This is a genomic window from Lacticaseibacillus saniviri JCM 17471 = DSM 24301, from assembly GCF_001311785.1.
GTDB classification, from domain to species: domain Bacteria; phylum Bacillota; class Bacilli; order Lactobacillales; family Lactobacillaceae; genus Lacticaseibacillus; species Lacticaseibacillus saniviri.
In genome coordinates this window covers 1-57,671 of sequence record NZ_BBBX01000012.1, presented here as the reverse complement: position 1 = coordinate 57,671, position 57,671 = coordinate 1, and the positions used below count along the sequence as shown (strand labels likewise).

Below are 57,671 nucleotides of genomic sequence, written 5' to 3'. Positions count from 1 at the left end.
CGATTGTTGGGTAACGTTTACGTTAACATCGTCTGACACAAGTGGCACCATCAGTTTACTCGGTATCTTATATCAATATCGGTTGTTGGGTCCAGCCGAGGCAGGTGATACTGTTGTGATTGTGAAACACACCCCGCTCTATTTGGGCGTTATCAAGGCGGATAGTCAGTTAACGTACTAACATTGGAGGAATAACAATGAATATTATTTTAATGGCAGCACTTATTATTTTGGCAGTGATCATCGTTGTCATCATCTTCACCAGTGTCGCAATCATTCATACCGGTGAAGTTGGGATTGTTGAACGGTTAGGGAAATACACAGAAACGCTGCAACCAGGCTTTCACATTGTGATTCCGATTGTCTACCGAATTACACAGATTGTGAATATGAAACAGATCCCATTAAAAGTCGAAGAACAAGAAGTCATCACTAAGGATAACGTTGTGGTGCGCATCTCAGAAACCTTAAAGTACCATATCACCGACGTCAATGCCTACGTTTACCAGAACAAAGATTCAGTGCTATCAATGGTGCAGGATACCCGGGCCAATTTGCGGGGGATTATCGGTAACATGGATTTGAACGATGTCCTGAATGGGACTGAAACCATCAACCACACTTTGTTTGAGCAGATTGGCACCACTACTGCCGGCTACGGCTTGAATGTTGATCGGGTCAACATCGACTCCATTCAGGTCGACACCACGATTCAAGACTCCATGAACAAGTTGCTGCGGGCATCTCGTGAACGTGAAGCCAACATTATGGAAGCGGAAGGTCACAAGCAGGCCGCAATTGCCAAGGCCGAAGGTGAGAAACAAGCATCTATCCTGGAAGCTGAAGCCAATAAGCAAACCCAGATTTTGCAGGCGCAAGGTCGGGCCGAAAGTCAGCGTTTGATCGCTGAATCCGTCAAGGATCAGATCAACTTAATCAAGGATGGCTTGGCCGAAAATGGCGACGGCTACCTGCAATACAAGAACATTGAAGCGATGGAAGAACTTGCCAAAGGAAACTCAAACACCATCGTGATGCCAAGCACGGCTGTCGATTCATTCGGTGGTATCCCTGCCGTGGGGCAATTGTTGAAGCAAAAGCAGAGTGATAAGAAGGAATAGCGCAACAAGCGTGTGAAGTCACACATTTAATCCAGAGGTTGCCGCAACTCGCGGCAGCCTCTTTTTGTGTACAAGAACCGATATCTCCTTCTCAACCTTTAGTCCAGTTGACAATTGATTTGATAATTTGATATCTTGAATTAAATATCTACTGGAGGTGATAATCCGTGTCTGATGATGACGACGATGCACATAGGCGCTTTACCCGATCTTATTTCCAACGTGAATAGGCCAACACACTGTCGGCAATGATAATTCACAGTTGAAAATAAGGAGCGAAAATTTATGACAGAATCCACACCCGATTACCAGCGCCCGCCCGACGAATTTGCCAAAGACTATCCCAATGGTGACTTCGAACAAGGTTTAACGGAAGCAGAAGCCAGCAAACTTCTGGCAGAATTCGGTAAGAACCAACTCAGCAGTCCGGTCACACCTAAATGGCTGATTTTCATCCGCCAATTTAACAACATGATTATTTATATCCTGCTGTTTGCCGCCCTGTTGACCATTCTGATGCAGCACTACTCCGATGCCGTTATTATCGGTATTGTGGTCGTGATCAATGCATTTATTGGTTATTACCAAGAAATCAGTGCTTCCAACGCGCTCGCTAAGATCAAAGCGATGATGGCCACTAACGCATCAGTTTATCGCGATGGCAATCGGATCGATATTCCCGCAACCGATTTGGTTGTCGGTGATGTCGTCTTTTTAGAAGCTGGTGACAATGTCCCCGCTGATCTTCGGATCGTTGAGGCCGATAACCTGCGTATTCAGGAATCGGCCCTCACAGGTGAAGCAGATTCGGTTGAGAAAACGATCGAATCTTTACCCGCATCGCAAATCGCGCTCGCGGATCAACACAATATGGCCTTTGCGACTACTGCCGTGACTAACGGAAGTGGCCTGGGTGTCGTTGTTGCAACGGCAGCCGATACCCAAATTGGCCAGATCTCTTCGGCTGTTCAAGCCGTCAAACCACGTAAGACCCCGTTGATGCGTGAAATCGATCAACTGGGTACTGGTGTTTCCTATGTTGTCTTAGGCGCCGCCGTGGTTCTTTTTGCCCTCGGCTTATTCTTACAAATTTATGCTGTCTCGGCTTTGGCCCTCGCTGTGGTCACCATGATCGTGGGCTCAATGCCTGAGGGTCTGCCCGCGACCACCTCGGTGATTCTCGCCATGGGGGTCAGCGATATGGCCAAGCGCCAACACGCTATCATCAAGACCCTGCCCGCTGTTGAAACACTGGGTTCTGTCGATGTGATTGCGACCGATAAAACAGGGACGTTGACGCAAAATCAAATGACAGTCAAAGACATTATCATCGATCACGAGCATCTGACCGTGACCGGTGATGGCTATCGCCCTGCCGGTGACATCCTGCAAGACAATCAACCCGCACCATTGACCGACAAACTCGATCTCTTTTTACGGGCCGGGTTTGAAGCCAATGACACGGTGCTGGTCAAAACCGATGACCAATACGAAATCAATGGTGAGCCGACCGATGGCGCGTTTTTAACCCTCTTTTATAAGCGCCATCCATTCGGTGAGGTCACCTCTGAAACCGAAATCGATATGCTACCATTTGATTCCGATTACCGATACATGGCGAAGCTGGTGCAGCTCGATAATGGCCAAAAGCGGTTATTCATCAAGGGCTCGCCCGACAAGCTGATGCCGATCGCGCAAGGTGATTTTGACCAGAATTATTGGAATGACACGGTCAAAGCACTCTCACTTGAAGGCAAGCGCGTTGTCGCCGTGGGTTATCGCGACGTGGCGGCCGATACGATGAGTGTCACCCATGAATTGATTGCAGAGGGCATTCAGTTCTTAGGCGTGGCCGGCATCATCGACCCGCCTCAAGAATCAGTCGTCACTGCCTTGGCGGAAATGCGCCGCGCGGGTGTTGCCGTCAAAATGATTACAGGGGATCATCCCCTGACCGCCAAGACCATTGGCGAAAAATTAGGCCTGGCGGAAAACATTAACGTCATGACCGGCGCTGAATGGGATCAACTGTCAGAAGTGGATCACCAAGCAGCCGTGCGTGACCACCAAGTGTTCGCGCGGACCACACCAAAGAATAAACTTGAGATTGTGGCTGCCTTACAAGCCAACGACCAGGTAACCGCAATGACCGGTGACGGGGTCAACGATGCCCCTGCCCTGAAGCAAGCCGACATCGGTGTCGCCATGGGGATTAAGGGAACGGATGTGGCCAAGGATGCGGCCGACATGATTTTGACGGATGATAACTTCTCGACGATGAGTGCCGCCATCCGTGAAGGTCGCCGCATCTATGATAATATTCGCAAAAGTATACTCTTCTTACTCCCCACCTCATTTGCGGAAGGTCTGATTGTGGCGCTGACCATCTTGTTCCAACGCGAGATGCCATTGCAGGCACCGCAGTTACTCTGGATTAACATGGTATCGGCAATCACGATTCAGTTTGCCTTTATCTTTGAACCCGCAGAAGCTGGACTCATGATGCGGCCGCCACGCAAAACCGGCAGTCACCTGATGAACCGCCACGATGTCTTCCAAATGGCTTATGTGTCAATCAGTATGGCCGCCATGGGCTTGTTCGCCTACGATTGGTTGCTCGGGATGGGTGCGGATCAGGCTACCGCTAGCACGATGATGGTGAACATCATCGTCATCAGTAAGATTTTCTACCTGTTCAATATCCGCACCAACGCCTTGGCTTTCTCGAAGTCCTTCTTCTCTAACCCCAAGGCCTTCTTGATTATCGCAGCCATGATTGTGCTGCAGTTGATTCTCACGTATGTGCCGTTCATGCAGGGCGTGTTCTACACCGAACCGTTGACATGGATGGAATGGGGTGGCGCCGTCCTGTTCGGGACCGTGCCATTCCTGTTAGCAGAAGCGGACAAAATCATTCGCCATCTACTGGCAAAACACAGTGCCAACAAAGCTGTCTCTGCACGATAATCACACCATAAAACGAGGTTGTGCTCTCCTAACGGGATGAGCGCAACCTCATTTTTAATTGGCATCAGTATTGTGGGCGGTAAACGAAAATGCGATATTATCGAACGTATCATCCCGGTGTTGCTTATAGTAGGCGGTCGCGTCCCGGTTGACTTGCGCCAGATCCACGCCCTGTAACTTGGCCGCAAATAAGCAACCACAGTAGCACTGGCGATACACGTTGTACTCTTCGCTCATCTCGACGGAGCGCTTGTACCCACCCCGCTTCTTGAAGTCGCTGGGTAAGTAATCGACATTGTAGAGATACTGAATCTCCATGCCCAACTCATTGATCAGTTGAGCATTTTTGTGTGGGCTAATGGTCAACGCACTCGCAAAATAATCGAAGTGCCATTCCTTGGCCTTGTCCGCGACCCGATCCAGGCGGAAGGTGTAACACACGGTGCACCGCGCGCCACCTTCTGGTTCGTTGGTCAAGCCCTTCACCGCATTGATCCATTCACTGGGCTGGTAGTCGGCCGCAATGAAGGTCACGTGATTCCCCGTTTTGGCATTGAAATCCGTGATGAACTGTTGTTGCACGTGTTTGCGGCGTTCGTACTCCATCCGCGGATGAATATTGGGATTATCATAATAGACCGTGACATCCGCAAACGCCGTCAGATACTCCAGCGTGTAGGTCGAGCACGGCGCGCAACAGCTGTGCAGCAGAATCCGTGGCCGCTTCTGTTCAGCTTGCCAACCAGCCACGACCTGTTGGAGAACATAATCGTAATTCACCTTTTGATTTTTCTCAAACATGGTCTTGATCTCTTCTTCGCTCAGCATTGCGGTCCTCTCCCGTCGTTGTTTTGTTCATTTTATCACATTTTTTAACATGACTTAACCAAAAAAGAAGGTCAACCTCACCAAATGGCTGGGTTAATCTTCTTTGATGACAATGCTAGCGCTTCAATTACTTTTGTCGCCCAAATGACGCTTTTTAGGCGCATTTGCCTTAGCAACACCATCGTTTGCTTCGTTGTAACCGAAGAAGTAAGTGATGGTAAAGGCAGCAACCAATGTCACGATGGAAACAATCCAGAAGTACAACAAGTTGTTGGGATTAGACGCACTGGCAAATGATGGGAAACCAATCAGACTACCCGTGAATCCGTACATATCGACACCCAGCAGCCCATTGAGCAAGCCACCAATGGCAGCACCGATACTACTTGTGATGAAGACGCGACCGTACTTCAAGTTGACCCCGTACATGGCAGGTTCTGTGATCCCGACAAAGGCGGAGATCGCAGCGGAGATGGATAATCCCTTCAGGTTCGCATTATTGCGGGTCTTGACCCAAACGGCCAATGCCCCAGCACCTTGCGCAATCATGGTAACCGACACAATCCCATTGAGGACCGAGTGACCACCAGCAACGGATAACTGTTGCGCGATGATTGGCACAACCGCCCAGTGTAATCCAAAGATAACCAGCACTTGATACAGACCGCCGATAACCAGACCAGACAGTGGCAAGCTGAGGTTCAAGAGGGCTTGTAAGGCGTTGGACAAGCCTGTCGAAATCAACGTGATGACAGGGCCGACAATCAACAGGACGGTCAAACCAACCAGGAAGATTTCAACTAATGGACTGAAAATCATCCGCAGCATCACTGGCATCCACTTCTTGATCCACGGTTCGATTTTTGACGCCATCCATGCGGCAAAAATCATTGGGAAGATCGAATACGTGTATTGGGGAATGTGGACAGGAATCCCCGCGAAGTTCGAATTAATCCCCATGCCCAAAATGGTACCGGTGAACTTGCCGGAAGCCACAATATCTGTCAGCGAAGGATAGATCAGAAATGCCCCAATTACGGCGACAATCGCGGGATTAGCTCCCAGCTTCTGGGCGGCCGTGAAGCCGACGAGCACGGGCAGGAAGTAGAATGTCGCATCGCCCATCGCGTTGATCAAGAGATAGGTCTGCGACTTGGTCACATCATTGCCCCAAATCATCACAATCAGGGTCAAAATCCCTTTCAACATACCACTGGCAGCTAACAGCCCAACCACTGGCATCATGGAACCCGTAATGGTCCCAATCAAAGCAGATGCGCCACGTTTAGTTTTGCCCCACAGACTCTGGTCGAGATCTTCATCTGTTGTGTCTGCGATTGCTTGCGCGGTACCTTCCGCGTTCGCATACCCCGGGCCTAACTGCTTGATAGCTTCATCATAAACATCACCGACTGTTTGCCCGATGACGACTTGATACTGACCGCCGGCACGAGCCACGTCAATGACACCAGGAATCTCACGCACTTCATCATCGTTTGGCACGTGGTCATCCTTCAAATAAACCGTAAACGGGTGATACAGTGAATCAGGCTATTAACGTTCTGTTGCCCACCCACTTCTTTGAGCACTAAACGCGCTGTTTTCGCGTATTCATTGGCGTCCTCTTCACTGACATTAGCATCAGGTGCTGTTGAAACAGAAGCAGTCGCTTCTTTCAGCGTCGCCACGGCTGCTTCATCACCCGCAGCCACTTCACCCGTATTGACATCAATATGATCCAGTTTATCGGTTGTATTGGTAATCGCGACGATGACCGTGGTTTTCTTCCCTGCCGCGTGAATCGCATCCAAGTCCATGGAACCAATAGCATCGCCGGCTTTGACTGCCATGTCCATCGCCGTATCAATCTCAAAAGGCGCGCCCTTCAATTCAACTGTATCAATCCCCAAGTGAATCAATAATTCCAAGCCGCTATCGGTTTTAATCCCGATGGCATGTTTGGTGTCGGCCAACATGATGATGCGGCCGCTGACTGGGGCAATGATTTGGTTGCTCGATGGTTCAATCCCAAACCCGTCACCCATCATTTTCTGGGAAAAAGACGGGATCGGAGACATCCGTAATGGGCATCAACAGCCCCGAAACAGGTGCTAACAGATGTTCAACTGTCATGATAATTCCTCCTCAATAAATCAATTATGAATAATAGCGAGTGTTGTAAATGGTTCAAGTGTCACAGTAGCCTGGAACGTCACCTCTGTTGCGTTGGTCAGCAGAATTTTGCCGCTCTGCCAATCCTTAGGCAGTGGCACATCGATAGCGTGATCCGCAAAATTATTGAGGACCAAGACCGCGGTATCATCCAAATGCCGCTCGTACGCGTAGAGCCAATCGATGTCTTCACCGAATGGGCGATAATCGCCGCGTGCAATCACGGGATTTTGCTTGCGAATCGCAATCAGTTGTTGATAGAAGTCAAAAATCTGACCGTGCTCGAGTTCAGCCGCCACATTGACTTGATTCTGATTGGTTGGGCGCAGCCATGGTGTCCCACTGGTGAAACCGGCATTGGCTGAATCATCCCATTGCATCGGGGTCCGCGAGTTATCACGGGCCTTTTGGTGAATAATCGCAAATGCTTTTTCGGGGGTCAATCCCTGTTGCAATAATGATTTGTATGCGTTGTGCGCTTCGATATCCACATAGTCATCCATGCTAGTGTATTGTGGATCACTCATGCCAATTTCTTCGCCCATGTAGATATAAGGCGTTCCACGTGAGAGATGAATGCTTGCGGCCAAGACCTGAGCGCTTCGAATGCGATAATGGCTCACTTCGCCGAATCGATCCAGGGCCCGCGGTTGATCGTGGTTGTTCCAAAACAGCGCTTGCCAGCCACCGCTTTGTGACATCCCCGCTCCCCACTTATGCAGGAGGTCGCGAAGTGCATTGAAGTCGTAGCGCATATTGGTCCACTTTTCACCATTTTGATAATCGGTCTTCAAGTGATGGAATTGGAACACCATGCTCAATTCATGGTTCTCAGGTTTGGTATACGCCGTCGCGTGCGGCAGATCCGTCGAACTCATCTCACCGACTGTGACGCTATTATCATCCTGATCAAAACTATTCGCCGCTAATTCCTTGATGTAATCCTCGACAATCGGCGTATCGGTGTAGAGCGTCTTACTTTCAATCTGCGGTGGTGCGTCGACCAGTGTTTCCGATTTGCCGATGACGTTCAAGACATCGAAGCGGAAGCCGTGGACCCCCTTGGCCCGCCAGAAGTTAACGATAGCCGCCGCTTCTTGCCGCACCGCTGGATTGTGCCAATCCAGATCGGCTTGGGTGGGATCATAGAGATGCAGATAATAGTTACCCGTATCGCCAAATGGTGCCCATGCGGGACCGCCAAACTTGGATTCCCAATTGGTTGGTAGACTACCATCAGCCTTGCCAGGGCGAATATAGTAATAAGCTTGATACTTGGGGTCCCCCGCAAGTGCCTTTTGGAACCAGGCGTGCTCGGTACTGGTGTGATTCAGCACCATATCCAGCATCACATCGATATTGATTGCCTTAAGCTTAGCCACCAGCTCTTCAAAATCGGCCATGGTGCCAAACCGCGGATCGATGTTGCGGTAATCGGCAATATCGTAACCGTTATCATTTTGGGGTGAAACAAAGAATGGATTGAACCAAATCATATCGACATTTAAGCGTTTGAGATAATCGATTTTTCGATGATACCGCGCAAGTCGCCGATACCGTCACCGTTACTGTCATAGAATGATTTGGGATATAACTGATAAATCACTTTGTCTTGAATACTCATAGTCTCCTCCTAAATTCGCCGAGCAAAATCTTGGAACCGAAATCGATCGGGTCGATGTCGCGATTCCGTGTACTGAAAAGCTGTGGTATCTTCGAGGCTGGTCACACTTTTGACCACCACCACCATCCCATCTGCGGGCAGCTCCAACAGTGCCTGGTCTTGCTCGGTCGCCGGTTCCACCGTGATTTCTTTCTTAGCGTATGCGATTCGCAGATGCAACGTCTGCTCAAAATACTGATAAATCGAATCCTCCGCGACCGCCTTACTGATCTTGGGGACGACATCCTGATCGATATAGTCGATGTCGATAATCAGAGGCTCCTGGTTCAATTCGCGCAGGCGCACCAGCTGTGTTACTGTCATCGGTTTGGCATTGGGATCAACCGCCGCAAAATCGCTCAGTGGCAACGTTGTTGTGCGCGATGACACCAAGGTCGTCTTGGTCTGAAGGTTCGCGCGTGTCGCTAATTCCTTATAACTCACAACACCGGAGACCGGGAACACATACTGTTGGCGGTTAATCACCGTTGACCCCTTGCCCTTTTGTGATTGGATGTAGCCTTGTTCGCGCAAGCGTTCGAGCGCTTTACGAATTGTATCGCGGGAAGCACCATATAATCGCTGCAGGCGCTGTTCGCTGGGTAACAATTCATTTGTGGCGTACACGCCTTCGCTGATTTTGGTTTGCAAGTCTTGAAAGACCAAATTAAACTTGTTGTCATCTCATCACCTGTAATCGCTTTCTATATTTTTATGATAATACTTGTACGTACAAGTTGTCAAAAATAAAAGGTTGAATATCACTGGATTTGTTTGTTCCTGTACGGACAGGTTAAGCACCGACTAAACGCCAATCACGCTACTGGCGTGAATTGTTGTGTTTTGTCAGCGCTGTCATGACGCGGATGAGCGGCATCAATCATCGTCCTTCTCCACCAAGTTTTTTACGCTAACTGACCATGAGTTGGTTACCGCACAAAAAAGCTTGTGACGCCCCCGATGGGAGTGAAGTGTCACAAGCTTTTTATAGATACTTACCGCCTTCGCGGGTGGCTAATGAAGACAATGGGTGGCCGGCGATGAATTGGCGTACCCATTCTGGATCGGTTTTGGCGTAATCGCGCAGTGCCCAGCCAATCGCCTTTTGGATGAAGAATTCATCCGTCGCCTGATCGGCAAGAATTGCTTTGGTCAACATGGCCGTATCCGTATCAGCCTTAGCGGTCAACTGCAAGTTAATGCCGACACGACGCAGCCAAAAATCATCTTGGCCGTAAACCATTCAAAAACCGTCTCTCGATCTTCGGGATGTCGCTTCACGTATTCTTGAAAAAGCTTGCGCCAGGCATCCACGCTATCCCACCACGCCTTATCATTCACATAGGGCACCAATTGTTCAAGCGATTCAAGCGACCAACGCCGCAAATTGATCAAGGCCATATCGATGGCGACATACTGATATTCGCGTTCTTCCCGTTGCCACAACCCATCGATCTGGCTTAGCACTTCGGGCAACGGGACAGTCAAACTCGCTTTGAGCAGGGCTTTACTCTGCGCTTTGCGTTCGGGCGTTTTCACCCCCACAAATGAGAAGTGATGCTTCATATACGTGGCCATTGTGACCGCATTGTCTGAATTGCCCATGAGCATAATGTCATCTTGAATCCACCTTTCTCAGTAAAAAAGAGGTTGTGCCCCACACAGAATGGGCGGCACAACCTCTTTTGATTAATCGGATTAACGCGTTAAGACCGTGATACTTTCGATATGTTGTGTTTGTGGGAACATATCGACCGGTTGCGTTGTGGTGGCCTGATACCCGAATTCCTCAAGGGCATGGATATCACGCGCTAAGGTTGCTGGGTTACATGAGACGTAAACCATTTTCTTTGGCAGCATGTAGCCAACCGCTTCAACGAAACTTGGATCGAGACCCTTACGTGGTGGATCGACCATCAGCACATCGGCCTGCAGGTTCTGATCTTTCCATGTCTGCATGACGTCTTCCGCCTTACCGACTTCAAAGGTCACGTTGTGGATGTCATTGAGTTCGGCATTCACCCGGGCATCCGCAACCGCATCAGGCACAACTTCCACCCCATAAACGTGCTTGGCATGGCGCGCCATGGTTAATGAAATGGTCCCAATCCCGGAATAAGCATCGATAACCACTTCGTTACCAGTCAAGCCCGCTTGTTCAACGGCTTTGGTGTACAGCACTTCCGTTTGGGTTGGGTTCACCTGATAGAAACTGAGTGGTGAAATATGGAACTTGCTTCCCAACAGTTCATCGGTTAAGTAGTCCTTACCAAACAAGGTCCGTGTGCTTGGGCCGAGGATGACATTGGTTGGTTTTGAATTGCGGTTCAACACGATACTGGTGACTTCTGGCATCATCTTAGTGATGTCGGCCACAATTTCGTCCAGATGTGGCACATCCCAGACGCGGCTGACCAGCACAATCATCATTTCGTGGCTGTAATAGCCACGACGCACCATAATGTGGCGAATGACACCCGTGTTTTTGCGTTCATCATAAGCGGGCACATGGTATTCACGCAAGCGATCGCGCACCATCATGATGGCCTGATCGATTTTTGGATCTTGAATGAAGAAGTCATCGATAGGAATCAATTCATGACTGCGCTTCTTGTAAAAACCAGTCTGCAGCATGCCATTGATGTCGCGAACGGGCACTTGTGCCTTGTTCCGGTAACCCGTTGGATTGGCCATCCCGATTGAAGGCAACACCTCGATATCGAGATGTGACTTCTTGTAGAGTTGGCGAATCTGTTCTTCCTTAAACTTGAGTTGTGCTGGGTAAGCCAAATGTTGCAATGGTGCAATCCCGGTTTGGGTATACGCACGACTGGTCACTTCAACACGATCCGGTGAATCCGTGAGCCGTTTTTGAACGCGCGCAAAACCGTATTGCTTCAGTGGCTTGACCACGCGAATCAAGACCTCTTCACCAGGCAAGGCGTCTTCAATAAACAGTGGATAGCCATCCACCTTGGCCACGCCTAAGCCTTCATACGTGAGGTCTTCAATGGTAACCGTCATTTCTTTGATTTTTCTTTACAGCTGTTTCGGGCAAGTTAAACCATCCTTTTAATTGTGTTCTCCGACAGATATCGCTCTATTTTACCAGACAATGACGCAGTATGCGAATAAGCCGCAAAAAGAGACCGCAACATGGCGTCACGATCTCTTACACGCAGTTAGTCTTTCTTATCACCAATCTTGCCATCACCATTGATATCTTGGTGAGAGATCGACTCAACTTCCTCAATATAAGCATCCGTGGCCTGTTGATCGGGGCCAAGATTCTTAGCGGGAATCTCATCGACATTGGCATACATCTCAATGTGTTGGCGTAAATTGACAAACGTCATCGGTGTGTCACCGCCGTATTCGCCATCGAGATTGATTTTCATTGGTTCGCCATCGGCCTTCGTGACCTTGAGGTGGCGGGTCTTGGTGTAGATAATCTTAGGATCATCGACATGTCGGCCGCCGTTGAATACCAGCGCCATCAAACGCAGGAATTCGGCCATGTTACCGGTTTTCACGATGATCAGTGAGAAGCGACCATCACCCAGAGCGGCATCGGGCAGAATTTGCTCGAACCCACCGATCGAGTTGGTCATCCCCAGCAAGAACATGCTGGCGGGGCCATCATAGACTCCGTCGTCATATTCCAGCCGCATCTGTTCTGTGTGAACCGCGGGTAACATTTCGGCTCCCTTGATCAGATAAGCCAAGTAACCAAAGATTGATTTGAATTCGGAAGGTACCGCATAGGTCAATTCGGTTAACAACCCACCACCGGCAATATTCATGAAGTAGGTGTCATTGGCCTGACCGATATCCATCCGGAGTTTTGGCCTTTTAAAATGATTTTGGCCGCTGCCACTGGGTCTTCACGCGGAATTCGCAGTGCGCGCGCATAGTCATTCGTTGTCCCGGCAGGAATGATCGCCATCTTGGGCCGAACCGGAAAACCGGCAATCCCATTGACAACCTCATTGATTGTGCCATCACCACCAGCGGCGACCAAGAGATCAAACCCCGCTTCAGTGGCGCGCATCGCTTCATGTTGTGCAGACAGTGGTTCCGGCGTTGTTTGAAAGGCGCTACTTTCATAGCCCGCCTGCTCCATCACGTCTAAGATGTCAGCAACAAAGCGCTTGAGGCCTTCGTTACCGGATGTTGGATTATATATTAACCGTGCCCGTTGCGTCATACCAATACTTCCTTTATCGTTTGTTTAATTCACTCATGAGAATCTGGTTAACCACTTTAGGATTGGCCTGACCATGGGTTTGTTTCATGATTTGGCCGACCAGGAAGCCAACAGCACGATCTTTCCCGTTATGGAAGTCATCGATACTCTGTTGGTTATCATCCAAGATGGCGTTGATGATTGGTGTCAAGACGGCTGGATCGGATTCTTGAATCAGACCCTTTTCCTTCACCCAAGCCTCTGGATCGGTATCATTCTTGATGATTTCTTGGAAGACCTTCTTGGCAATCTTACCAGAAATGGTGCCGTCTTCGATCAGGGCAATCATCTTAGCCAAGTGCGCGGGTGTCAAAGCAACATCCTGCAATTCCAAGTGATTGGCATTCAGGTAACCGGACACTTCACCCATCAACCAGTTGGAGGCTTGCTTAGCGGAACCGCCAGCAGCCACTGTTTCATCAAAGAAGTCTGACATTTCCTTGGTCAGCGTCAGCACACCGGCATCGTATTCAGGAATGCCCAGTTCGTTGATGTAGCGTTCGCGCCGCTTAGCAGGCATTTCTGGTAAGCGATCTTGTGCGGTTTGAATCCACTTGTCAGAAACAACAACAGGTGGCAAATCAGGTTCTGGGAAGTAACGATAATCATCGGCACCTTCCTTGACCCGCATCAAAATGGTTTCCTTCGTGTTTGGATCCCAGCGCCGTGTTTCCTGACGGATCTCGCCGCCAGCCATCAAGACGTTGACCTGCCGCTTTTGTTCGTAGCCCAAGCCATCACGAACGTGCGCAAAACTGTTCAGGTTTTTGATTTCGGTCTTGGTCCCGTAGGCTTCTTGACCAATAGGCCGCACAGAAAGGTTAGAATCGACACGCATGGAGCCTTCTTCCATCTTAACGTCAGATGCACCGGTGAATTGAACCACTTGGCGCAGTGTTTCCAGATAAGCATAGGCTTCTTCTGGTGTTTCGATGTCAGGCTTAGACACGATTTCAATCAGTGGTGTGCCCTGACGGTTCAAGTCGACGTAGGAGTAACCGTCATCTTCGTGCTGGTTCTTACCGGCATCTTCTTCGATATGCAGTTCGGCAATCCCAATTTTTTCTTGGCACCGTCAACCTCAATTTCAATCCAGCCATTGGTTGCCAGTGGTGCTTCACTCTGGGTGATCTGGTAAGCCTTTGGGTTATCAGGATAGAAATAGTTCTTCCGATCAAAATGTGTCAGTGGTGTGATGTCCGCATGCAACGCCAATGCGACCATCAAGCCTAATTCGTAGGCACCGCGGTTCACACTCGGCAAAACACCGGGGAAACCCCAGTCGATCACATTGGTCTCTGTGTTGGGTTCTGCACCATAAGAGACGGGACTTGGGGAGAACATCTTCGAGTTGGTCTTCAATTCAACATGGACTTCAAGCCCAATCGTCGTTTCAAAATTCATCTTATTTGCCCCCCGGAATTTGTGCTAAATAATCATTGGCGTCTTCAAATGCGGCGGCAGCCTGGTAGATGGTTGCTTCATCGAAGTGCTTCCCGATGAGCTGCATCCCAACAGGCATCCCGTCAACAAACCCAGCAGGTACAGAGGCTGCTGGTAAGCCGGCCAAGTTGACTGAAATGGTTAAAATATCGTTCATGTACATCACAACAGGATCGGTCACCTTGTCACCAATCTTGAATGCCGGTGTTGGTGTTGTTGGTGCCATGATCAAATCATAGTCTTTGAAGACAGTCTCAAAGTCTTGCGTGATCAAGGTCCGAATCTGGCCGGCCTTCTTGAAGTAAGCATCGTAGAACCCGGCAGATAAGGAGAAGGTCCCTAACATAATCCGGCGCTTGACTTCAGCCCCGAAACCTTCAGAGCGGGAACGCACGTAAACATCATCGAGGGTCTTCACGTCCTTGGCCCGGAAGCCGTAACGAATCCCATCGAACCGTTGCAAGTTAGAACTTGCTTCAGAACTAGCGATGATGTAATAAGCGGGTACCGCATACTTGGTGTGTGGTAAGGAGACTTCTTCAACAGTCGCGCCCATCGCTTTGAACTGCTCGGCTGCAGCCTTGATTTGGTCGGCAACAGCGGCATCGACCCCTTCACCCAGGTATTCCTTAGGTAGAGCAATCTTCATGCCAGCCATGGATTGACCAATCTTTGCGCCCAGATCTTCAGCAGGACGATCAACCGTCGTGCTATCGCGATCGTCTTGGCCAATAATGGTGTTCATCACGGGCACGGAATCACGGACACTGCGGGATAATGTCCCGATGGCATCAAGACTTGAACTGAAGGCAATCAGGCCCCAACGCGAAACCCGACCATATGTTGCTTGAAGCCAAAGATTCCGTTAAACGCGGCAGGTTGACGAATGGAACCACCGGTATCAGAACCCAGGGCAACCGGCACTTGGCCACTCGCAACAGCCGCTGCAGAGCCACCTGAAGAACCACCAGGCACTTTGGTGTGGTCCCAAGCGTTCTTTGTCGTCTTCAATGCGGAGGTTTCGGTTGAAGAACCCATCGCAAATTCGTCGAGGTTGGTTTTACCGACATTGATGGCACCGGCAGCAGCTAACTTGTCCATCACCGTCGCATTGTAGATGGGAACAAAGTTTTCAAGCATCTTGGAACTCGCTGTCGTGGTCAAATCCTTGGTCACAATATTATCTTTAATCGCAATGGGCATGCCGGCTAACGGTTGATCAGCCTTGATACCGGCTTGGTCAATCTTCTTTGCGTCGTCAATCGCATGATCATTGCGTGCCAAAAAGGCAGCGACTTCAGGGTCAATGGCATCCATGCCCTTCAAAGTCTCTGTCACCAATTGTTCACTGGTGATCTCGCCAGCCACCAACTGTTGGTGAAGCTGATCAATGTTTGTCTTAAAATAATCCACCACGATTAGTCTTCCTCCTTGTCGATGATTGCTGGCACTTGAATCAAGGTGTCCTTCTTGGTTGGGACATTCTTGAACAAGTCATCAAGTGGGGTTGGCGTTGTCGCCACGTCTTCACGCATCACGTTCTGCAAATGAACACTTTGCGTTGTCACAGGAACACCCGTGGTATCAACTTGTTCGAGTTGTTCGACCATGTTCAAAATTTCATCCATTTGGGCCGTAAACTGATCAAGTTCTGCATCCGAGAACTCAAGCCGTGCTAATTCAGCAACGTGTGCCACTTCGTCTTTAGAAATCATGCTTATCCCTACTTTCTTAACTGTTTGTTAGTTTACCACATTCTGTATTCAGGTGGCGCTTCAACGCCAAAAATGACGGGAAGAAACTGATTCGTTCCCGTCATTTTTGATTGATTCTGATTAATAGCTGTCAAACACGTGGGAATAGAACGTCTTATCGCCCGTTTCACGCGAGATGAACGCCTGAATCCCGGACACCGATTGAATCGTGATTTCAATTGGAATCGCGTTTGGTAAGTACTTATTCGCACTGGTCCCCACATACTGTGTGAAACTCATGATTTCAGTTTCACCATAGAATTGAGTGTTGATGGTAATCTTCATGCCGGCAACTTTCTTATCCACGTAATGCACTTGCGCGGTGATCCCCGCAAGCGTTGGGAAGAAGCCGGAAATCTGATTACTGAAATTACTGAAGTCAGTGGCCACGTTGGAATCGATTGCCTTTTGATTCTCAATAACAGGCAGCACTTCATTTTGCTCATTCACTGCGGTCCAATCACCAAGTTTGTTGCCGGATTTGACCACCGTATATTGCATGAAGGTCCCACCGACCAGGCTATCCGCATCCGCTTGCGCATAGAGCCCAATCAAAATTGGTGTGTCCTTGTCGACTTGTTTCATCGCCCGCAACCGTTCAATCACCTTAGCGGCCATTTCCTTACCCTTAGCGGTGAGTTGCGTCGTTGAGATATTGGTTTGGAACTGTGCGCCATACTTCACCTTGGTGTAGTAGTCGGTCTTGTTGAGTCCCAATGCAATTGCGACACCACCCAGCTTCATACCGTTGCTGGTTTGGGTCATGTAATCCTGTTCGAGAATCTGATTCAGGTAGATGGGATTGCGTGTTGTTGGGTCCGTTTTACCGTTATCCCGTGGATTCAAGCCCAGCTTATTGCTGTTTGATTCTCGGCCCAGCCATTCGCGCGCCGTGCTTGTGCTCAACAGCTGGCCTTCCTGGAAGACATACTTGTTGGTATTGAATTGTTGCTTGGATAACTCCAGCAAGCCAGATTCCATACTCTTGATATTAAATGTATTGCTGCCCTGATTGTTTTGCTCAATGGTCAGGCCACGAGCGGAAGAAGTTTGGTAGGTTCCGTTCTTAATCACACCCTGATACATATCGTTATTGACCGCGCCGGTTGTTTGGTAGCTACCGCTCTTACTGCCTGAAGTGGTCGTACTGTCACTATCAGAACCTAACTTACCACACGCGCTCAGTAGCACAACCAGTCCGATCATCAGACCAGTAGTGAATATTTTCTTCATGCCGTTTCTTCCTCAATTCTGCTTTAAGTTTTCGATCAGGGTTGCTTCATCCATCACTGGCACGTTCAACGCCTCCGCTTTAGTCAGCTTGCTCCCGGCGGCTTCACCTGCAATCAACAGATCCGTCTTCTTGGAAACAGAGCCCGTGACTTTGGCGCCCAATTGCTCGAGTTGCGCCGCTAAGTCGTTGCGATTGAACTCGGCAAACTTCCCTGTGATGACCACCGTCTTGCCGAGAACGAAGCTGTCCTCGACCTGAGGCGCGGTCTCACCTAGATAGCTGAGATTAACTTGGGCCGCGGCTAACTGTTGAATCAATTCCTGCACGTGATCGTTATCAAAATATGTCACCAGTGAGTCCGCAATGGTCGGTCCAATGGTGTCAACCGCACTGATTTCCTCACGACTAGCCGCCATCAAGTGCTGAATATCACCGAAGTGCATCAATAGACTCTTGGCCGCTTTCCCACCGACGTGACGAATCCCTAATCCAAATAGTAAGCGTTCTGCGGAGTTTTGCCGACTTGAATCGATCGCGTTTAACAAATTATTAATGGATTTGTCCTTAAACTTATCTAAGGTGGCCAATTGTTCAGCGGTCAGATGATAGAGGTCAGCCACATCACCCACCAATTTCTTGGCCTGCAGTTGTGCGATAATCTTTGGCCCCAAGCCATCGATATTCATCGCATTGCGTGACGCGAAATGTGTGAGTTGTTCCTGAACCTGAGCGGGACACATGGGATTGATGCAACGCAAAGCGACTTCATCATCCAAATGCACCAGTGGTTGGCCACAGGAAGGACACGTGGTTGGAATCGCCATCGGCACAGAATCGGCCGAGCGCTTATCGAGAACAACGCGTGAGACTTCAGGAATAATGTCCCCCGCCTTGTGTAACATCACCGTGTCGCCGAGTCGGATATCCTTTTGCGCAATGAGATCCGCATTATGCAAGGTTGCTCGACTCACAGTGGTTCCGGCCAAACTGACGGGATCCATGACCGCAGTCGGGGTCACAACGCCGGTGCGCCCAACGGTCCATTCAACATCACGAATGACAGTTTCCGATTCCTCCGGCGGGAACTTATAGGCAATTTCCCAGCGTGGCACCTTGACCGTATTCCCCAATGCCGCTTGAACGGGTAACTGATTGACCTTCAACACAATGCCATCAATCCCATAGCTCAATTGGTCGCGATCGCTGGTGTAGCGTTCAATGTACGCATCGATATCCGCCATCGTGGCCTGCACTTCCGCTGTTTCATTGACGGTGAAACCCAATTCGCGCATGAAGGCCAATGCTTGATGCTGCGTCGTGATGTTGAAGCGTTCCGGTTCAATCAAGGTGTAGATAAAAGTCGCCAAGTTCCGTTTTGCGGTTACCTTAGGGTCGAGTTGACGCAAGGATCCGGCCGCAGCGTTTCTGGGATTGGCAAAAGGCACCTCACCGTTCGCCTCACGTTCAGCGTTCAACGCGACAAACGCGGCCTTTGGCATGTAGCACTCACCACGGACTTCCAAATCGAGGGGTTGCGACAATGTCTGTGGAATCGACTTAATCTGTTTAACGTTTTTGGTGATATCTTCCCCGATATTACCATCGCCGCGCGTCATCCCTGAACGAGCTTCCCCTGTTGATAGACCAGGGACAAGGCGAGACCATCGATTTTTAATTCCACATTGTAATCGATCGGTGTCGTGACGCTCTTTTTAAGGCGCTCATCCCACTGTGCCAATTCGGCCATCGAGAAGACATCCCCCATCGATAGCATTGGAATGGGATGCGGCACCTTCGGTAGATCAGCGTCAAGTTCCCCACCCACGTGCTGTGTCGGTGAATCCGCCTGAATGAGTTCCGGATGTGCGGTTTCCAAATCCTCGAGCTGACGATACAGTTTGTCGTACTCGGCGTCTTCAACACTCGGCGCATCATTCGTATAATATTCCGTCCGCCACTGATTGAGCTGTGCCACCAGTTGCGCGATGGTTGTGGCTACTTGTGAGTCCGCCATGGTTTGTTCCCTCCTTGGTTGATCTCTCTTTATTCAGCGCTTGCTTTCACGATTGGGGCAAATGCTGCCAACAAACGCTTAACGCCCATATCTTTGAAGGCAATATCTAATTCTTGATCATCGCCATTACCGGTGACCTTCACGACAGTGCCGACACCCCACTTGCGATGTTCAACCTTGTCGCCCACGCCCCAGCTTGTTTTGCCGGCACCGGTGGTTGTCGGTGCTTGGACACTCGCTTGGGTGCCCGTAGGTTTGTACGTTGTGGCCACCGCGCGATTGGTCCGATTGATGAATGGAATATCGCTGCGAGTTGGTTGTGCTTGGCCAGCTTGATCGATCAAACTCTGATCGATTTCTTCGATGAAGCGACTCGCCGGATTATTTTGCCGGCGCCCGTACAACATCCGCGCAAAGGCGTTAGTCAGGTACAGTTTTTGCTGTGCCCGAGTAATCCCAACATAGGCCAGCCGCCGCTCTTCTTCGAGTTGATCCTCGTCCATTGCGGCACGACTCAGTGGGAACAAGCCCTCTTCCATGCCCACTAAGAAGACGACGGGAAATTCGAGTCCCTTAGCAGCGTGCAGCGTCATCATCGTCACTTCTTGGGCCTCTTCTTCAATGTCGTCCTGGTCGGATAACAGTGCCAGATCAGCGAGAAAGTCGACAAAATATCACTATCTTCGTTCTCTGGTTCATAACGACTATCGAAGTTCTTGGTCACAGAGAGCAATTCTTCCAAGTTCTCGATTCGGGCATCCGCTTCAAGAGTGTGCGCCACCTTGAGCGCATTGAGGTAACCCGTGTCGTCCAAGATAGCTTCCATAATCGCGGTGACACTGCTGTCTGCGCGCTTGGCAGCGATGTTGTCGATAATCACGGCAAAATCACTCAGCGATCCCCGTGCCTTACCGGAAATATTGGATAATTCCGCGTTGCGAGCTGCTTCCAGATAGGACCAGTCATTGGCCGCCGCAAAATCAGCCAATTTGTCGATGCTGCCTTGACCGATACCCCGCTTTGGTTCATTCACAATCCGGTTGAAGCTCATGTCATCGGCGGGATTAACCACCAAACGGAAATAAGCTAAGATGTCACGAATTTCCTTACGGTCATAGAACTTGTGACCGCCGACCATTTTGTATGGAATGTTGGCCTTCACGAACGCTTCTTCAATCGCCCGCGATTGGGCATTGGTCCGATACAGAATCGCATAGTCTCCGTATTGATGTTTCTTGGTCTTGATGCCATCTTCGATCTGCTTAATCACAAAATAGGCTTCATCGGTTTCACTCTGAGCGCGGTAATACGTCAGCTTGTCGCCCGGCTTATTTTCCGTCCACAGCGTCTTGGCTTGGCGTTCAGTATTGTTAGCAATCACGGCATTCGCCGCTTCCAGAATTGTCTTGGTACTGCGATAATTCTGTTCCAACAAGATAACCTGTGCCTTAGGGTAATCCTTTTTGAAGTTCATGATGTTTTCAATGTTGGCACCGCGCCAGCCGTAGATACTCTGGTCAGCATCGCCGACAACACAGAGGTTTTGGTAGCCAGAGGCCAGCATGTGTACCAATTGATACTGAGCTTCGTTGGTATCCTGATATTCATCAACGTGAATGTAGCGGAACTTGTTTGGTAGAACTTCAATGTCTCTTCGTCCTGTTGGAACAAAATGATGGTCTGCATGATCAAATCATCAAAGTCCAGCGCCTGATCACTGCGTAGGCGGCGTTGATATTCGGTGTACACCTTCGCCACGACCTGTTGAAACAGGCTGCCGGCTTGCTTCTCAAACGCCTTAGGATCGAGCATGTCGTTCTTGGCATTACTGATGGTGCCCAAAATAGACTTGGGGTCATATTGCTTGGGATCATAATTCAGCTCAGCCAAAATATGCTTAACTAAGGTGAGTTGCTCAGCAGGATCCGCAATCGTGAAAGCTCGGTTGTAGCCCAATTTTTCAATGTCACGCCGTAAAATCCGCACACACAGCGCATGGAATGTTGATACCCACACATCTTGTGCCGCTTGTGCATCTAGCAAACGGCCGACACGATCCTTCATTTCACGTGCAGCCTTGTTGGTAAATGTGATGGCGAGGATATTCCATGGATTAACGTGTTTCTCTTCAATGAGGTAGGCAATGCGATGTGTCAGTACCCGTGTTTTCCCTGATCCGGCACCGGCCATGATTAAAACTGGCCCTTCTGTCGCCAAAACGGCCTCTGTTTGTTTGTCGTTCATACCTTGTAGTAAAGTCGCTGTTGCCATGGATTGAATCGTCCTTTCCAATGTGTTCCCGATAAATAAAAACTACTCCCATTGTAGCAAAGAAGATGCCTCAGTGCGACAAGAAGAAAACGTGTTCGGTCGATTGGCGGAGAATAAATCGGAACAGATGAATCGCTAACATGGCATCATAAAGAGCCTGCCACAAAACCAACTGGTCTCGTGACAGACTCCTTTGTTATGACGCCTTCGATAACGGTTGCTACAGGCGCTTTTCGCCCTCTAGCTGTTGAATCTCAGTGATATCTTGGCTGACTTCTAAGCAACCCAAGTAATTATTTTGCGTATCGCGAACGGCAAAATAGCGGATGTAAATGGTTTTACCGCGCATGTTAAACCAGAAATCGGCGTGGTCGCGTTTGCCCGAATGAAAATCTTCTAGAATCGCAATCACCCGATCAACGGATTTGGCGGGTGGCAATTGACGACGAGTCGACCAATCACGGCTGTGGTCCGTGGGAAAATTCGGTGCTCTGAGTTGCTGAACCATTAACAGTATCGTTGGCATCAACGAAGGTCAAATCGAGCGGCAGAATGCGCAGGACATTCATCAATTCATCCAGATCAAAGCTCCCCGTTGGCAACAGTACCTTAGCCGGATTAATGCCATCGATTTCGATGCGCGTTTGATCTGCGGCACCGCTGACCAGACCGTTTTGTTTGTCACGTAACCGTGGTTTCGAAGCGATAGTAATCGGTGGTAAGTCGTCTGGCGTCTTGCCCGCTGTTTGATTGGGCAGTTGTGGCGCATCCGCATGAATCGCCGCAATCGTTTGGTTCACTGAAGGCTCAGATTTACGTGCACTGCAAAAATCCTGACTTTCCGCCAGCACCTGTGCCATCGCGTTGAGTTCTTTGGCCCGCTGCGACACCTTGGGCTTTTCCGCCAACTGTGCTTCTGTGGGATGCCACGGTAAAGGCTGCGCAATTAACGTATAGCCGATTGGAGCACTCTCTTCGGCGACCATCCCCCAGTCGCTGGGTGTAAAGACCTCGAGCACCATCGGCAACATGATTTCTTCTTCCTTAAACACCATCTCGTCGACTTCCTTGGCCGCCTTTTCGATAGCCGCTTCAATCGCATACTTATCCGGGAGTGGTTGCTGCATGACCAGCTGATGGGCATCTTTAATCCAGCCGCGAATCTCATCATCCACACCCCACATCACTTTGGGCGGTGCAGTAATGCCGTATTTGTCCATCAAAGGAAAATCAGATTTTCTTTACGGGCATAGTGTTTGTCGATTGTCGCCAAATCGCGCAATGCCTGTTGTAATCGGGCCAAATAGTCAGGGTTATCGCCATCCTGTTGCCACTTTTTTAAAGTTGGCAGCAGTTCATCATTGATCAACGACATCAACACCATATTCTCGAGTTTCAGCACTTGAACCGGATGCCCAGGGATATCAGCTGTTGGGGTTTCCTGATTGGGATTGATTTTGCCACGGAAGACTGCGGCGTGCACATTACACAAATTTTGAATTTCCATCGGGTTGAGCCCGGATGCAATCAATTCCCGCTCGCTGATGTGATTTCAGAGACATCTACGCCATCGAAGGTCGCATCAAAAATCTGCTTGGCAGTTTCAAAGTCATCACCTTCATGCAGCATCTTGAGAATTTCAACGATTTTCTTTTGTCGATCGACACTATTGTTCATCTGCACTCACCTCAAAACCGGCCGCAACCAGTTGTTTTGTTAATTCTTCTAATGGAATATGTTTCATTCGCGCGCCTTTTTCAAGCGTCATGAACCGCCCCACCGTATTGAGCAATGCGGGGTTGGTTACCCCGTCAAGACCCATGCCAACCATCACCGGAATGATGTCTGGATGCGTGGCCACGAGTTCGTTGACAGGCATATGTAAGCTAATTGTTGTCATGTTTTGAAGCTCCATTTCTGTATTCGCTGAATTCATTATAACGTAGATTGCGATCATGATGGCGCTATCATTTAAAATGCACAAAAAAGAGGGGCGACAAACATTCCTTTGTCCCTCCTTATGATAGGTCTATGCATCTTCACTCACGGTGACCTCAAAGGGTGCTAAGGTGCGTGAGGCTAATGCCGGTAACTGCTTATTTGCGGGTACCAACGTCCAATCAATGGTGCCGATGGTGAGTGGCGCGGCGGTAACATTGATTAGGACCAGGCTTGTCGCATGATCGGACTCGCGCAGATAGCCCAGACCGCCGGTGAAACTGAACGGATACCAAGCGCTGTCGGTCGCAAATGCGGCTTGGTCGCGCCACTCGATGGCCTGTTGAAACAATGCCATCGTCTGCTGATCGATCGCTGTCCAGGGATAATAGGCCCGATTATCTGGGTCAACCCCACCGGTCAGCCCCGCCTCATCACCATAGTAGAGGACCGGTACACCTGGGAGCGTATAGAGCAGTGCGATGGCAATGGCCATGCGCTGCTTATCGCCATCGAGCGTCGTCAGAATTCGGCGGGTGTCGTGACTATCGAGCAAATTGAAATTATTTGCAAATGTCGCTTGCGGATAATTCTCCTTGAGTGTCATCAGGTGATTAATGAAGCTTGCCGGTGAGATCGTATTGAGCACCAAGTCGATTATCAATTGTCGCAAAGGATAATTCATGACCGCATCCAGTTGATCGCCTAACAGATAGCGCCGGCGTGAGCCATAAGCCACCTTGTGGGAAGCGTCTTCCCAGACCTCACCAATCAGGACACGATCCGGATAATGTGCCAACCGTGCTTTAATCTGATCCAAGAATGGATCACTCAGCTCATCGGCCACATCCAAGCGCCAGCCATCGACCCCGCGTTTGGTCCAATAATCAATCACACCATCGGGGCCGGCAATGAAATCATGGAAATCTGTATTGTCCTTGTTGATGGCCGGTAAATCCTTCACCCCCCACCAACTCGCGTAATCATCGGGGAAATGTTTGAACATGAACCAGTCGGCATAGGGACTGTCCCGGCTGTCCGTGGCCCCGATGCGCGGGTAATGCTTGGCCGCGTTGAAATAGCGACTATCCGCACCGACGTGATTGAACACGCCATCCAAAATCACGTGCATGCCCGCTGCGTGTGCTGTGGCAATCAATTCGTCAAAATCATTGAGGTCCCCCAACATGGGATCGATTTTGAAATAATCGCCGGTGTCATAGCGATGATTACTGCGTGCCTCAAAAATCGGACTCAGATACAGTGCGTTGATCCCCAGCGATTGCAGATAAGGAATTTTGGTGATGCCCTTGAGATTGCCCCCATAAAAGTCCCAGCGCACAATCTGGCCGTTCTCATCTTTGATGTAATACGGGCGGTCAGTCAGCTGCCCATAAAGAAAACTATCCGGTTTGGGATGATTCACGTGACCATCCGCATTGCCATTGTTGAACCGATCGACAAAGATGTGATAGACCCGCGCCCGCTGATACCAAGCAGGCAGTTGCGGCGCGCGTTGCATCACAGTCAGCTGATACATCTGAACGTGATCACGATCGGCATACATTTGGCCCAGGCCACCGTCGCCACCATCGGGACAGCCATACCAGAATTGACCGGTGGCGTCATTGACCAAGAAGGCATAGAACCACAGCCCCACCGTGTCGATCCGGGTTTCAGTCACAAACTGTTGCTGGTCGCGTTGCATCGGCACTTCATGGGGATTGTGCCAATCCCCATCGCGATACAGCATGAGTGTGACCTGTTGAGTTTGATCATCCGCCGAATACCGCCATGTCACTGTTGTATCGACCACGACTGCCCCGAACGGACTGCGATCGAGAAATGAATTGTACGTCATACGTCATCATCCTTTACCAGTGGATGGGTCGGCGCGACAGACCAAATTTGGTTACCGTAGCCCTGCACCGTGAAATCTGCGGAAAAGCGGCCGCTCTCGGCAATGCTTGCTAATGCCATCCTCGCCCAATTCAGCGGCTCTTGATACAACAAATCGATGCGTTTTTGCGCCGCTTGATAAGCATGAAAATCTGCCAGCACAAAGTAATCGTCGTTGTAGCGAATCAATGAATCATAGATATCTCGACCAACCGACTCGATGCCCGGAATACTGCCGTCAACCAAGGCACTCAGAACCCGCGTCAAAACGGGATCACTGGCGGCAAGCGCCCGCGCGTCATAATCCTGTTGCCGCTGATGGGCGGCGACTTCATCCGCCGTCAAGCCAAACGTGACAATCGCATCCGGTCCGACCGCATCACGAATCTCAATATTGGCGCCATCGAGTGTGGCCAATGTTACCGCCCCAGCCGCCATCAATTTCATGTTACTGGTGCCGCTGGCCTCCATGCCCGCCAGTGAAATCTGTTCGGAAACGTCCGCTGCGGGAATAATTTGTTCGGCCATTGAAACGCCATAATTGGGCAAGAAGGCAATCTGCAACTGCTGATTGATGCTGGGATCGTGATTAATCTGGTCGGCAAGCGCGTTGATCAACTTGATAATCTCCTTGGCGTAGTAATAACCAGGTGCCGCCTTCGCCCCAAAAATATGCACGCGTTTCACGCCCAAATCTTCGCCCGCTTTTAAGCGCTGATAGCGATCGATGAGACCCAACACATTCAACAACTGACGCTTATAAGCGTGCAGTCGTTTGATTTGCACATCAAAGATCGCATTGGGATCCACGACGAGTCCCAGTGAATGCTGAATCATGGCGGCCAAGTGTTGCTTATTGGCATGTTTTGTCTGATTCAAGGCCGTTAAAAATGCGTCATCATCCTGGTATTGATGCAGACTTCTCAGTGCCAATGGATTGGTGCGCCAGGCATCACCGATCGTTTGGTCCAACAAGTCAGAGAGCGGCTGGTCCGCCGTTTGAATCCAACGCCTTGGCGTAATGCCATTGGTTTGATTGGAGAAGCGCTCTGGAAACAATTGGTACCAATCTCGCAGCACACTCGACTCTAGCAATGTCGTGTGCAGTTTGGCGACACCATTGATTGCGTGACTCCCGAGCACCGCGAGATAGGCCATGCGCACCTGACCATCCCCTAGTGGGGCAATGCGATTGACAAACGCCTCCCCACGCAATGGCACATATTTCTCACGAAACCGCCGATCAATCTCTTGGATAATCTGATAGATGCGCGGCAACAAGGACGCAAATAACGGAATCGACCATTTCTCTAAGGCTTCCTGAAGCAATGTGTGGTTGGTGTAACTCAGCGTCTGTACCGTGATCGACCAGGCCTGCTGCCAGGACATATGCGCATCATCGAGCAGAATGCGCATCAATTCAGCAACGGCAACGGCCGGATGGGTATCATTGATGTGAATCGCCACGTGCTTGGCGAAATCAAACAGGTCCACATGGGTACGTCGATAGTTCCGCACAATACTTTGAATGCCAGCAGACACCAAGAAGTATTCCTGCCGCAACCGAAGCCGTCGCCCCTCTTCCGTCGAGTCATCGGGATATAAGCCGCGCGTGATATCGGTAATTTCTTCGCGCTGAGTCCCCGTCATCATGCTGGTTGTGGGCACCTCAGCCTGCCATAGCCGCAAGGTATTGACCACACCATTGCGATAGCCAATCATCGGCACATCATACGGCACAGCCAAACGTCTTCTGTGTCATGATAGCGCGCCTGCAGATAACCTTGCCGCACGGGCTGAAGTTCCACCCAACCACCGAACTTCACACTGACCGCGCGATTTTCTTTCCGTGTTTCCCAGACATACCCGTTACGCAGCCAATCGTCCGGTAATTCGACTTGATAACCATTGACAAAATCTTGCTGGAACAAGCCGTAGCGGTAACGCAAGCCGTTACCATTACCTGCCATGCCAACAGCGGCCATCGCGTCCATAAAGGCGGATGCTAAGCGGCCCAAACCCCCATTGCCTAGGCCGGGATCCACTTCCACGGCCAAGACATCCTCGAGGTTGAGCCCTAATTGCGTCAAGGCCTCTCTTGCCGTGTCGAGCAGACCCAAGTTGAGCAAGTAATCCCCTAAGAAGCGGCCCGGCAAAAACTCAATTGAAAAATAATAAACTTGTTTGCGCGTTGGTTGGTCGTACGCTTGCTTGGTGGCGGCCCAATCTTTTGCGTTATAGCGCTTGACCATATTGGCCAGCGCAACGAACTGTTGATCAGGTGTGGCGCTACGCAACGACGTGGCAAAGGAGCGCATGACCTCATCTTCAAATGCCTGGGCGAATTTATCCGGCGTTATCTGCATATCATCACCTCATTAACGATTGATAGTGGGCCAAGTACGCGGCAGAGGCTTTGTCCCAACTGAAATCCGCCTGCATGGCCTGTTGTTGCAATTGCTGATAATCAGCAAAATGATTCACATAGAGATCTGCGCCCATTGCGAGCATTGTGCCCAAAACTTCGGGCCGATAATCGTAGAACGACAGCCCGGTACCACTGCCCGTATTCGGATCGAATGGTTGAACGGAATCCCGCAAGCCACCGGTCTCGTGCACAATCGGAATCGTGCCGTAGCGCATCGCCATCATCTGGGCTAAGCCACTGGGTTCAAATGCACTCGGCATCATGAAGAAGTCGGCACCGGCATAAATCTGTCGTGCCAGTTGTTCATCGAACCGCAGTTGCACCGCCAACTGGCCGGCAAAGCGATCGGCAAGCGCCAATAACTCCCCTTCAAGGTCCGCATCACCGGTCCCCAAGATGACGACCTGCACCGGTTGATGCAGCAAGAAATTCTCCAGTTGATTGAGGAGCAGATCAACCCCTTTTGGCGCGTGAGCCGTGTCACCATGCCGAATACGGGGTCATCACTGATTGGCAGCTGCATGCGGTTTTGTAGCGCTGCCTTATCGCGAGCCTTACCCGTCAGGTCAGCCGCGTCATAGGTTGACGCAATGGTTGGATCGGTGGCTGGATTGTACAGCGTGGTATCGATCCCGTTCAAAATCCCGGCGAGCTTGCCGGCATTCTTGCGCAATGTGCCATCCAGCCGCTCACCCATGGCTGGCGTCTGAATCTCTTGCGCATAACTGGGACTGACCGTGCTCACGATGTCGGCAAAATTGATGCCACCCTTCATGTAGTTCACGGCCCCATTTTGCGCGAAGCCATCATCGTTAAAATACTGGCGGCCAATGCCAAAAACATCGTCCAACACACTGGGTGGGAACTCGCCCTGAAACTGCAAATTGTGAATGGTCAGTTGCGTTTTGATCTGCTGATATGGTGCAATCCACTGATACTTATCTTTGAGCAGCACAGGCACCATCGCCGTGTGCCAATCGTTCACGTGAATCACGTCAGGAATCCAATCAATCACCTGTAGCATTTCGATCAGTGCCATCTGAAAGAAACCAAAGCGACCGCCGTCATCCCACGACCCATAGAGATAATCACGTCCGAAAAATTCTTCATTATCGATCAGATACACGGGTACCTCACCCAACATCAGCGTCTTGATACCCACGTACACATTGCGTTGACCGAATTGCAGCGTGAAGTGTGCCACATCCTTGGTCTGGGCGCGATAGTCATCGGGAATCAAACGACTGTAATACGGCAGCACCACGCGGATGTCGACGCCTAGCCGGTGCAGTGCTTGTGGCAAGGCATAGGCCACATCACCTAAACCACCGACTTTATAGAGTGGTGCGCCTTCTGCTGCGGCAAATAAAACTTTCATTGTGTGTTGACCTCCTGCCCTGTTTGTTGAAAACCCGTTGATTCTTCTCAAAGACCAATGGCTTTTCCGGTGTGCCGATCAGTGACAGATTCGGGCCAATCACCACACCCTTATCCAAGATGGCATACCGCACTTCCGAACCCGCACTGATTTTACTGCCCTGCATCACGATACTGTCGGCAACGGTGGCATCACGATGCACCACCACGTTCCGGAAAATCACACTGTGCGTAATTGTGCCTTCGATATAGCCACCGGTGCCCACCAGGCTACTGGTCACTGCCGAATCTTTGGCAAAGAAGGTTGGCACCTCATTTTTATTTTTGGTTTCAATCGGCCGGGAAGTGTAGAAGAGCGCTTGATAATTCGTATCATCGAGCATGGCCATGTTGGCGGCGTAATAACGAGCCAAGCTGGTGATAGTCGCCAGATAGCCGGTGTATTCAAACGCGTTGGCATTATTCTCCAGCACTGCCTCGCGCAAAACCTGCGGCAAGCGTTTGAAGTGTTTCTTCTCACTGGCAGCCACCAACATGTCGATCAGATCTTGTGTTTCGAGCAGATAAACATTCATGAAGACGGGCAAGGTATCCACACCGGGTTGCCCATGATGCTGCTTGGCGCGCACAATGCTGCTAGCGGTGCCCAATTCGGATAGTTCAACCGTCCAATCGTGATCATCGACCTGGCTCTTTGGCACCTGTTTATACATTGTCGTGAGCCGACTGTCACCCGCTTTGTGGTAGGCCACTAAGGCATCCAAATCCAGATTGGCGATGCTTTGAGAACCCATCACCGCCGTATACTGGGTTTCAGATTTGCGCAAGAATTGAAGATAATCATCATAGTAACGTTGGCGTGTCGCCGCATCATCGTAATCACGCTCGGCAATATACGGAAACATGAAGACACCACCCTGCAGTGAATCCAGGTCCCACGAGGAACCACTGCGAATGTGGTCTTGAACGGACCGGCCCGAACGTGGCAAGAATAAGCCGACACTGTGAATATTGGCGTGATTAATGGCCGACAACGGGAAATCCAACAAGCGGTACCGCCCCGCAAATGGCAGGGTGCCAATTGGTCGATAGGTGGTCAGAGGTAACAGCGCACTATCCACTTCATTTAGGTCAATGATGGCCGCAATCGTCCCAGTTTTCATTCTTTTTCCTTCCTTCCCACAATTTCGCCGTAACCCACGACGGCAATGTCATCCGCTTTACCAATGATGTCGCCGCCATCACCCACAATGGCGTTCTCACCGACAATCGCGTGATCAATCGTCACGTTCTTCCCAATCACCACGTTGGGCATAATCATGCTGTCTTTGACGACACTACCTTCACCAACTTTGACATTTTGACTCAAAATACTGTGGTCAATCGTTCCCGCCACATAATCACCGTCAACGATCATGGCGCGTTTAATCTTCGCGGTACCGGTGAGATAAATCGGTGGCAGTGCATCATTTTGCGAATAGATGCGCCAATTGCGATTCGTGATGTGCAACGGATTGTTCGGTGAGAGGAATTCCATGTTGGCCTCCCACAGACTGTTGATTGTGCCAACATCCTTCCAGTACCCCGAGAATGAATAAGCAAAAGTTGCCTCGTTGTGTGCCAGGTAGGCCGGAATCACGTCCTTACCGAAATCTTCCATCTTGCCATCTGTCGCGTAGCTCTCCACCAGATATTGCCGCAGTGTTGGCCAGTTGAAAATATAGATTCCCATTGAAGCCAGATTGCTCTTTGGTTCCTTTGGCTTTTCCTCAAACTGGATAATCCGCTCGGTGTCATCGGTATTCATGATGCCAAAACGACTGGCCTCTTTCTTATCGACCGGCATCACAGCGACGGTCAGTGCCGCCTTCTTGGCTTTATGGAAATCCAACATGGTTTGATAATTCATCTTGTAGATGTGATCGCCCGACAGAATCAACAGATACTGCGGCGCATAGGAGTCGATATACGCCATGTTTTGATAAATTGCGTGGGCCGTGCCCTCAAAGAACTTCTCACCCTCGCTCGAAGCGTAGGGTTGCAAAATCGTGACGCCGCCGTTCTTCTCGTTTAGCCCCCAGCTCGCACCATTTTGAATGTGCCGATTGAGCTCGAGGGGTTGATACTGCGTGATGACACCGGCACTCGCGACACCGGAATTTGCGAGATTGCTCAGCGTGAAATCAATAATGCGGTAGCGTCCCCCAAATGGTACTGACGGCTTTGCTGTGGTCTTTGTCAATTTGCCCAGGCGCGTCCCTTGACCGCCTGCCAGAATCATTCCCAACATCTCAGTTGCCATGATCTCTCCTCCTTGGTGTGACGCGATTCGGCGCAAACACGAGCGCGCCCATCGCCGGTAACGTGACGTCGATACTGTACTTTTCGTCGTTGACTGGCTTGGCCACAGCCGCAAACTGAGTCGGCCAAGTCGTCCATGTGCCCCCAAAATCAATGCTCTCCGTGTTCAACAACAGGGTGTAGTTACCAAGCTCTGGCACCGGCACAAGGAAATGCTGCTGTTCATCCGGTGTCAGGTTCAAGACAACAATCGTGTAATCACCCGTCGCATCATAGCGACGATAGCTCAGCCCTGTCACCGAGTCCGCTTGCGTGATCACCATGCCCAATGGCCCCACATCCTGCATCCACAAACTCGGTCGCTGTTGATACAACTGATTCAGTGTGCGCGTGAAGTGTGCCATCTTGGCATTTAACGGGTCCTGCAAGTCCCGCCACTCCAAGGCACTCCAATCGCGCCACTCCAAAAACTGGCCCCACTCACTACCCATAAAAGCAACTTTTTCCCCGGATGTGTCATCAACCACACATATAGCGTGCGCAATTTGCGAACTGATTATAGCGATCCCCCGGCATTTTGTGCATCAGCGACTTCTTGCCGTGCACCACCTCATCATGCGATAGCGGCAAGACATAGTGTTCGCTGTACATGTACATGAATGAGAAGGTGAGCTCATTCAAATGTGCCTGCCGATCAGCGGGCTCTCGCGCAAAGAAACGCAAGGTATCGTTCATCCAGCCCATGTTCCACTTGTAATCAAAGCCCAAGCCACCCGTTTCAATCGAAGTAGTAATCTGTGGAAAGGCAGAGCTCTCTTCGGCAATCATCAGGCGTTCTGGCAACATGGTGTGCACCGCCTGATTCAATTGGTGAATAAAGGCGATTCCCTCCAAGTTCTCGCTGCCGCCGTCGCGATTGGTATCGTGCTCCTTACCCACATCGTAGTTCATATACAGCATATTCGAGACGGCATCGACGCGCAGCCCATCGAGTTGATATTGCGATAGCCAAAAGACGGCGCTACTGATCAAAAAGCTTTGCACTTGCGCCTTACCCAAATCAAAATTCCAGGTCCCCCAGCGCACGTTTTCGGCACGGTGTGCATCCTGATATTCAAACGTCGGCGTGCCATCAAATTGATAGAGGGTGTCCGTATTTTTGATGAAGTGGCCTGGTACCCAGTCCATAATCACGGCTAACCCCGCGCGGTGAGCGGCATCCACAAAGTAAGCAAAATCGGCAGGCGTGCCAAAGCGACTCGTTGGCGCAAAGTAGCCAAAGGTTTGATACCCCCACGATGCGTCCAGTAGGTGTTCGGTGAGTGGCATCAGCTCCAAGTATGTGTAGCCTTGCGCCACAGCGTACGGAATCAACCGCTCGGCCAATTCCCGGTACGTCAGATAACGATTCTCCGGTCCGCGATCAAACGAGCCCAAGTGAACTTCATAGATTGCCATCGGTTGTTCTGCAGCATCGTGCTGATCGATGGCCGGTTCTGTCACAGTCGGCAGTTGGGTCAAAATTGCGGCATCACCCGGCTTTTTCTCGAAAGCAAACCCGAACGGATCCACTTTCAATCGGGTTTGGCCATCCGGACCTGTCACCGCGTACTTGTATAGTTGACCCGCCTCAGCCACCAGCGTGCCCTCAAAACATCCCGTTTGGGCCACTGCCGTTAACGCGACCGGTTGCCAGTGATTGAAGTCACCGACAACAGCCACCCCCTGAGCATGCGGCGCCCATACCAAAAGTGCCAGTGATTCGGCGAAACCTCATGCGCGCCAAATGCGGTGTAACTCTGAAACAGCTGTCCTCGGTTAAACAGATAAACGTCGTCCATATCATCACAACCTTTTCCAAGTGCGAAAGCCGACTCATCATTGATTTGTGCTCAGTATACCACCAGAATGTAAAAACGGTTACTTTTTATTTTTATGGATTTGATTTATAAAATATTAAATATTCACATATGTTTATCAATCGATTTATTTTCATAAAATAACCTTTTTGACTAATGGTGATGATTAGCTGCCTTGCACGCAAACCGTCATTTTGGTCAAAAAAAGAGATTGTCTCAAAACCAATGGTTTTGAGACAATCTCTTTTTAAATTTCCGAACAAGCCAGACTAATCGCGCTCCAAAAGCGTCTTTCGTCACAGCTTCTTATACAGTTAAATCAGACCGACACGCTTGAAAATCGTATCCACCCGCTTCAGGTGATAGTGATAATCAAAGGCATCATCGAGATCAGCCGTTGACAGGCGATCGGTAACTTCTGGATCGGCTTCCAACAATTCGCGGAAGTCACGGTGTTCATCCCAGGCCACCGCAGTCTTTGGTTGGACCAAATCATATGCCGCTTCACGACTCAAACCGGATTCAATCAGCTTCAGCATCACACGTTGACTGTAAATCAGGCCGTGCGTTTGCATGTGGCCAACATGGTATCAGGGAAGACATCGAGATTATCGATAATCTTGGTGAAGCGCACCAGAATGTAGTCTAACAAGCCGGTGGCATCGGGGAGCATCATCCGTTCAGCACTGGAGTGGGAAATATCCCGTTCGTGCCAGAGCGCGACGTCTTCGAGTGCGGCCACTTGATAGCTGCGAATGACGCGAGCAAGGCCGGAGACATTCTCAGAACTGATTGGGTTGCGCTTGTGCGGCATGGCACTGCTTCCCTTTTGGCCCTTATTGAAGTGTTCTTCCACTTCATGGACTTCGGTTCGTTGCATGTGCCGAATCTGAGTGGCAAAGCGTTCAATCGATGTCGCAATCAAGCCCAGTGTCTGGATGTACCGCGCGTGCAGATCACGTGGTAACACTTGTGTGGAAATCTCTTGAGCGCGGATGCCCAGATGTTCCGTCACATAAGCTTCGACCTCAGGTGGTGTGTTGGCAAACGTCCCAACCGCCCCACTGATTTTACCCGCCTCAACTTCATCAGCGGCTTGATCGAAGCGTTCACGGTTGCGCTTCATCTCGGAATACCAGCTCGCAACAACTAAGCCAAACGTGGTGGGTTCAGCGTGAACGCCATGGGTCCGACCCATCATCACCACATCTTTGTTGGCCACAGCGAGTTTAGCAAGCGCAGCCAGGAGGCCATCGATATCCTGCCGTAAGATGGCATCCGCTTGCTTGAAGACATAGCCTTGCGCGGTATCGACCACATCGGTACTGGTCAGTCCAAAGTGGACCCATTTTTCTCGTCCCCGAGACTTTCGGAGACATTGCGCGTGAATGCCACAACGTCATGGCGTGTGATTTCTTCAATTTCATGAATGCGATCGACATTGAACGTCGCATTCTTGCGCAGTGCCTGCGCGTCAGCTACTGGGATTTCACCCAGACTGGCCCAAGCCTCAGCCGCCAAAATTTCAACTTCTAACCAAGCGGCATAACGGTTCTCTTCGGACCAAACATGAGCCATTTCTTCTCGACTATAGCGTGGAATCAAATTTTTCTCCCCCAAATATGGACTAATTGTTCACTGCAAACGTGCCTGTCGCGTTGATGCCATCAATGACGGTGTCGCGATCGCCCACTACCTGCACGTGACCCATAAAGTGTGTCCCGTCAGGATAGAAGCGAAAACGCCAATCCGGTTTAATCTGAAGCTGTGTGATTACGGCATCGCGCTCTTTGTTCCGCAATGGCAACCACACGGCATCACTCGTTGCCGTTGCTTCGGGCAGTGGCCAGTGCAGCAGTGCCCGCAGATGGAAGGCATACTGTGAAATCGGCAAGACACCACTGTAGATGCCGCCGCTCACGTGAAGCGTGGGATAGATGCGATCGATATAAAGCGCACCTAACTTGCTGACAAGGAATTGAATACTGAAGACACCAGTGTAGTTCAATTCGTCCGCAACCACCTTCGCAACCCGGCTCACTTCGCGCACACCGCCCGCTTCAATCCGCGGTGGTAGGACAACAGCCTGTAGATGTTGGCCATTGCGCGTCAGTTCAACAGCGGGCAAGACCTGCACCTGATCCGCCGTTTTGACCACCGTCACCGCCAACATGCGTGGCTGATCGATCCAAGCCTCAACGATGTAAGGCTGTGGCTTCAACAGTTGCTTCACGGCAGCAATATCGCTCGCCTGATCCAGTTGCCACTGCTGATCGATACCCACACCCTTTTGCAAAGGCTTGATCATACAAGGAAACCCGATAGACTTAACAGCCTGATCGATATCCTCGGCACTGACCACCTGTGCGTAAGGCAAGATATTGAGATTCTGTTCTTCCAGGAAGACCTTTTCGAGGTAACGGTCCTGTGTGATTGAGAGAATGTCTGAACCTGAGCGCAACTGATCGGCAGTAAATAGCTCGTTCAATTGGTATCCATCCACCATCTCGTTCACAAAAGTAACCACTTCACTGAGCTCGGCTAGCTGCGTTAATCCCGCACTGTCCGTTGCTGATCCAACCAATGGAATATCTGCCGCTTCAAGCGCGACATCGGTTTGCTTTGGTGCCAAAATCACTGTCTTCAGCCCCATCTCGTGAGCTGTTGACGCCAACAATAACTGGTTACGCCGCCACCGATAATCCCGATGGTGGCGCCAGGTTGAATTAACTGACTCATCGCCATGCCTCTATTCTTCATCATTACGCGTTGAAAGTTATGAGCAAGTCAGTTCAATTCCGACTTGTCAGACGCTATTTCTCGTTCAACCCGTCTTCTTCGCTCATTTCTGGTTGCGGATTTTTCGAGTTGAAGAGCCAATTTAATAATACCGCACTGAGGCTCGCCATGAGAATCCCTGAACTGAATAAAAGTTGAACCGTCTTTGGTAATTGTTGCACGATTTCGGGTTGAACCGTGACCCCGAGGCCTAAGCCGATTGAGATCGCAGCGACTAATAAGTTCTTATCATTATGGAAATCAACTTGTTGCAACATCCGAATGCCTTGCACAGCCACCATGCCGAACATGACAAGCATAGCGCCACCCAGAACGGGAGCGGGAATAATTGTGGCAAGCGCACCAATTTTGGTAACAAGCCCAGGATCACCAGGAAGGCAGCGGAGAATACCACTGGCTTTCTGGTTTTAATGCCGGACAGTTGCACTAAGCCGACGTTTGCGAGAAGGTCGTGTAAGGGAAGGTGTTGAAAATCCCACCGAGTAAGACGGCTAACCCTTCAGCGCGATAACCGCGTTTCAAGTCATCTTGTTCAATTTTGCGGCCAACAACATCACCTAAGGCAAAGAACACACCGGTGCTTTCAACCATTGAAACCAGTGATATGAGAATCATGGTGACAATTGAACTCCATTCAAAGTGAGGTGTCCCGAAATAAAATGGCGTTGGCACGTGGAACCAGCTGGCTTCAATCACAGGTTGGAAGGAAACCATGCCGAACAGGCCGCCTAACACGGTCCCTGCAATCAACCCAATCAAAATCGCAATGGAATGAATAAAGCCTCGACCCCAGACCGTGAGTGCCAAGATCAGTAAGACCGTAAAAGCGCCGACGAGTAAGTTCGTGCCACTACCGAAATCCTTGGCTGCTGTGGAACCACCACCAATATTTTGGAAAGCAACAGGAATCAAGCTCAAACCGATGACCGTAATCAATGACCCCGTCACTAATGGTGGGAAGAGCTTGCGCAACTTGGCAAACGTCTCCCCGATGAGGAAGACGAAAATCCCGGCCGCAATAATCGCACCGTACATGGTCTGAAAATCGAATTTCTGGCCAATCATGATTAACGGTGCCACGGCTTGAACCGCACACCCCAGCACAACGGGTAGCCCGATACCGAAGAACTTGTTAGCAAAGATCTGCAATGCGGTTGCCACACCACACATGAAGATGTCGATGGAAACCAGATAGGTCATCTGTTCACTTGTAAAGTGCAGTGACGCACCGATAAGAATCGGCACTAAAACAGAGCCTGAGTACATGGCCAGCAAATGCTGCAGACCGAGAACCGCTGCTTTTGGGGTACTAACTTCATTTGTTTTTGCATGAGCTATGTATCGGCCTCCTAATCTTCTTCGAAAATAACTTGGCCGTCTTTGAATTCCTTGATGCGGGCTAATGATTCCACCTTAATCTGGCGTTCATCGAGCAATGCCCGGCCCTTTTGGAAGGATTTCTCAATCACGATACCGACACCACTCAATGTGGCACCAGCCTGAGCAATAATTTCAATCAAGCCTTCAACTGCTTGACCATTTGCCAAGAAGTCATCGATGATCAACACATTGTCATCAGCAGATAAAAACTTCTTTGAAATAGAAACATTATTCGAGGTCTTCTTAGTAAAGGAGTAAACCGTTGCTGTATACAAATCGTCTTTTAAGGTCAGACTCTTGTGCTTCCGGGCAAAGACAACGGGAACATGAAAGGCCATCCCAGTTGCTAATGCGGGTGCAATCCCAGAGCTTTCGACAGTCAGAATCTTGGTTAATGGTGCATCCGCGAAACGGCGGTGAAATTCTTCACCCAGTGCCGTCATCAAATCGGGATCAATTTGATGATTTAAAAATTATCAACCTTGAGCACATCAGCACCCAACACTTGGCCATCTTCACGAATTCGATCTTCCAGTAACTTCACAACACGCACTCCCCTTATTGAGTTAAATTTTTTAAAGTCTACCATAAATTGATACGACACTCAACCGCTTCTCATTTGAATGTGTGGTTTTTCCAATTTGGCCAACGCAGCCCCAACCTAAACCGAAAACGCGCCTTCATGAGCTTCAAATACAAAAATAAGGGCGTTTTCATGCCAAATAAAAAACCCGATTATTCGGGTTTTCCAGATAATTCTGAATGTTTTTTCGCTAAGCATATGGATTATTCGGAATTTAGTCATACTGATCCAAGTCATATTCCTTAACCAAGCTAATCAACTTGCTGGGGTAATCTGGGTCTGTCGCATACCCGCTCGTCTGCAAGGCGACGGCTGCTTCGCGATAATCCTTGGCCGCAAGCACCGCGGCGTACTGCTGCGGGTTCCAGTCGGTCCCATTCACAAACAACAGTACATGGTCTTTCATCGAGGCACTATCGTCACTGTACACCCGAAACCGGGCCTTCACCGTCTGCCACTCGCCGTTCACGTACTCTTGTGTGGTCAGCAGCTTGGTATTGCTGGGATCAGTCCCCTTCACCCCAAACAAATTGTGGTAATTCTTGGCAAGCCCACTGTTTCCCCAATTACTTTCGAGGATCGCTTGCGCTAGCGTAATACTGGGCAGTACCCCATAAGCTTGTTGCAAGCGTTTGGCGTACACCGCATGATCGCGAATAAAGGCATTCTTACTCGCAGCAATCTCCGCTGAATTTTTTTCAGCGAGTTGTGCTTGTTCTTGCTGATTACGAAACTGGCTAAGCACAATCCCGCCACCCGCAATCAGGAGAATTAAAATGAGCCACATCGATAGTGGTAGTCGGCGCCGTCGTTTTGCCAAGCTTGATCATCACTCCAATTGTTCTTTACTCCATGTCAGCAATGCGAGCGGTTTGGATTCCAACCGTTGCACCACCTGTTGTGGCAAGACAAAGTCCAAGACATCAGCCAAATTCGGCGCATAAGTCAGCCGCAGTTGCAAATGCATCACCGGTGTCTTACCAGCATCATCTAAAAACTTGGTCGTCGTGTTGCTCAGCGCGAGCCACTGTCTGGCAACAACCAGCTTAGCCTCTTGAAATTGATTCCACACCGGAATGGCCGATTCGGGATCAATCACTTGCGCGAGCATCCACTCATAGTCAGTGAACAGCCGCCGCAGTTGTCGCCGCTGTAAGGCTGTCAACGCCTGACTGCGACTCATAACCGCGACACCATCAATACCTAATGCATCAAAACCTTTTCGGCATCCTGCATCCTTTGTGTGATTGCTGAGGACGCCAATTGCAACAAAATTTGATCATCCATATCATTCACCTCTACCCACATTGTAACAAAATCTGGGTGGATAGCGGCACTAAAGCGTCGCGGTTTAGTCATTTCTTCAAGAGATTCATCTTTTTGACCATAAGCGCTGTTCGCCGGTGATGAAAGCGTGTTACCATGGACTCAAGTCATTCAGAAAGAGGGATTCTCACATGCCAAATTATCACTGGGGTATCGTCGGCCTCGGCCGCATCGCCCACAGTTTTGCCGAACAGTTTCCAACCACTCAAACCCTGTATGGGGTAGCCGCACGCAGCATCGAAAAAGCACAGGCGTTTGCCGAGCAGTACAAGGTGCCACACGCTTATAAGGGTTATCAAGCGATGTTCGATGACCCCGAAATCGATATCATCTACGTCGCTACCACACATAATTTTCATTATGACAACATCAAAGCGGCACTGCTGGCGGGTAAGCACGTCTTGGCTGAAAAGGCCATCACGCTCAATAGTCGTCAACTCGACGAATTAGTTGCCATCGCGGCAGAGAAGCACCTCATCTTGATGGAAGCACAGACCATTTATCACATGCCACTCTACCCAATGCTCGAGTCAGAGGCCACCAGTCGTCATCTGGGGGCCCTCAAGACGATTCAGGTCAGCTTTGGGTCACATGTCCCCTTCAATCCTGAAGACCGCCTGTTGAACCCAGAACTGGCCGGTGGCGCATTGCTTGATATCGGGATCTATGCATTGAGTTTTGCTCGGCGTTTTATGACCGCGACGCCTGAATTAGTCGCAACACAGATGGTTAAAACAAGCACCGGCGTTGACGGCCAATCCAGTTTCTTATTGACCAACGACAATAATGAACAGGTCACGGTTGCCTTAAATCTTCAAGCGAAGATGCCCAAACAAGGCATTGTGGCTTATGAAGAAGGTTACTACACGGTCGATCAGTACCCACGCAGTCAAGAGGCAACTTTCACCAAGCCGGACATGACTAGCGAACATTTACAGGCCGGAGTGACTGATCAAGCAATCACCTACGAAATTAATGATATGGCCAAGGCCGTTGAAACGGGCGAGAATCCAACCTTAGTCTGGACCCGCGAAGTGATGGCGATTATGACACAAGCACGGCAGAATTGGCACTTTACGTATCCTGGCGAAACGCTATAAATAAAAAAGTTGTGAGAAAAAGTGCATCGCGCGAGTTCGCACACTTCGCTGTTAACCGGAATTCGCAATCTTTGGAACACGATTAGTCAATAAAATTCGTAAAAATAAGAGCCCGTGACACAACCCTTCGGGAGGTGTCACGGGCTCTTTCATTTACACACATCATTGAGCGCACAAAAAAGCCGGATTTTCATCCGACTTTCCAATTGATCCGAAGATCATTTGCCATTTAAGCAAGAATTAGTCTTTGTTGACGTTAACTGCTTGTGGGCCGCGATCGCTTTCTTCGATATCGAAAGTAACAGCTTGACCTTCTTCAAGAGTCTTGTAGCCGTCGCCTTGGATAGCTGAGAAATGTACGAATACATCGCTGCCATCTTCGCGTGTTACGAAGCCATAACCTTTTTCTGCGTTAAACCATTTAACTGTACCATGTTCCATATTGAACATCCTCCTTGCGCTAAGCGCGTGTTAATTATTGCATTTTCTGTTTGGCGCTGATGGAAGAAGTCCAAGGAACGTTACAACCATGCCCATTCAAAAAGTACAAACATAGTGTACCATTCACACAAAATTAATCAACCCCTAGATGTTAAATAACGGGTGTTAAAATTGAAATCGCTTTTTTGTATTCTGTTTTGGGTGACGCCACACAATCTGGTACACTTGGAAATAAGAACAATTTAACCGAAAAGAGGCGCCGCTGATGAAGCGAATTTTGCATTAATTTTAACTGGAATGACTGCGCTACTACTTGCTGGATGCGGTCAAGTCTTCAATCAAAAGCAACAGGTCAAGGATGCTGCCCAGACAACTGTGACGAGCATCAATACGGAGCTCGACACGCTCAAGGTCATCAATGACACCACGGCGACCTTTCCTTCAACGCTGCAGCGGGCGCTGAAAACGAATCCAAAAGAAGATTTGCGACAACTGGATGGTCCGGTTAAGCAACTGATGGATAAGCGTGATAAGGCCTATACCAATTTGAATTCAGCCGACACCAATCTAGCCCAGGCACAACGAACACTCACAAAAGCAGCCAACCAAAGTGACACGACATTACCTAAAAAGCGCTGGCGGCACTGACGAGCAGTCTCAAGCTGACGACACTCGATCACAAGACACTTATCGCCTACTATAAAGAAGTCACGCACGCCGAACAAGCCTTATTCGATCAGTTACAGGACGACCCGACAAAAGCCGATGTCAACACTGCACTCAGTCAAATCAATCAATATTACAGCACTTTGGGCCAACAAATTGATGTCAGTCTAGCGAACCTCAACACCGCGCTGGACCAAGCCAAGACGCTGAAAAAGCAACTCGATTAACGTTTGAATCGTAGTAATGGCTGCACGATTAATGGGGTCACGATACCGGCCAGAATCATTTCGGCAACGGCATTGGCGAAAAACATGCCGAACAGCACGATTCCCAATGTGGCCAAGTTAGCTTGTGGAATCAGGTTAACGGCGGCACTACCGCGTAATAACCAGGTCAAGGCAATTACGAGCACCGTGTTAGTGAGTGCCCCCAAAATCCCCGCCACACTTAATTTGATGGTGCGCTTCACACCGGTCACTTTTGGCCACAACGAGTAGGCAATGACACCAGCAACTAGCCCGACAGCCAGTCGTGGCAGGATGGCGATGATGGGGTTTTGGAACAGCAACAGACTCAATGGATCCCCTGCTTCCGTATAAGCCTTAATCATGCTGACAACGCCCCACAACGTTCCCAGACCCATGCCCATTTTTGGTCCCAGTAAACTGGCCGCCACAATCACGGTCACATGAATAGTCGAGATGGCGGGCAAACCGGGAACCACTGTGATGTAGCCAATCATCGGCAGATATGATTGCAAAATAATTAGCGCGCCGAGCACGCCGGTAATGCTCAACGTATAAGTGCGATTGTGTGCATTTGTCATAATATCCCTCCAAGTACTTACTTGATGCGGTTGATTATACACGCGCCCCAAGCAAAAAGTCCAGCAGTCAAAATAACGACTGCCGGACTTTTTAATTGCGTTTAAATCGAATCAATGCTTGACCCAGAATTGGCGTAATGACGCCTGCGGATATCATTTCGACAACGGCATTCCCCAACACCATGACAATCAATAAATAACCCAGATTGGCTCCGGACGAGCCAGGAATCACGGTGCCAGGTTGCCGAATGTACATCATCCATGTGAACAAGACGAACAGACAGGTGTTGGTCAGCGCACCGAGGACGCCAGCGGCACTCATCTTAATGACGCCCACCAGATCCTTGCGGTGTGTTTTGGCGATGTAGTTGAAGACAAGGCCCGCGACCAGCCCCACCAAGATTCTGGGAATGATGGCAATCAATGGATTCCGGAACAGCAGAATCGTTAATGGATCAGTGGCTTGCGTATAGGCGCGAATCAGCGACATCGTGCCCCAGATACCACCTAACAGTGCGCCTTGCTTGGGACCCAGAATCACAGCACCAATGATGACCGTGATGTGAACAATGGTCAGCGCTGGTAGGCCCGGGATGGTGATGTTCCCCATAAACGGAATAAAAGTCTGTAAAATAATCAGCGCCGATAAAATCCCAACAATGCTGATTTGGTACGCGGAAATGCGTTTGTGACCCACAAGTGCCAACCCCCTCGCTATATTTGTGCTTATTGTAGCAAAGAAAACATGAAAGCGCGACAATTACCCATTGCTATCCTCGCGATGCTGAAACATGCGCACAATCAAGATCAGTGAAAAAAGTCCAACGGCCACAATTGCAAAAAGGGCACGAAAAACGCAATCACAAGGCCACCCAGCAAAAAGAGATCGAAATTAAAACGCGCCCTGGGCAGCCGATAATGCCGTTTGTGTGGATCACTATCCAAGGTGACTTGACGTTCCATCAGTTGAAAGGCCAACGTCCAGAGCAGCATCACGAGTAAATAAGTGACCGCTGCGACCACAGAATTAGGCGATTCCCCAATCCACGCGGTAACAAATGGAATCAACGTCAGAAAGAATAACCAAACCCCATTCAGGAAGTACGTCGAAGAGGAGATGACACCTGAGCGCTGAAACAAATTGTGATGTTCGTACCAAACAATATAGATCAGTGAAAAACTGATCAGATAAGCCAAAAAGACCGGCCATTCATCCAGTAATGCCGCTACCGTGTTGACTTTGGGTGGCTTGAGTTCCAAGACCATGATTGTCGCGGCAATCGCCACAATCGCGTCGGTAAATGCTTCAATTCTGCCTTTATTCATTCATTCTCGCCTCCAGTAACTCGTGTCTATCTTAGCAGAAAATCACCGCAAAGTTATCACAAAAGGTTGCACAAAAACCGTGACCCTATTCGGAATCACGGTTTTTGTTGCACGTTCAACTAGGTCAATGAATTGATTCTCCCACTCAGAACATCTTTTGTCACAACTTCTGGCGTTGTCATTCAAACACCATTTGGTTGTGATAGAGTTCCGCATAGAATCCATCTTCATCGAGTAACGCTTGATGCGTCCCCTGTTCAATGATTTCGCCATCCTTGAGCACGACAATCTTGTCAGCGTTCAAAATGGTCTTCAACCGGTGTGCGATGACAAAGCTGGTGCGCCCCTGAATCACGTTGTCCATGGCCGCTTGAATCTTGGCTTCCGTCACGGTATCCACGTTCGAAGTCGCCTCATCCAAGATCAACAAGTTTGGATTGGTAATGATGGTTCGGGCAATCGACATCAACTGCTTCTGACCCGCTGAGAAGACGGCATTTTCATCCGTAATTGGTGTCTCATACCCCTGCTCCAGGCTCATGATGAAGTCGTGAATGTTGGCTTGTTTGGCCGCGTCTTCCACTTCTTCTTGCGTCGCTTCAGGTTTACCAAACTTGATGTTTTCAGCGATGGTGCCTGAGAATAGTTGTGGGTCCTGGAGCACGATGCCGACATGCCGGCGCAGATCCGCTAATTTGAAATCGCGAATATCGGTGCCATCAAATGTGATGGCGCCCGAATCAACGTCATAGAAGCGATTCAACAGATTCATGACGGTTGTTTTACCCGAACCGGTAGGACCAACGAGCGCCACCATCTCGCCCTTATCGACTTCAATTGACACGCCATGCAGGATTTCTTTGTCAGGTAAATAGCTGAAGTGCACATCATCGATCATAATCTTTGAAGACAGCTCATCGATAGGCTTGCCGTGTGCCACATCGACTTCATCGGGTTGTTCACGCACTTCAGTGATTCGGCGCGCACCTGTGATGGCGAGCTGAATCATATTGTAGAGTGAGGTCAACGAGATGATGGGTTGGTAGTATTGTTGGGCATATTGTACAAAAACGACAACTAACCCTAGGCCAACTGCCTGTGACATCGACCCATGAAGCACTAACCACGAACCAAAGAAGATGACGATAGCCGTATTCAATAAGGAAATCCCTTGCAGCAATGGATTCAGAATCCCGGACCAGATCTGACCACGTAGAGCAGATTGGCGCACAGCCTGATTATAGGTCTCAAAACCTTCAATTGATTCCTTTTGAAGCCCATTTGTGATGATGATCTTTTGGCCCGTAATCTGTTCGTTGATGTAACCGTTCAGGGCACCGATATCGTCTTGCTGGCGGTCAACAGACACACCGGCCTGACGAATCACCCAAGCCGCTAACAGAATCGCGACGGGCGTTGAGGCAATCGTCACCCAGGCCAGTTGCACGTTTTGGTTGTACATCATGATGATAATCCCGATGAACTGCGCGATACTCAAGAAAATTTCGAGGAGCGCCTGGTTCATGGCATTGAAGATGTTATCCAAGTCTGACGTGTAGCGCGACAGAATATCGCCATCCGTGTGCCGGTCAAAATAACTGACCTGCATCCGCTGCATTTTGCGGAATAATCCGACCCGCATGGTCCCCGTTGACTTACCGGAGACCTGTGACAGGAGCAGGGATGAAATCAACATCCCAGCCGCATTACCCAGGTACAAAAGCACAAAGATCAGCATCGTGTGCCGGAAAGCATCTTGGTTGGCACTCGAGCGTGTCATCGGATTCATCCATTTACCGAGATATTCAGCGAGTTGCTGAATCGCCTTCCCCATATAGGTTGGCGCAGTTACTGAGAAATAGGTCGCGAATCCAATCAGAATGGCGACGGTCACAAAGGTGAGCCAGTATTGCTTTAAATAGTGCCAGTAAAACTTGCCTGCATTCTTTAAATCTTTCATGGCTACACCTCCTCTAATGCCTTTTGCGTGTGATAAATTTCTTGATAGGTCGGATTATTTTGCACCAATTCCTTGTGCGTCCCCTGACCGATCAGCTGACCATCGTCCAACACTAAGATGCGATCGGCCTTGATGATCGAAGAAATCTTCTCGGCGATAATCACCGTTGTGGTGCCGGTCAATTCCTTTTCAAGGGCTTGTTGCACCAGCTTCTCGGAACGAGCATCCAGGGCGCTGGTCGAGTCGTCCATAATCAGAATGGCCGGTTTACCGATAACACCACGGGTAATCGCCAACCGCTGCTTTTGGCCCCCAGAGAAGTTAGCTGAGCGCTCTTCGACTTCGGCATCGAATTGTTTATCCAAGCGATTGATGAATTCAGCACTCTGGGCAATTTCAGCGGCCCATTGCATGTCGGCCAATGATGCGTTGGCTTTCCCCTGTCGCAAGTTAGCCGCAATGGTACCAGAGAAAATCGTGGCCCGTTGCAGGACGAATGAGACGGCCTTTCGCAATGAGTTCTCGTTGACGGTTTTGACATCAACGCCACCGACTTCGACTTCACCACTGTCCGGGTCAAATAACCGAGGAATCAATTGCGCCAGGGTCGACTTACCCGATCCTGTCGCGCCCACAATCCCAATCATTTCGCCCGCCTTCACATCGAAGCTGATGTCCTTTAGGGTTGGGTCCGTTTCACCGGGATAGGTAAAACTGACGTGATCGAAATGAATGCTGCCACCCAATGTGGTTTCAGGCACATCGGGGAAGGTCAGCTGAGGCTTGGTGTTAAACACTTCGTCAATCCGGCCCAATGAAACGAAGGCCCGTGAGGCAAAGGTCATCATGAAACCACCGATCACGATTGAAAACAGGATCTGCATCAGATAGCTAATAAACGAAGTGATTGCCGCTAGATAGGTCGGATGATCGGTCACCATGCCGCCGACTAAGAAAATCGCCAAGGCCATCGCGAGGTTCGCAATCAAGAAAAAGCGGGCATTAGAATCGCGAACAAGTTACCAATTTGATCGACAAGTCGCGCATCTCATCACTCGACTTAGCAAACTGATCGATCTGATTGTTCTCTTGAACGAATGATTTGACCACGCGAATCCCCATCAGGTTTTCGCGTGCCAAGGTGTTCACCCGTTCGATCAGTTCTTGCATGGTACCAAAATAGCGACCCATGCGCGTGAATGAGAAGGCTGACACCAGGACAATCAGCACCATCATAACGATAATAATCCACCACAAACTGGGCAACGTCATAATGGCCAAGATGAAGGAACCGATAAACAAGATAGGAATTCGAGTCAGCTGTTGGAACAATGCCATCACAATCTGTTGCACCTGGTTGATATCGTTAGTCATGCGCACCACCAGATTCGATGCGGAAAACTGCTCAATGTTCCCAAATGAGAAAGTTTGGATCTTCTTATAGAGATCCGCCCGCATATCAGTGGCCACATTCAACGCAATTTTGGCACTGTAGATCGTGTTGATCACCCCAGCAATCACGCCGATGACCCCTAATACAACCAAGATGACACCATTCTTAAACACAGTGTCGCTATCCTTCTTGAGAATGGCCTCAAGCACTTGTTGTAGCAAGTGTGGTTGCCAAAGAGTCGCAAACGCCACGATGGCGATTGATAACACGGACCAGAAAATATTGAGCTTTTGGGTCTTAAAATAAGGTCCTAACGCTTTCAAGAAATCCCCTCCTTAATATCGATTGGTATCAGTCACGCAATCCAATCCGATTTGTTGATAAGCTTTAAAATGTTATCAGAATTACCTTCGAGATTCAAACTATTTGTGCCAGGTTTCTTTCTCAAAGCCATTGTAAGCGTTTGGTGTACAATATTGTCGAGAAAGACAGAAGGGAATGATGACAATGGCCAAGTTTCGTCGCATTGAAATAATCACACTTATCGTGCTCGCGGTCGCGTGGGTTGCTTTTTCCGCCTTCTTGAAACAATTATCATGGCTCACCCTTGCACCAATATTATTTTAATCATTGTGATGAATTTCATCGAACGCTGGTTAACAAACAAACGATTCCAACAAATCGATCAAGTACTCGATCGCGCTAGTCGCCAAATGACCGACCGGGAGATTGCGGATGCCCTGCACGTGGGCATTCTCGACTTGACCGCCATTCGGCAACATCAGTTTCTGCCATCAATGAAGCATTTCACGACCCTCGAAAAACAACTCAGATAACGACGCCAACTTAATCACCAAAAAAGTGGAAGTTGTGACAAAAGGTGGCTTGAGTGGGAGGATTAACAGGGATTGGTGATAAATCCCGAACTTAGGATGTGAAACAATCCGTTAAGATGTTTGAACTCGCAACAACTTGCGCCCAGCTCGGTTCGTCATTGGCAGAAACTGCCAATTAAAACGAACCTATGCTGGTGCTCAGTTGCTAAACGCGAGTTCGCACACTTCTTGTTAACAGGGATTCTCAACCTTTTGGAACACGATTAGTCAATAAAATTCGTAAAAATAAGAGCCTGTGACATCCCCGAAGGGGTTACGTCACAAGCTCTTTTTGATTTCTGAACATAAAAAGATGCATCACGCTTCAAAAAGGTTGACACGTATATCTAAACGATATAGAGTATCCATATCGTTTAGATATATTTGAAGGAGCAAAGCCTATGATGAATGAACTGAATGTTTTGAGTGAATTGATGGAATCCCCTCAAAACGGTTATAAGCTACAAAAGACATTACAGATTCCCTTTGATCATTATCGCAAGGTGAGTTTCGGTGTCATCTATCCCCTGCTCAATCGCCTGGAGGCCGCTGGTGCCATCACCCTGAGCACCTCAGCGTCCTCACCAAAACCAAAGTCGCAACAATCACTGAAGCCGGCAAGCAACGCTTCTTTGAATTGATGGCCGAACCGATTCCCAAGGGGGCCCACACCGATGATATTTACCGGATCAAACTCGATGCGATGCAGCATCTCCCCTTATCAACACAACTTGACCTGCTCAACGACTACAAACTCGAGCAAGAAAGTATCATTCGCGATGCCAAGGATAACATCGCACATCTCGATGCCGTCGATAAACCGATCACTGGTACGCAGCGCAACGCATCAATCTTCAAATCATCCAGGCGCAAGCAACCCTCACCTGGATTGCAGACTTTCAAGAACAACTAACCACGAATGAGGTGTCCCATGTCACAACAAATTAAAATTGCCCTATTAATGGCGGCCAGTCTGTTTATGGAAATCCTCGACGGCACCATTGTCACCACGGCACTGCCAAAAAATTGCGCAGACCTTTCACCAATCAAGTTCTACCGTTGCCTTACTGGTCAGCGTCTATCTCATCACTGTTGCTGTCTTTATTCCCGTCAGCGGCTGGCTCGCCCGCCGGTTCGGTAAGCGGCGGATCTGGCTCATCGCGGTCATTTTATTCACCGTGAGTTCATTAGGCAGTGCGCTGGCACCTAACTTCACCGTATTATTAGTGATGCGGATGTTGCAAGGCTTGGCGGGATCACTGATGACCCCAACCGCCCGACTCATTGTCTTAGAAAAAACCGCCCCTGCTGATCTGCTCAAAATGATGAGCTACCTCATCTGGCCAGCACTCATCGCACCCGCCATTGCGCCTGTCGTCGGTGGTGCACTCGCCACTTACGCGAGTTGGCACTGGATTTTCTTAATCAATGTCCCTATCGGTTTAATCAGTTGGGTCATTGGCCTCAAGTTACTCGCCCCTGATCAGAGTAATGAACGACCGAGCTTTGATCTCATTGGCTTCTTTGAGATTGCGGCAGCATCGCTCTTGCTCTTAGTCAGTGCTGACAGCGCCTCTCAAGCCCACCCTACTGGTGGCTCAGTGCCGCTTTATTTGGATTAGGCATCATTTTGACACTGGTTGTGAGTTATCACTTAACTCACGCGAAGCAGCCCCTCTTTGCGGTTACCGCCCTCAAAATTCCATCCTTCCGCATCTCGCAGACTGGTGGTTCGATTCTTTGGCTCTCTGTCGGCTCATTGCCTTATCTGCTCACTGTCTATCTGCAAACGGTGTTGCACTGGTCAGCACTGGCAGCGGGATCACTGGTCATCTTTATTTTCTTAGGGAACATCGGCATCAAACCATTCACCACCGCATTAATTGAAAAGCTGGGATATCGCAATGCCATTCTCTTGGCTCTCGGATTGGTCTTAATCAGTGGCGTCGCACTAGCCTTCATGACGGCAGCCACACCGGCCGCAATCATCGCCATTCTCGCCGCGATTTCGGGGGTTGGCCGATCACTGGCACTGACCGCGTATAACGGGCTCAGTCTAACAGAAGTCGAATTTGCCGAACGCAACAGCGCCAACACGCTCAGTGCTGTCACGCAAACCCTCGCGCAAGGGATTGGGGTCGCTTTAGTCACGCTGGTCGTGTCACTCTTTTCGCTCATTGCGCCCATCAACCTCGCCTATCAAGCCGGTTTTGCTTTTCTTGGACTCCTGATGATTGCCCCTATCATTGAAGTCTGGATTCTACCCAAGAACATTGGTGAACAGGGCTTGCATCATTCATAAGTGGCACAAAAAAGCACCTGTGACAGACCGATTGGTTTGCGCACAGATGCTTTTTTGCTTGCGTGAGGTTCTTATCAACTATTTGATTGAGGCATACTTATAGTTCCATTGCGTCCCGGCTGTATTATGGATCACACCCTTAATCGTATGTCGCATCAAGTCTGGATAGACGCTCTGATACAGCGGTGTGACAGCCTGTTCGCGATTAACCAACCGCGTGGCTGTCAGAAGATCTTGCCAGCGCTGTTCAGGCTTTGTCGCGTCCTCACCTTCGGCTTTTGCAATCAGCTGATCGTATGTGGCGCTCTTATAGTGTCCGACATTGAGGCCATTATCGCTAGTGAGTAATTCCAGGAATGAGATGGGATCATTGAAGTCAGCGCCCCAACCGGACAGAGCAATATCAAAGTTGCCGGTGTCTCTTTCATTCTTCGCGGCCTTACTTGGAATGGCGCGAATTTGAATCGAAATCCCAGGTAAAATGTCTTCCAATTGCCCCTTGATGTACTGAACCACATTTTTAGTGGCCGGTGCATCACCGTTATCGGTCCCAGCTAACAGGGTCAGCGAGATCTTTTTGATGCCGGTCTCGCTCTGGGCCTTGGCCCAATACTGCTTCGCTAACTTGGTACTGTAGGTCATCGTATCCTTTACCGCTTGGACTTTAGCAAAATCCACCCCGGTTTTGGGATCATTGGCTAATTCAGTCGCCACAAATCCAGTTGGAATCAAGGTGCCATCCCCGACCACTTTCTTGGCCAGCTCACTGCGATCGAGTGCCGCGGAAATAGCCAGACGCGCATTCGCGTTGTTGAGCAACTTGCGCTTATCGGCATCTTTGTTCTCACGATTATATGCCAAGTAATTCACGTAGGAGTAAGCAAAAATCTTAAAATCTTGATCCTTTACATAGGTTGGCACTTGCTCAACAGATAGCTGGGTCATATCAATCTTGTTGGTCTTATACAGATCGACGCCCGTCGTGGTATCAGCGACCACCGTGTAGTTGATCCGTTGCAGCTTCACGACCTTGTGATCCCAGTATTCAGGATTCTTAACAAAGGCCCATGTGTTTTCCGTCCCCGTCCAATTAATTAATTTGAAGGGACCACTGTAAGCCGTGTACTTGGCTTGCGTGGCGAACTTATTGCCATACTTCTTGGCCAGACGCTCGTTTTGCGGGCCAAATAATGGGTAAGCCATGAGCTTCTTGAAATAAGCGATTGGCTTCTCAAGCGTGATGACAACCGTCTTTTGATCAGGTGCGGTAATCCCCAGCTGGTCTGGTTTCATCTTCCCCGCCGCAATCGCAGCACCATTTTTAATGCCAGCAAACAGGTAGGCGTAAGGCGAGCGGACGCTAGGTGTCACCGAACGCCGCCATGAAAAGACGAAATCACTGGCCACGATGGAATCACCATTACTCCACTTCGCATCACGCAGATGGAACGTATATTGCTTTTGATCGGCAGAAACTGTCACAGATTGCGCCAATCCAGGTGTCAAACTGCCCTTGTCACCTAAACGATAGAAGCTTTCGTAGATATTACCGCTCTGACCGTATCCGCCAGCCTTAGAAATATCAATCGTATCCATGGCTGAAGACGTTGGCAGATTTAATACCTGTTGGGACTTAGTTGCTGAGGTTGAGGCGTTCTTAGTCGCGCAGCCCGTGAGTACACACTAACACCAACGCCACTACGGCCGTGACACCAACAACAAACTTATTTAAATGAAAATGCATAATTCTCCTCCAATGAAATGGTCATCTGCGAGCGCAGACAGCAACAGCCAACTTGATCATTTGAACATTCACAACACATTGCGCTCACCCCTTTTCATTGGTTGGTCTTGCGACCTCGATTTGATTACGGTTTCAGTATACGGAATAATCGGCAAAATGACAAGCGTTCTTCTAAAAGGCCGGTATCATAGGTATTTACGCACAAAAAGCGCTGTAACCAATTGGTTACAGCGTTTTTTAAACATTCCCGTTAAAGCTGATGCGGGTGAAAGGACTTGAACCTTCACGGGCATAATTGCCCACAAGATCCTTAATCTTGCGCGTCTACCAGTTCCGCCACACCCGCATTACTCTCAAGCACAAGAAATAGTATATAAAATCTGGCCACCATTGTCAACAAGTTTTCCAATCTTTATTCATAAAAGTGTATACTATACAAAAACATTGGAGGTCAGCTTATGTCCATTCGTCCCGCAACACTTGTTGATTTATCAGCCATTGTCCGCTTGTATCAAGCACTCACCACCGAAATGGCTGCCATTGAACCCATGATTATTCAACCATTGAAGACCGATAATCGTGATTATTTTGCCAAATATATTATGGATGACAACGCCGATATTCTGGTCAGTGAAGAAGAAGGCCAAGTGAACGGCTTTGCGCTGGTGGTTGAGGCCAAAACTGAAGCGGCAGCTGAAATCATCAGCTACCGCCTGTCTCTGCTCGTTGATCTGGTAGTCGATGCGAACGCTCGTAACAAAGGCATTGGACAGCGACTACTGGATGAAGTCACGGCGTGGAGCAAGGCCCGCGAGCTCGCCTTTATTCAACTCAATGTGCTATCGGCCAATGCAGGCGCGCTTCGACTCTATGAAAGAAATGACTTTCATTCAGTTTACGAAACGATGATCAAACCGCTTTGAGCTGTCCATAACAGCGGCTACACCGGTAACGGGCCACATTCATCCGCCGCTTGCGCCAGTAATCCTGACCGCAATTTTGGCACTGGTAGTGATAAGGCCGCGTTTGGTTGGCATGGTAGGCGCATAGCGTAATCCGCCGACCTGCTGCAACAGTTGCTTGAATGCGGCATCCCGATGGGTGTGACCCAATCCCTGCTGATACAGGTGATAATGCACCAACTCGTGTTTTATGATGCCAGGGATTGCTTCTGGATATTGCGCAAACATCGTCGGATTAAAGTCGAGATGGTAATCCTTCAGATGAAACCGACCACCTGTTGTTTTGAGTCGCCCATTAAATTTAGCTTGATGAACAAACGGGCGATGGAACGATGCGAGTGAGATTGTTTCGACTAATTGCTGTAATTCTTGATCGGTCATAGTTCTCCTTTTTTATGAAATCGAATAGAGAGCCTGCGACATCCCCATTATGAGGTTGTCGCAGGCTCTTTTTTCACGAATATAATTGCTTCATTGCGTTCTACAAGGCAAACGCCTAATGCTTATTTGCCACCTGAAATGATAGTCACAGGATCGAGCCAACCGCCACTGGCATCAAACGAGTGCATGACGGCTTGGTTCCAGTCCTGTTTGGTCATCCCCAAGTGCAGGTGAGACCCAGTCAATTTGCCGATGACATCACCGACTTTAACGGTCTGGCCCTCCTTAACATAGGCATCGCTAGCACTGGTGCTGAATTCTTGATACACCGTGCTGATGCCGTTAGCACCCTTGATGACAATCACATAGCCTAAGCCGTCACCCTTCAGGCCACTGACCACGACGGTACCGGATTGTACCGCGTGAATATCGGAACCACTGCCATAGGTTGCGGAACCAAAGTCCACACCATCATGATAGTCATTGGGCCGTGGATAACCTGTTGTGTGGCCAAACTGTCCACCATCTTCAGTCCCTAACCAGGAACCAAATGGCCAAGCGTAGTCGTCACTCGCGGTCAAATTAGCCGCATGTTGTTTGGCTTCTTCGGCCGCCTTTTATCGGCCTCATCCTGCGCCTTCTTGGCCGCTTCCGCAGCAACAGCCTGGTCATATTTAGCTTGCAACGCTACTAATTCCATAGCGTGAGCGTCGATTTCTTTTTGCAACGCTTGCTGTTGTGTCTCGGCGGCCTTTTTGATCCACAACCAATGATTGCCGCGTATCTTCGAGCTGCGACTTTTGATCCTTTAACGCCTTTTGGGCCGTTTCCTGATCGGACTTGAGTCGTTTTCAGTTCGCTCACAGATTTTGGGTGGCCTTCAGGGCATCTTGATTGGCCTGACTAATTTTTGAACCGCAAAGGCGCGGCCAACAACATCTGCCAAGTCGCTACCGTTCAAAACAAAGTCGGTGTAGACATTGCCGGTCACCCCATCACCAGCGGACTTCTGTAAGGAACGCAACTGGCGCTTCAATTCAGCCTTGCGCGCCTTCACTGTCGCTTGCGTGTCTTGAATCTGGGTGCTCATTTGATCCAGTTTGGTTTGTAGGTCCTGAATCTTAGCTTCCTCATCCTTGATCTTGGCATCTTTGTCTTTGACCTGTTTTTGCAGATCGGCGACCTTTTTAGTCATCGCATTGACCTGATCCAGTAACTTAGAGGCCTCATCTTGATTACTACTCATTTGCTGCTTGATATCATCACTACTAGCCGCCTGGGTCACCATCAATGGTTGTAAAACCAACAAGCTGCTTGCCGCAAGGGCGATTAATCGCTTCTTCATGATTGTCGTTTCCTTTTTTCATTGTATGGTTTTAGCGTACCACATTTTGATAAAATGCGGCAGCAGTAAGTATTAATCAAAATAGTCGAGTAAATCTTGTCGGGTCAACTTGGCTTTGGAGTCGGCATCGTAATCTGCAATGATGCGACCATTATCTAAGACAATCAGCCGATTCCCATATTGCAGCGCGTCATCCATCTGATGCGTAATCATCAAGCCAGTCAGCTGCTGTTCGGCCACAATTTGTGCCGTGAGGGCCATGATGGCCTGACTGGTGTGCGGATCCAGTGCCGCTGTGTGCTCGTCTAAGAGCAATAGTTCAGGACGCTTGAGACTAGCCATTAACAGGCTCAGCGCTTGTCGTTGCCCACCTGAGAGCTGCTCAGTCGCCTTATCGAGCGCTTGGTCCAACCCATTACCTGTCTTGGCCGCAAGTGTGCGATAGGCCTCACGCTGTTTACTGACCTGCTGAAACTTCAATTTCAGGCGGTCGCCACGATGTGAGGCCAGCGCCAGATTCTCCGCCACAGTCATCCGTGGTGCCGTTCCTAGCTTGGGATCCTGGAAACGCGCGCAATGTACTTCGCTCGTTTTTCAGGATTCAATTTGGTCACATCATGACCGGCAATTTCAATTTGGCCCGCCGTAATTGGCAGTGTGCCGGCGATGGCATTGAACAGCGTGGACTTTCCCGCACCATTGGTTCCCAGCACGGTGACAAAATCGCCTTGATTCAATACCAAATTGACATCATCCAACAGCGTGCGCACACCCTGTTCCTGTGCGATATTGACCTGCACATCGGTCAGCTTCAATTGAACACTCATCAGCGCACACTCCCCTTTTTCAATGTCTTCTTCAATTTCAATCGTGCATCAAGCTGTGGCACCATGATGGCAAGTGCCAGAATAACAGCGGACACCAGCTTCAAGTCGTCTGGATTGAAGCCCAGTGCAAGTACGAGTAACAAAATGAATCGATAGATAATACTGCCCAATACCACCGCAATCAAACGCTGGCTCAGCGTCAAATCACCGAAGACCACCTCACCGATAATAATTGCAGCCAGACCGATAACGATGACGCCGATACCCATATTGACGTCGGCGTAGCCATTATTTTGGGCAACCAGGCCGCCAGCGAGGCCAATCAAGCCATTGCCGACCATCAAGCCCAGGATCTGTTGGTTATCAGGGTTGATACCTAAGCTCTGCGCCATATTGGGATTGTCCCCCGCCGCGATGAAGGCTTGACCGCGTTGGGTGTTCAAGAAGACGATCAATACCCCCACAATCACAATCGCACTGCCAGCACCGATGATGACGCTGTTGAATTCGGGGCCAAAATGTAAGTATTTGAACAGATTAGCCTGATTGAGCAGTGAGAGATTGGCGCGGCCCATGATGCGCAGGTTGATTGAGAACAAGCCCGTCATCACCAGAATACCGGCCAGTAACATCGGCATATGGCCTTTGGTGGCCAGCAAACCCGTGGTCAGGCCCGCTAACATCCCGGCTAGCCCAGCGAGCAGTGTCGCCAGCAGTGGTGAAACACCGTGGGTAATGGCCGCAACGGCAACCGCTGCCCCGAATGGGAAGGTACCTTCGACCGTCATATCAGGAAAATCCAAAATCCGAAATGTCAGGAATAACCCGACACCGAGCAGGCCGTATAACAGGCCCTGGCCAATTGCTGAAACACCTAACATCATCATTTGATCACCCTCCCTGACTTCTCTGCTTGCGTTAATAATGAATCTGGAATCGTAATGCCCAATTGCTTGGCCACCTTGGTATTCAAGACCAAGGTCCCTGTGCTTTCAAAGTGCACGGGATAATTAGCTGGTTTTTGCCCTTCAGAATCTGAGCAACCATCTTACCGGTCTCGACACCCAGCTTGAATTGATCCAGCCCGATTGTCGCGATTCCGCCTTGATCAACCATGGTATCGGCGGCTGGGAAAATTGGCACCTTGTTTTGATTGGCCGCTGCGACTAATGTCTGCATCGCACTGGCGATCGTGTTGTCGTTTGGCACGTAGATGGCATCGACCGCATTCGCCATTTGACCAGCCACTTGTTGCAAATCATTGGTGTTGCTGATGGTGTACTTCTTAACCGTAAAGCCCAGAGTTGGTGCAATCTGTTGCACCTGCTTGAGTTGGGTCTGGGCTGAATCATCACTCGACGTCCCGATGATGCCTAATGTCTTAGCGTGTGGCACTAATTTGTGAATCAAACTCAACTGTGCCTTCAGTGGTGAGCGATCGGAAACACCAGTAATGTTGCCGCCTGGATGTGCGTTTGATTTCACTAACTTGGCGCCCACAGGATCGGTGACGGCACCCAGGACAATCGGTGTCGTTGAATTTGCATTAGCCAGTGCTTGGGCTGCAGGTGTCGCAATCCCCACTGTCACTGTCGCATCTTCTGTCGTGAAGCGTTCCGCCATGGACTTCAGATTGCTCTGATCACCCTGCGCGTTTTGAAAATCAATTTTGATGGTGTTCTTAGGATAGCCGCTCTCATCCAGTCCCTTAATAATGCCGCGGTGAATGGCATCCAGTGCCGGATGACTCATCGGCTGTAAGATACCGATCAATGGCTTTGCCTGTTGCTTTTGCTTACTACCACCGAATCCCGCTGCGACGACTAAAAAGCCACAGAGGAAGATGATAAACCCGATCATACGTTTCATTGTTGCTTGCCTCCAGTTTCTGTGATTAGGAACAAGACTTCCGCGCAGGCA

31 protein-coding genes, 1 tRNA gene and 20 pseudogenes are annotated in these 57,671 nt (G+C 49.6%); 10 read left to right on the top strand and 42 right to left on the bottom strand.

What is annotated here, in order from left to right; all coding sequences use genetic code 11:
- Nucleotides 1–197 precede the first annotated feature (197 nt).
- On the top strand, nt 198–1,121 hold the full coding sequence (locus JCM17471_RS07365; protein WP_054777384.1) for an SPFH domain-containing protein: 924 nt from the start codon (nt 198–200) through the stop codon (nt 1,119–1,121).
- A 285-nt stretch (nt 1,122–1,406) separates the two neighbouring features.
- Complete coding sequence (locus JCM17471_RS07360) at nt 1,407–4,088, top strand: HAD-IC family P-type ATPase (RefSeq protein WP_054777383.1); 2,682 nt, start codon at nt 1,407–1,409, stop codon at nt 4,086–4,088.
- 54 nt (nt 4,089–4,142) lie between these two features.
- On the opposite strand, the gene JCM17471_RS07355 is transcribed toward JCM17471_RS07360, so the two are convergent.
- The 27 genes and pseudogenes from JCM17471_RS07355 to JCM17471_RS07225 form a co-directional block, all read right to left on the bottom strand.
- Complete coding sequence (locus tag JCM17471_RS07355) at nt 4,143–4,916, bottom strand: epoxyqueuosine reductase QueH (protein ID WP_054777382.1); 774 nt, start codon at nt 4,914–4,916, stop codon at nt 4,143–4,145.
- 123 nt (nt 4,917–5,039) lie between these two features.
- A pseudogene (locus tag JCM17471_RS07350) lies at nt 5,040–7,049 on the bottom strand (PTS sugar transporter subunit IIABC).
- Nucleotides 7,050–7,069: 20 nt separating this feature from the next.
- Nucleotides 7,070–8,712 (bottom strand): annotated as a pseudogene (treC, locus tag JCM17471_RS07345) (alpha,alpha-phosphotrehalase).
- 9 nt (nt 8,713–8,721) lie between these two features.
- Nucleotides 8,722–9,417, bottom strand: a complete 696-nt coding sequence (gene treR, locus JCM17471_RS07340; protein ID WP_054777381.1) for a trehalose operon repressor — start codon at nt 9,415–9,417, stop codon at nt 8,722–8,724.
- A gap of 319 nt (nt 9,418–9,736) precedes the next feature.
- A pseudogene (locus JCM17471_RS07335) lies at nt 9,737–10,362 on the bottom strand (DNA alkylation repair protein).
- Nucleotides 10,363–10,449: 87 nt separating this feature from the next.
- Nucleotides 10,450–11,809: pseudogene (gene rlmD / locus JCM17471_RS07330) on the bottom strand (23S rRNA (uracil(1939)-C(5))-methyltransferase RlmD).
- Between the two features lie 124 nt (nt 11,810–11,933).
- Nucleotides 11,934–12,958 (bottom strand): annotated as a pseudogene (locus JCM17471_RS07325) (diacylglycerol kinase).
- A 13-nt stretch (nt 12,959–12,971) separates the two neighbouring features.
- Nucleotides 12,972–14,401: pseudogene (gatB, locus tag JCM17471_RS07320) on the bottom strand (Asp-tRNA(Asn)/Glu-tRNA(Gln) amidotransferase subunit GatB).
- A 1-nt stretch (nt 14,402) separates the two neighbouring features.
- Nucleotides 14,403–15,853 (bottom strand): annotated as a pseudogene (gene gatA / locus JCM17471_RS07315) (Asp-tRNA(Asn)/Glu-tRNA(Gln) amidotransferase subunit GatA).
- Nucleotides 15,854–15,858: 5 nt separating this feature from the next.
- A complete protein-coding gene (gene gatC, locus JCM17471_RS07310; protein ID WP_054777379.1) occupies nt 15,859–16,155 on the bottom strand; it encodes an Asp-tRNA(Asn)/Glu-tRNA(Gln) amidotransferase subunit GatC in 297 nt (98 codons plus the stop codon).
- Between the two features lie 120 nt (nt 16,156–16,275).
- Complete coding sequence (locus tag JCM17471_RS07305; protein WP_054777378.1) at nt 16,276–17,427, bottom strand: CamS family sex pheromone protein; 1,152 nt, start codon at nt 17,425–17,427, stop codon at nt 16,276–16,278.
- 12 nt (nt 17,428–17,439) lie between these two features.
- Nucleotides 17,440–19,442: pseudogene (gene ligA / locus JCM17471_RS07300) on the bottom strand (NAD-dependent DNA ligase LigA).
- Nucleotides 19,443–19,471: 29 nt separating this feature from the next.
- Nucleotides 19,472–21,713: pseudogene (gene pcrA, locus JCM17471_RS07295) on the bottom strand (DNA helicase PcrA).
- A gap of 220 nt (nt 21,714–21,933) precedes the next feature.
- Nucleotides 21,934–23,390, bottom strand: a pseudogene (locus tag JCM17471_RS07290) (DUF438 domain-containing protein).
- A complete protein-coding gene (locus tag JCM17471_RS07285) occupies nt 23,380–23,613 on the bottom strand; it encodes a DUF1858 domain-containing protein (RefSeq protein ID WP_054777404.1) in 234 nt (77 codons plus the stop codon). The pseudogene JCM17471_RS07290 and the gene JCM17471_RS07285 overlap by 11 nt, the downstream one beginning before the upstream one ends.
- Nucleotides 23,614–23,742: 129 nt before the next feature.
- The gene (locus tag JCM17471_RS07280; protein WP_054777377.1) at nt 23,743–25,512 is read right to left on the bottom strand and encodes a glycoside hydrolase family 13 protein; all 1,770 of its coding nucleotides are present in this window, start codon (nt 25,510–25,512) and stop codon (nt 23,743–23,745) included.
- Nucleotides 25,509–27,916: pseudogene (locus JCM17471_RS07275) on the bottom strand (glycogen/starch/alpha-glucan phosphorylase). The gene JCM17471_RS07280 and the pseudogene JCM17471_RS07275 overlap by 4 nt, the downstream one beginning before the upstream one ends.
- Nucleotides 27,917–27,920: 4 nt before the next feature.
- Nucleotides 27,921–29,356, bottom strand: a pseudogene (gene glgA, locus JCM17471_RS07270) (glycogen synthase GlgA).
- The gene (glgD, locus tag JCM17471_RS07265) at nt 29,313–30,518 is read right to left on the bottom strand and encodes a glucose-1-phosphate adenylyltransferase subunit GlgD (RefSeq protein ID WP_054777376.1); all 1,206 of its coding nucleotides are present in this window, start codon (nt 30,516–30,518) and stop codon (nt 29,313–29,315) included. The pseudogene glgA and the gene glgD overlap by 44 nt, the downstream one beginning before the upstream one ends.
- The gene (locus JCM17471_RS07260; protein ID WP_054777375.1) at nt 30,515–31,657 is read right to left on the bottom strand and encodes a glucose-1-phosphate adenylyltransferase; all 1,143 of its coding nucleotides are present in this window, start codon (nt 31,655–31,657) and stop codon (nt 30,515–30,517) included. Before JCM17471_RS07260 ends, glgD begins: the two co-directional genes overlap by 4 nt.
- Nucleotides 31,647–33,497: pseudogene (glgB, locus tag JCM17471_RS07255) on the bottom strand (1,4-alpha-glucan branching protein GlgB). The gene JCM17471_RS07260 and the pseudogene glgB overlap by 11 nt, the downstream one beginning before the upstream one ends.
- A gap of 332 nt (nt 33,498–33,829) precedes the next feature.
- A pseudogene (gene purB, locus JCM17471_RS07250) lies at nt 33,830–35,120 on the bottom strand (adenylosuccinate lyase).
- A 22-nt stretch (nt 35,121–35,142) separates the two neighbouring features.
- On the bottom strand, nt 35,143–36,168 hold the full coding sequence (locus JCM17471_RS07245; RefSeq protein ID WP_156321636.1) for an ATP-grasp domain-containing protein: 1,026 nt from the start codon (nt 36,166–36,168) through the stop codon (nt 35,143–35,145).
- A 160-nt stretch (nt 36,169–36,328) separates the two neighbouring features.
- Nucleotides 36,329–37,580: pseudogene (locus tag JCM17471_RS07240) on the bottom strand (nucleobase:cation symporter-2 family protein).
- A gap of 83 nt (nt 37,581–37,663) precedes the next feature.
- Nucleotides 37,664–38,238 (bottom strand): annotated as a pseudogene (locus JCM17471_RS07235) (xanthine phosphoribosyltransferase).
- Between the two features lie 253 nt (nt 38,239–38,491).
- Nucleotides 38,492–39,097, bottom strand: coding sequence for a glycoside hydrolase family 73 protein (locus JCM17471_RS07230; RefSeq protein ID WP_054777373.1), 606 nt, complete (start codon nt 39,095–39,097; stop codon nt 38,492–38,494).
- Nucleotides 39,098–39,106: 9 nt separating this feature from the next.
- Nucleotides 39,107–39,460: a hypothetical protein gene (locus JCM17471_RS07225; RefSeq protein ID WP_054777372.1), complete on the bottom strand. Its 354-nt coding sequence runs from the start codon at nt 39,458–39,460 to the stop codon at nt 39,107–39,109.
- A 274-nt stretch (nt 39,461–39,734) separates the two neighbouring features.
- Here JCM17471_RS07225 and JCM17471_RS07220 point away from each other — a divergent pair, with 274 nt between their 5' ends.
- Nucleotides 39,735–40,703, top strand: a complete 969-nt coding sequence (locus tag JCM17471_RS07220; RefSeq protein WP_054777371.1) for a Gfo/Idh/MocA family protein — start codon at nt 39,735–39,737, stop codon at nt 40,701–40,703.
- Between the two features lie 240 nt (nt 40,704–40,943).
- Here JCM17471_RS07220 and JCM17471_RS07215 read toward each other — a convergent pair whose 3' ends face one another.
- On the bottom strand, nt 40,944–41,144 hold the full coding sequence (locus tag JCM17471_RS07215; RefSeq protein WP_054777370.1) for a cold-shock protein: 201 nt from the start codon (nt 41,142–41,144) through the stop codon (nt 40,944–40,946).
- 297 nt (nt 41,145–41,441) lie between these two features.
- Here JCM17471_RS07215 and JCM17471_RS07210 point away from each other — a divergent pair, with 297 nt between their 5' ends.
- On the top strand, nt 41,442–41,792 hold the full coding sequence (locus JCM17471_RS07210) for a hypothetical protein (RefSeq protein WP_054777369.1): 351 nt from the start codon (nt 41,442–41,444) through the stop codon (nt 41,790–41,792).
- 241 nt (nt 41,793–42,033) lie between these two features.
- Here the strand turns inward: JCM17471_RS07210 and JCM17471_RS07205 are convergent, their stop codons facing one another.
- The 5 genes and pseudogenes from JCM17471_RS07205 to JCM17471_RS07185 form a co-directional block, all read right to left on the bottom strand.
- Nucleotides 42,034–42,636 carry an ECF transporter S component gene (locus JCM17471_RS07205; RefSeq protein WP_054777368.1) on the bottom strand — a complete coding sequence of 201 codons (603 nt, stop codon included), beginning with the start codon at nt 42,634–42,636 and terminating at the stop codon, nt 42,034–42,036.
- 91 nt (nt 42,637–42,727) lie between these two features.
- Nucleotides 42,728–43,333 carry an ECF transporter S component gene (locus JCM17471_RS07200; RefSeq protein WP_054777367.1) on the bottom strand — a complete coding sequence of 202 codons (606 nt, stop codon included), beginning with the start codon at nt 43,331–43,333 and terminating at the stop codon, nt 42,728–42,730.
- 110 nt (nt 43,334–43,443) lie between these two features.
- On the bottom strand, nt 43,444–43,962 hold the full coding sequence (locus JCM17471_RS07195) for a TMEM175 family protein (protein WP_054777366.1): 519 nt from the start codon (nt 43,960–43,962) through the stop codon (nt 43,444–43,446).
- Between the two features lie 178 nt (nt 43,963–44,140).
- Nucleotides 44,141–45,922 carry an ABC transporter ATP-binding protein gene (locus JCM17471_RS07190; protein ID WP_054777365.1) on the bottom strand — a complete coding sequence of 594 codons (1,782 nt, stop codon included), beginning with the start codon at nt 45,920–45,922 and terminating at the stop codon, nt 44,141–44,143.
- Between the two features lie 2 nt (nt 45,923–45,924).
- Nucleotides 45,925–47,638 (bottom strand): annotated as a pseudogene (locus JCM17471_RS07185) (ABC transporter ATP-binding protein).
- 273 nt (nt 47,639–47,911) lie between these two features.
- Here JCM17471_RS07185 and JCM17471_RS07180 point away from each other — a divergent pair.
- From JCM17471_RS07180 to JCM17471_RS15155, 5 genes are all read left to right on the top strand, one after another.
- A complete protein-coding gene (locus tag JCM17471_RS07180; protein ID WP_054777364.1) occupies nt 47,912–48,151 on the top strand; it encodes a hypothetical protein in 240 nt (79 codons plus the stop codon).
- A gap of 440 nt (nt 48,152–48,591) precedes the next feature.
- The gene (locus JCM17471_RS15170) at nt 48,592–48,831 is read left to right on the top strand and encodes a PadR family transcriptional regulator (RefSeq protein WP_225354177.1); all 240 of its coding nucleotides are present in this window, start codon (nt 48,592–48,594) and stop codon (nt 48,829–48,831) included.
- Nucleotides 48,831–49,103, top strand: coding sequence for a hypothetical protein (locus tag JCM17471_RS15165; RefSeq protein ID WP_225354176.1), 273 nt, complete (start codon nt 48,831–48,833; stop codon nt 49,101–49,103). The genes JCM17471_RS15170 and JCM17471_RS15165 overlap by 1 nt, the downstream gene beginning before the upstream one ends.
- A gap of 88 nt (nt 49,104–49,191) precedes the next feature.
- Entirely contained in the window at nt 49,192–49,812 is a 621-nt protein-coding gene (locus tag JCM17471_RS15160) for an MFS transporter (RefSeq protein WP_225354175.1), read from the top strand.
- Between the two features lie 8 nt (nt 49,813–49,820).
- A complete protein-coding gene (locus JCM17471_RS15155; RefSeq protein WP_263849454.1) occupies nt 49,821–50,492 on the top strand; it encodes an MFS transporter in 672 nt (223 codons plus the stop codon).
- Between the two features lie 78 nt (nt 50,493–50,570).
- Here JCM17471_RS15155 and JCM17471_RS07165 read toward each other — a convergent pair whose 3' ends face one another.
- Nucleotides 50,571–52,088 (bottom strand): peptide ABC transporter substrate-binding protein, encoded by a 1,518-nt coding sequence (locus JCM17471_RS07165; protein WP_225354174.1) that lies wholly within the window; start codon nt 52,086–52,088, stop codon nt 50,571–50,573.
- A 408-nt stretch (nt 52,089–52,496) separates the two neighbouring features.
- Nucleotides 52,497–52,582 (bottom strand) — tRNA-Leu (locus tag JCM17471_RS07160).
- Between the two features lie 112 nt (nt 52,583–52,694).
- Here JCM17471_RS07160 and JCM17471_RS07155 point away from each other — a divergent pair.
- Nucleotides 52,695–53,159, top strand: coding sequence for a GNAT family N-acetyltransferase (locus JCM17471_RS07155; RefSeq protein ID WP_054777363.1), 465 nt, complete (start codon nt 52,695–52,697; stop codon nt 53,157–53,159).
- On the opposite strand, the pseudogene JCM17471_RS07150 reads toward JCM17471_RS07155, so the two are convergent.
- The 7 genes and pseudogenes from JCM17471_RS07150 to trpX form a co-directional block, all read right to left on the bottom strand.
- Nucleotides 53,146–53,579, bottom strand: a pseudogene (locus JCM17471_RS07150) (SprT family protein). The gene JCM17471_RS07155 and the pseudogene JCM17471_RS07150 sit on opposite strands and share 14 nt — an antisense overlap.
- 122 nt (nt 53,580–53,701) lie before the next feature.
- Nucleotides 53,702–54,160, bottom strand: coding sequence for a M23 family metallopeptidase (locus JCM17471_RS07145; RefSeq protein ID WP_054777362.1), 459 nt, complete (start codon nt 54,158–54,160; stop codon nt 53,702–53,704).
- On the bottom strand, nt 54,157–54,345 hold the full coding sequence (locus JCM17471_RS07140) for a hypothetical protein (protein WP_054777361.1): 189 nt from the start codon (nt 54,343–54,345) through the stop codon (nt 54,157–54,159). Before JCM17471_RS07140 ends, JCM17471_RS07145 begins: the two co-directional genes overlap by 4 nt.
- 114 nt (nt 54,346–54,459) lie before the next feature.
- The gene (locus JCM17471_RS07135; RefSeq protein WP_054777360.1) at nt 54,460–54,924 is read right to left on the bottom strand and encodes a PcsB-like coiled-coil domain-containing protein; all 465 of its coding nucleotides are present in this window, start codon (nt 54,922–54,924) and stop codon (nt 54,460–54,462) included.
- 72 nt (nt 54,925–54,996) lie between these two features.
- Nucleotides 54,997–55,751, bottom strand: a pseudogene (locus JCM17471_RS07130) (ABC transporter ATP-binding protein).
- Complete coding sequence (locus tag JCM17471_RS07125) at nt 55,751–56,635, bottom strand: ABC transporter permease (RefSeq protein WP_054777403.1); 885 nt, start codon at nt 56,633–56,635, stop codon at nt 55,751–55,753. Before JCM17471_RS07125 ends, JCM17471_RS07130 begins: the two are co-directional and overlap by 1 nt.
- Nucleotides 56,635–57,620, bottom strand: a pseudogene (gene trpX / locus JCM17471_RS07120) (tryptophan ABC transporter substrate-binding protein). The gene JCM17471_RS07125 and the pseudogene trpX overlap by 1 nt, the downstream one beginning before the upstream one ends.
- Nucleotides 57,621–57,671 lie beyond the last annotated feature (51 nt).

Bases quoted from the DNA above. Each gene is read 5' to 3' on its own strand.
- JCM17471_RS07365 (WP_054777384.1), top strand. From the start codon at position 198: ATGAATATTATTTTAATGGCAGCACTTATTATTTTGGCAGTGATCATC.
- JCM17471_RS07360 (WP_054777383.1), top strand. From the start codon at position 1,407: ATGACAGAATCCACACCCGATTACCAGCGCCCGCCCGACGAATTTGCC.
- JCM17471_RS07355 (WP_054777382.1), bottom strand. From the start codon at position 4,916: ATGCTGAGCGAAGAAGAGATCAAGACCATGTTTGAGAAAAATCAAAAG.
- gatC (WP_054777379.1), bottom strand. From the start codon at position 16,155: ATGATTTCTAAAGACGAAGTGGCACACGTTGCTGAATTAGCACGGCTT.
- JCM17471_RS07305 (WP_054777378.1), bottom strand. From the start codon at position 17,427: ATGAAGAAAATATTCACTACTGGTCTGATGATCGGACTGGTTGTGCTA.
- JCM17471_RS07285 (WP_054777404.1), bottom strand. From the start codon at position 23,613: ATGACAACAATTAGCTTACATATGCCTGTCAACGAACTCGTGGCCACG.
- JCM17471_RS07280 (WP_054777377.1), bottom strand. From the start codon at position 25,512: ATGACGTACAATTCATTTCTCGATCGCAGTCCGTTCGGGGCAGTCGTG.
- glgD (WP_054777376.1), bottom strand. From the start codon at position 30,518: ATGAAAACTGGGACGATTGCGGCCATCATTGACCTAAATGAAGTGGAT.
- JCM17471_RS07260 (WP_054777375.1), bottom strand. From the start codon at position 31,657: ATGGCAACTGAGATGTTGGGAATGATTCTGGCAGGCGGTCAAGGGACG.
- JCM17471_RS07245 (WP_156321636.1), bottom strand. From the start codon at position 36,168: ATGGGGCTGAAGACAGTGATTTTGGCACCAAAGCAAACCGATGTCGCG.
- JCM17471_RS07225 (WP_054777372.1), bottom strand. From the start codon at position 39,460: ATGAGTCGCAGTCAGGCGTTGACAGCCTTACAGCGGCGACAACTGCGG.
- JCM17471_RS07220 (WP_054777371.1), top strand. From the start codon at position 39,735: ATGCCAAATTATCACTGGGGTATCGTCGGCCTCGGCCGCATCGCCCAC.
- JCM17471_RS07215 (WP_054777370.1), bottom strand. From the start codon at position 41,144: ATGGAACATGGTACAGTTAAATGGTTTAACGCAGAAAAAGGTTATGGC.
- JCM17471_RS07210 (WP_054777369.1), top strand. From the start codon at position 41,442: ATGACTGCGCTACTACTTGCTGGATGCGGTCAAGTCTTCAATCAAAAG.
- JCM17471_RS07205 (WP_054777368.1), bottom strand. From the start codon at position 42,636: ATGACAAATGCACACAATCGCACTTATACGTTGAGCATTACCGGCGTG.
- JCM17471_RS07195 (WP_054777366.1), bottom strand. From the start codon at position 43,962: ATGAATAAAGGCAGAATTGAAGCATTTACCGACGCGATTGTGGCGATT.
- JCM17471_RS07190 (WP_054777365.1), bottom strand. From the start codon at position 45,922: ATGAAAGATTTAAAGAATGCAGGCAAGTTTTACTGGCACTATTTAAAG.
- JCM17471_RS07180 (WP_054777364.1), top strand. From the start codon at position 47,912: ATGGCTCACCCTTGCACCAATATTATTTTAATCATTGTGATGAATTTC.
- JCM17471_RS15170 (WP_225354177.1), top strand. From the start codon at position 48,592: ATGATGAATGAACTGAATGTTTTGAGTGAATTGATGGAATCCCCTCAA.
- JCM17471_RS15165 (WP_225354176.1), top strand. From the start codon at position 48,831: ATGGCCGAACCGATTCCCAAGGGGGCCCACACCGATGATATTTACCGG.
- JCM17471_RS07165 (WP_225354174.1), bottom strand. From the start codon at position 52,088: ATGGATACGATTGATATTTCTAAGGCTGGCGGATACGGTCAGAGCGGT.
- JCM17471_RS07155 (WP_054777363.1), top strand. From the start codon at position 52,695: ATGTCCATTCGTCCCGCAACACTTGTTGATTTATCAGCCATTGTCCGC.
- JCM17471_RS07135 (WP_054777360.1), bottom strand. From the start codon at position 54,924: ATGAAGAAGCGATTAATCGCCCTTGCGGCAAGCAGCTTGTTGGTTTTA.
- JCM17471_RS07125 (WP_054777403.1), bottom strand. From the start codon at position 56,635: ATGATGTTAGGTGTTTCAGCAATTGGCCAGGGCCTGTTATACGGCCTG.